Consider the following 53,098-nt stretch of genomic DNA (forward strand, 5'->3'; position numbering starts at 1 on the left):
GCAGAGGTGGCGGGCAGCGCAACGGCGGCGCGGTGCAGAGGTGGCGGGCAGCGCAACGGCGGCGCGGTGCAGAGGTGGCGGGCAGCGCAACGGCGGCGCGGTGCAGAGGTGGCGGGCAGCGCAACGGCGGTGTGGTGCAGAGGTGGCGGGCAGCGCAACGGCGGTGTGGTGCAGGGGTGGCGGGCGGCGCAAGGGGCGGCGCCCGGCGACTACTCGTGCGCGATCTCCTCCACCACCGTCGCCCCCAGCTCCCGTACGAGCAGGTCCTTGCCGGAGAGGGCCGATTCGTCGAGGTCGGGGTCGTCGTCCTCCGGGATGTCGTCCTCCGGGGAGACCGGGGGCGGCGGCTCGGGGGCCGCGGGCCGGGGATCGGGGGCGGCCGCCGGGGCGGAGGCCGACGCCGCCGGGCCGTGCCCGGGGGACGCCGGGGAGGGACCGGCGCCCTGGGACGGCGGGCCGGGGGGCGCCGGCGCGGCCGGTCGGTGGGCGGGCGCACCGCCTGCCGGTCCCCCGAAACCGCCGCCGTGGCCACCGCCGCCGTAACCGCCGGACGGGCCGGCGGGCGGGGGTGCCGAACCGCCGGAGGGGTCGACGACCGCGTCGACCTTCCACTGCACGTTGAACTGCTCCGCGAGGGCCTGCCGCAGCACGTCCTCGCTGCCGCTGCTCAGGAAGTTGTCGCGGGCTCCGGCGTTGACGAAACCGATCTGGAGGGTCGTGCCGTCGAAGCCGGTCACCTGGGCGTTCTGGCTGAGCAGGATCCAGGTGAACCGGCGACGGTTCTTGACCGCCTCCAGGATGTTGGGCCAGAGCGAGCGCGGGTCGGGCCCGCCGCTCGGGGCCGGCGCCGGGGCAGCGGGCGGCACGGCGGCGGCATGCGCGGGTGCCGGGGCGGAAGCGGGCGGAGCCTGGGCCGGGGCGGCCGGCGCCGGGGGCTGTCCGCCGCCCGCCGGGGCGGCCGTGGGCCATCCGCCGGGCCGGCGCCCACCACCCGCGGGAGCCGCGGTGGGCCAGGCGCCGGGCGCGGGCGCCGAGACCGGGGCCGGGGCGGGCGCGGCCGGCGCCGGGGGCTGTCCGGGCTGCCCCCCACCGCCGGCCGCGGCACCGGGGCCGGGAGCGGAAGCAGGCGTAGGCGCAGGTGTGGGAGCAGGCGCAGGCGCAGGCGTGGGAGCGGGGCCGGAAACGGGCACCGAGGGTGCACCTTCCCCAGGCGCGGCGCCGCCACCGGCGCCCGGCCCCCGTACCGCCGCCCGGGCCGCGGCCGGGCCGCCGCCGGGCGGAACCGGTGCGGCGGCCGCGGGGCTCACGGCACCCGCGGCACCGGCATGCGCCTCGGGCCCGGGCACGTACCCCATGGCGGGCGCCCCGGCACCCGCCGAGAACTGCGCCCCGCGCTCGATCCGGTCCAGCCGGGCCATCACCGAGCGCTCGTCGCCGTACGCGGCGGGCAGCAGCACGCGCGCGCAGATCAACTCCAGCTGGAGCCGCGGCGAGTGGGCGCCGCGCATCTCGGTGAGGCCCTCGTTGACGAGGTCGGCGGCGCGGCTCAGCTCGGCCGCGCCGAAGGACCGCGCCTGGGCCTGCATCCGCTCGATGACGTCGGACGGGGCGTCGATGAGCCCCTTCTCCGCCGCGTCGGGCACGGCGGCGAGGATGACGAGGTCGCGGAGCCGCTCCAGCAGGTCGGTGACGAAGCGCCGCGGGTCGTTGCCGCCCTCGATCACCCGGTCCACGACCTCGAAGGCGGCCGAGCCCTCTCCCGTGGCGAACGCCTCGACGACGGAGTCGAGCAGCGAGCCGTCCGTGTAGCCGAGAAGGGCGGTCGTCATGTCGTACGTCACACCGTCGGGCCCGGCGCCCGCGAGCAGCTGGTCCATGACGGACATGGAGTCACGCACGGAGCCGGCACCCGCCCGCACCACCAGCGGCAGCACGCCGTCCTCGACGGGGATGTCCTCCCTGCCGCACACCTCGGCGAGATAGTCGCGCAGGGTGCCGGGCGGCACGAGGCGGAAGGGATAGTGGTGGGTCCGCGACCGGATGGTCCCGATGACCTTCTCTGGCTCGGTGGTCGCGAAGATGAACTTCAGGTGCTCCGGGGGCTCCTCGACGACCTTCAGCAGGGCGTTGAAGCCCTGCGGGGAGACCATGTGGGCCTCGTCGATGATGTAGATCTTGTACCGGCTGTGGGCAGGCCCGAAGAACGCCTTCTCCCGCAGGTCACGGGCGTCGTCCACACCACCGTGCGAGGCGGCGTCGATCTCGATGACGTCGATCGAACCCGGCCCGTTCCTCGCCAGGTCGCGGCAGGACTGGCACTCGCCGCACGGCGTCGGCGTGGGGCCCTGCTCGCAGTTCAGGCAGCGGGCCAGGATGCGGGCGCTGGTCGTCTTGCCACAGCCGCGCGGACCGCTGAACAGGTACGCGTGGTTGACCCGGTTGTTCCGCAGCGCCTGCTGCAGCGGGTCGGTGACATGCCCCTGCCCGATGACCTCGGCAAAGGACTCCGGGCGGTAACGGCGGTAGAGCGCGAGAGACGACACGCATACGAGGTTATAGGCGCCCACCGACAACCGGACCGCCCGCAAAAGAGACGCCCCCCACGCACCCGCCAGAGCCGACCTACCCTTGCTGCCTTCCGGCCCTGGGGGAGTTCAGTCAGATAGCGCCGCGTGAGGGGCTGTGCCACAGGTTACCTGATCCGGGGCCCCGAGAACGAGTTCGCGAGCACTCTCCGACGTCATGTAATGTTTGCCGCGGAGGATTCGCCTAGAGGCCTAGGGCGCACGCTTGGAAAGCGTGTTGGGGGCAACCCCTCACGAGTTCGAATCTCGTATCCTCCGCACCCGCCCAGCAGGGCAAACGAAGGCCCCGACCGCTCAGCGGCCGGGGCCTTCGTCGTTCCGTGGTTGCAGTTTTGGTTGCAGTTGCCCCGCCATCGGCGGGCAGCCGGCTTGGCGTTTCACCATGGCTATCCGGGAGGAGCGCCTGCAAGGCAGGCACGTAGTGCCTGGTCAGTGTCGTGGTTCGCCGTCGCTTTCGTCGGGACTCCGACAAGATGGACAACGTCATCTCCACAGCGCAAGGGATCGCCGCATGGCCTCGAACTCGACGCCCCGACACCAGGGCCGTCTCGAACTGACCTGGACCGACAAGGACAAGACGCTCCTGTCGACCGGGGACGGAAAGTACGACTACACCTTCGTCGACCCGACGGACTACCGGGTCTCCGAGGTTCGCCTCCTCCACGAGGCCGGCCGAGTCGAAGCGCCGACACCTGCGAGCCGCCCGGCGGAACTGCCTCAGCCGACCACCGACAACCTCTTGATCACCGGCGACGCGATGCACGCGCTGGACGCGCTGGCCAAGATCCCGGCCTACTCCGAGAAGTACGCCGGGAAGGTCAAGCTGGTCTACATCGACCCGCCTTTCAACACCGGCCAGGCGTTCACGCAGTACGAGGACAACATCACGCACTCGATCTGGCTCACCCTCCTTCGGGACAGGATCCGCCAGATCAGGCCGCTGCTCGCGGACGACGCCTCCGTATGGGTGCACCTCGACCACATGGAGTCGCACCGATGCCGCGTCGTCCTCGACGAGGAGCTCGGGGAGAACAACTTCGTCGCCGAGGTCGCCTGGCAGAAGGCGGACTCGCCCCGGAACGACTCCAAGCTGCTCTCGACCTCCCAGGACACGATCCTGGTATACCGGAAGTCCGAGTCCTGGGTGCCAAACAAGATGCCCAGGCTCGCCGCATCGAACACAAGCCGGTACCAGTCACGGGACGGGGATCCTGTTCCCTGGCGTGACGGGGATGCAACCGCAGGGGGTGCAGCTACGCACCAGCTGATGGTTTACGCCATCCAGCACCCCGTCACAGGGGGCCTGATGTATCCGACAGCAGGCCGCTGCTGGGGCAAGGCGCAGTCGTGGATGCTGGAGCAGATGTCGGAGTATGCGCCCTACGAGCTGCGTGACATCGGCGACGAAGCTGAGCGCGCCCGCATCTGCGGCACGACACCGGAGAAGGTAAAGGCCGGCGTACCGGCGATCATGCTTTCGGTGTCCGTCGAGGAGGCCGCCAAGCACGCCCGCGCGCGCTACGACGCCGGCCACTGGCCGGACATCGTCATGCTCGGGCTCCGGGAACGGATCCAGCGCAAGAAGCACCTGGAGGACAACGGCCGGGTACCTGAGACGCTCTGGCTGGGAAGCGAGGTAGGAGGGAGCCTTCGCGGGAAGATCGAGATCAAGGCTCTCTTCCCCGACGAGCATCCGTTTGCGACGCCGAAACCGGAACGCCTTCTGGCGCGCGTCATCCACATCGCATCGAATCCCGGCGACATCGTCCTGGACTGCTTCGCCGGATCGGGCACCACCGCAGCCGTCGCCCACAAGATGGGGCGTCGCTGGGTCACCAGCGAGCTCCTGCCTGAAACCGTGGCCCGATACACGCTGCCCCGGCTCACCAAGGTCGTCAATGGACAGGACCCCGGCGGCGTCACCACTGTCACCGAGCGGATTTCGGCCGTTGATGACGGTGAGGACGAGGAGCGCGGCCTGCCCAACGGGATGAACCCTGAGGAGGCCCAGGAATTCAACCGGCTCCTCACCAAGGTGACCAAGGCCATCGACACGGGTCTCGACGCCGCCACGATCAAGGCCCTCAAGGCAGCCACCAAGACCAAGGACGCCACGACGGTCAACTGGCACGGAGGTGGCAGCTTCACCCACCTTCAGGTCGGTGAGTCCATGTTCGTGGAGATGGCGGGGATGGTCCTCCTGGCCGACTGGGCCGCACAGGGCGCCCTGGCGGAAGTCATGTGCGCCCAGTTGTCAGTCCCCTACGAGCCGGACGGGATCTTCGCCGGCAAGCAGGGCCGCGTCAGGTACGTCGTCATCGACGGCATGGTCGGCGCGGGAACAGTCGCCTCCATCGTCGACCGCCTCTCTGAGGGCGAGATGGTCGAGGTGTGGGCGACCCAGATCCAGGACGATGCGGCCCAAGCCCTGAAGGAGGCCCGCAGCGGCTCTCGACTCGAACTGATCCCCGATAAGGTCCTCGACAACTACCGTCGCAAGTCAGCACGCAAGTCGCCGTTCGGCGCGGGTCGTTCTGTGCCGTCGCCACGAGATGCGGACGACTCGGCTGAGGCTGCCGCCGGAATCGAAAGGGAGACCGCCTGATGGGCGTGTTGCAGTTCCAGCCTGAGCTCCTGGACCAGGTCGCCCACAGGCTCACCCTGCGTGAACCGAATCGCAAGGCGATCGAGTCGGTGTTGCTCCGCACCTCGGACCACTACGACGTGCAGGAGAAGAGCGAACCGTACGAATGCATCGTGGATTCAGCCACCGGCGTCGGCAAGACCTACGTCATGGCTGGCCTGGTGGAGTATCTGGCAGGGGCCGAGACTCCCGCTCGGAACTTCCTGTTGATGGCACCTGGTAGGACGATCCGAGACAAGTCGGTTCTTAACTTCACTGCCGGCAATCCGAAGTCGCTGCGGCGCATGCTCCGGTCCAACCCGTACGTCATCACGGCCGACAACTTCAACACGCCGGCCACCAGAACCGCGATCGACGACCCGACGATCACAAAGCTCTACATCTTCACCGTTCAGGCGCTGACCTCCGCCACGGGCGAAGGTCGCGCTACGCACGTGCCCCTGGAGAATCTCGGCACGTCCTTCTACGACTATCTCGCGGGGCTCGATGACCTCGTGATCCTGGCGGACGAACATCACTGCTACCGCGGACCGGCGTTCTCCCGGACCATCCGGGACCTGAAGCCCCAGCTCGTGGTCGGCATGACCGCCACACCCGTGAGAGCGGATGAGTCTCTCGTCGCGTTCCGCTACCCGCTGGCGGCCGCTATCGCCGACCGGCTCGTGAAGATCCCGGTGATGGTGGCTCGCCGCGACGACCGCTCTGACATCGAGACGAAGCTTCTCGATGGCGTCAACCTGCTGCGCTACAAGGGGCAGGCAGCCGATGCCTACTGCGACGAGAACGACCTGCCCCGGGTCAACCCGGTCATGTTGGTCATTGCCCAGAGCATTGACGAGGCCGAGGAGTTTCGGAATGTTCTCGACACGGCCTCCTTCGATGGCGGTTCGTGGGTCGGGAAGACGCTGCTGATCCACTCGAAGTTGACGGGAGACGCCAAGGAGAAGGCACTGGCCGACCTCCAGGCCGTCGAGGACCCCGAGTCGTCGATCCGCATCATCATCAGCGTCGGCATGCTCAAGGAAGGCTGGGACGTCAAGAACGTCTACGTGATCGCCTCCATGAGGGCGTCAGTCTCGGAGGTCATGACCGAGCAGACCCTCGGCCGCGGTATGCGTCTTCCGTTCGGCGAGTACACGAACGTCGAGATCCTCGACACGCTCGAGATCCTGGCCCACGAGAAGTACGGCGAGCTGCTCGCAAAGCGGAAGGTCCTCAACGAGGCGTTCATCGACTACGCCACCTACGCCGAAATTCGGCGACTCGCCGACGGCAGCTCTGTGGTCCGCCAGAAGACGGTCGAGAGCGATGCGGACGTCATCGGTCTGCCTGGCGGGGCCACCCCCACAAGACCTGGCGACGGCAACGTACCTGGGAGTAACTCGGCAGGAGCTGGCGCCGGCGACGGATCCGCAAGTACCCCGCCCGGAGCTGACGACGCCGGGCAGGCTACCGAGGAGGCTCCGCCCGCGGGGACCGGCGCGACGCCCCCTTCGCCGGCCACCTTCAGTAGACCTGGTGTTGTGGACGTTGAGACCCGTACGCGTGAGGCAGCAGAAGCCGCGAACAATACGTCCGGAGCCATCCAATACGACCCGCTGCCGGACCGGGACCCCATCTTGATCCCCCGGTTGATCTCAGTGCCGCAGTTCGTCGCGGTCAGCCTGAATGACATCACCGACTACGGACCGTTCGAGCGGCTCGGCCGCACGCTCACTGCGGATTACTCTGATGAGCTGAAGCGAACCAAGCTCGTTGCCAGTCATGACGGCCGCAAAGTCATAGTGGGCACCGAGACGGCCGCTGACACGGTGGTCTCCGCGCTACCGCTCGACATCCCCCTCTCGGTGACGAAGAACGCCTTGGTTCAGCGGGTCATGTCCGTCAAGGGGGTTCCGAACCGGCAGCTGGAGGTTGGCGCCGCTCAGCGCATCGTTGATCACCTCATCGAGGCCATGGGCGACAAGGCGACCGAGCACCTTGCGGCCTTCGTCGACCGCTGCGGTCAGCGTCTCGCTACCGAGGTCGCCAGAACTCTCCGAGCTACGACTCAGGCCCAGGTCTCCTACACCGATGACGTGGAGATCCTCGCGCTGAGCAAGACCCGCGTGGCACGCAAGCGCCAGGTGGCCGGCCATGCTGACGGTGCGTTCAGCAAGACGATGGCGTTCAACGGCTGGACCAAGAACCTCTACAGCCACGCCTGGTTCGACACCGAGCCGGAGTTCAAGGCAGCCAACGCCATCGACAGCGGGAAGAACGTAGCCGTGTGGGCACGGCTGCACATCAACGACGTGCCCATCACCTGGACGTCGGAGGGAAGGAATTACAACCCCGACTTCGTCGTGATCGAAGAAGTGGATGGCCAGCGCGTCGGCTGGCTGGTGGAGACGAAGGCCGACAAGGACATGACCTCCGAGGAGGTAGTCGGCAAACGCCGGGCAGCACGAAGGTGGGCCAACACCGCAAACTCCTCGCCCGATGTCGACATCAACTGGAAGTACTTGCTCGTTGGAGAGCAGGACGTCGAGGACGCACAAGGGTCCTGGGAGTTCCTGAAGGGCTTCGGCCAGTAGTAGGTCGACCCAACTGACTGAAGCACACTGACCGGGTCAGCCCTCAGCGAAGCTCCTCAGCTGCCTGGGGATCCCCATGGATTTGGGGATCCCCAGGCAGCCTTCAGCCAGCTAGATCGCCGTACTCTCCTGGATTCTTCGCACGGTCCACAGCCTGTGCACAAGCCTCTGCAAATGCGGCGGCCACGGCCTTCTGGTCCGTGCCACGGACCTGGGCCTCGACCTCCTGGCCTGGACGGCGAGTGGTGTGCCAGCGCACCGGGAGGTCGGTGTAGAGGTCGGTCTCGAATTCCCAGGCCGTGACGGACCACTGGTCATCGCGGCCGATGTTGAGCCGCTCGCCGCCGGGCAGGAACACGGCTTGGGCGTGATGGACGATCCGACGGTCGGGCATGCGGTCGCGGATGGCCCGTATGCCGCCCTGGCCCTTGTCCTCCCACTTCTCCCGGTCCCATTCCTCGTTCTCCGCCGGATGGCCGGGATGGTCAGCACCCCACTGTGAGGCCACTGCGTCAGCGTGCTCGCGGTGCAGGAACGGGATGCGGCGCTCGCCAAGGAGAGCCACATACACCCTGGGCTCCGCCGGAACGGAGGTTTCCCTCGGGCCAGGCACTGGGCCTCCAGGCGCCGGTTCGAGCACGTGTGGCTTCGGACCCCACAGCAGGCCGCCAATCTTCGCGGCCGTCTGCTGGAGCACCTGGCCGGTGAGGTGCTGATAGCGCCGGCGCATCCGGGCGGACTTGCCGGGTTCCCATCCCATGATGCGGTCGACGACCGCTTCGGGGACGCCGAGGATCAGCAGCACAGTGGCGGCAGTGTGGCGGGCGTCGTGGAGACGGCCGTCACGTACGCCGGCGACCTTCAGCAGGTCCTTCCACCGGTGGTAGTCGGTGTTGGGGTTGAGCGGCTCGCCCGTCGGCGAGGTGAACACGTACCCCTTCTCCACCCACAGGTCGCGGGCCACGGCCCGCTCGCGGTCCTGCTTCTCCTTGTGCTGTCGCAGGAGCCCCAGCAGCTCGTCCGGCACACCGATCGGGCGCTTGCCCGCGCGGGTCTTGGTGTCCTTCGTCTCGCGCCGCACATTGATCTTCTGTGGGCAGTAGCCGGGCTTGCGCCCGCATTTGTCGCCGCATCCGTGCTGGTAGCGTGGCCGCAGGCGGCCCCGGCGTACGAGGATCACACCCGCCTCGAAGTCAACGTCCTCCCACTGCAGGCCCAGGGCCTCGCCCTGGCGCAGGCCGAGCGCGAGCGCGATCACCCAGCGGGCGGTGTTGCGCACTTTGGTGGCCTCGGCGAGGAGACGCTGGACCTCTTCGAGCGTGTACGGCTCGACCTCCTCCTCTTCGACCTTGGGTGCCTTGGCGACGGACGCCGGGTTGATAGTGAGGTGGCGACGGCGTACGGCCTCGTTGAGCGCCGTTTTGACCGTGCGATGCACCTGGTGGGCGGTGCCGGCGGCGCTACCGTTCGTCTGCATCTTGCGGTACAGGCGCTCCAGGTGCTCCGGCTCCAGCTTCTCCAGGCGGTGGGCGCCCAGCCCGGGGATGAGGTGGTGGTAGACCGCCACGCGGTAGCCGTCGATGGTGTTCTCACCGACGTTGGGTGCGGCGATGTTCTCCACCCAGTGGGTCAGCCAGGTCTCGACCGTCCAGGTCTGACCGGCCTTGCGGACGCCAGTGGAGTCGCGCTGCTTCTCCAGGTCGCGTACGGCCTTGGTGACCGCGGTGCGCGTCTTGCGGCCGACGTGACGACGATCCGGGCTGCCGTCGTCCTTGACGCCGACGGTGACGTAGCCGTGCCAGCGGCCGTCCTTGCCGAGGAAGATGGTGGAGGCACCATTGGGCTGGCGGGACTTCGAGGACTTGGTCATTCCGCCCCCTTCAGGCCGCGGTCGTGTAGTCCGCCGAGTCGGGGCGCCTGGCTAGGAAGTCGTTCAGCGCCTCGGCGGGTATGCGGCGCAGCCGGCCGATCTTCACGGAGGAGATCTCGCCGGAGGAGACGTACTCGTACAGCTTGGTGCGGCCGATGCCGATCCGCCGTGCGGCTTCGGTGACGGTGAGGCCGACGAGAGTGGCATCGCCGTGGGAGGCGTCGCGCTGGTTCATCAGAGCGCGCAGCTCAGTCTCGGCGACGCCGAGGAGCTGGGCGATCTGAGTGATGGGCAGGGCGTTTTCGGGCAAGGAGAAGTCCGTTTCCTGGCAGGTGATGGGGCGGCAACCCCGGCCTGGCCGGTTGATCTCGGGATGTGTGCGGTGGGTTCCGTGCCTGGGGGTTTGCGGGCCCAGGTCAGGTGGCGGAGGCGCTACGCGTTGGGAGCGGAGTCCGCCTGCTCAGAGTCGGATTGCGTGCCGGGCGCGGGCCCGTAGATCTCCGCGTTCATCTTCATGACGCTTTCGGCGATGGCGTTGGAGACCATCACGTCCGCCTCTTCGCGGATGTCGGGGTGTTCAGCGATGTAGGCGTCGAAGTCGTCACGAGCGCGGGTGAACATGTGCTGGGCGCGCTGGGTCTCCTGGTGGGCGGCGACGACCTTGTCGATGAGTTCCATGGCGCGGCCCTTCGCAGCGAGCTGCGGAGGGCCAGCAAGGTTTCGGAGGTCGACGCCGAAGATCTCGGCGAAGCCGATCGCCTCATCGAGATTGATGCGTCGCTTGCGGTTCTCGATCCGCCAGACCGCGGACGGGTTCATTTCGAAGCCGGCCTCGTTCAGGCGGTCGGACAGGGCGGTCGTGCTCCAGCCGCGCCGCTCGCGTTCGAGCTTGATCCGTACAGCGGCGTTCTCCTCGCCGCTGAGCAAGATCCCCTGAGGGGTCTCGTCGTCCGCCATACACCCTCCTTCCTGTCGCAGGACACCCCTGTAATACGCAGGGAACACAACTGTACCACGAGCTCTGCCTTTTGCAGGGATCCAATGCGTTAGGCATAGCTAGTGATCATCGACACTCTCTGCATCAGGCATAGAAGCATTGCATTTCGCAGATCGTGTGGCATCCTGGTAGTCCTGCCCAGACACCGACCGGAGACCCGACGCGCAAAAACCCCTCGGCGCGACACCGAGGGGTTCAAAGCGCAAACCTCTGCAACCGCCATCCCTAGCGATCAACCTGCCTGGCCGGGATTGCCGTCCCATATGGCCCCGCAGGAGAGGAGCTTCATGCCCCAGGGTACGCCCCTGACCCCGCAGCCGCCATCCCCCGCAGTCTCGGCCGACGCCGAGCCGTCAACGGACATGCTCCACGCACCGTTCAACATCGACGCCGAGCGTGCGATCCTGGGCGCCTGTATGCACCGCGCCGACGTGATCGACACTGTCCGGCCCATACTCGGCGACGCCGCCTTCTACCGGCCCTCGCACGAGACCATCTGGCGTGCACTGCTTGCCCAGCACCGCGAGGACAAGCCGACCGACCCAATCGCCCTCACCGAACTCCTCCAACGGCAGGGTGATCTGCAGCGAGTCGGCGGCAACACCTACGTGTTCCAGCTCGCCGACCTGCACTACGGCACCGGCGGCGCAGAGCATCACGCGGAGATCATCCGCGAGAAGGCCAACCTGCGCCGGCTGCTCGCCTCCGCCATACGCACTGCCCAACGCGCCCAGGAGCCGGGCGCCGATCCCGAGGCGATACGCAGCGAGGTCGAGGCGGAGATGCGGGCCGAGCGTGAGCGGGCGCTGGCCTCGGGCCAGGGGCGCCTGAACCGCTTCGCCAGGGACGGGTGGTCCTTCGTCAAGGAGACCGGCGCGGACGCCGAGCCCCTGTGGGGCACGCGTGAGAAGACGGTCTGGGCGCCTGGCGAGAGCCTGATGATCGTCGGCGCACCCGGGGTCGGCAAGACCACCCTGGCCCACCAGGTGATCTTCGCCCGCCTCGGCCTGTCGGAGACGGTCCTGGAGATGCCGGTCGCGCCCAGCAGGCGGGTGCTCTATCTGGCCATGGACCGGCCCAAGCAGATCGCCAAGGCCATGAACCGCCGCGTCTTCGACACCGACGAAGCGATCCTGCGCGAGCGACTCGTCGTCTGGGAGGGGCCACTGCCCGCCACCCTCGACAAGGAACCCGACCTCCTCGCCGACCTCGCCGCCGCGCACCAGGCCGACACGATCGTGGTCGACAGCCTCAAGGACGCCGTCAGCACGATGGTCGACGACAGTCTCGCGGTCGCCTTCCACAACGCCCGCATGCGCGCCCTGCGAGGCGGCGTGGAGATCCTGGAGCTGCACCACCAGCGCAAGGCCACCGCCGACGCCCCGCGCGGCCAGCGCCCCAGCCTGGACCAGGTCTACGGCTCCACCTGGATCACCGCCGGCGCGGGCAGCGTCCTGTTCGTCACCGGCAGGGCAGGCGACCCTGCCGTCACCCTGCACCACCTCAAGACCCCCACCGGTGAGGTTGGCCCGCTGGACGTCACTCACGACCACAAGCGCGGCACCACCACGGTCGACCCGACCAAGGATCCTGCCGTCCTGCTGTGCAACGCCCCAGGCGGCCTGACCGCGCGCGATCTGGCGGCCATCTTGATCGGCGGAGGCGACCCCGAGCGCGCCGACGTCGAGAAGGCACGGCGCCACCTCGCCCGCCTCGTCGACAGCGGCCTGGCCACCAGGGCCGACGGCGCCGCCGGAGGAGCCGGAGGCGGGCAGCAGACCCGCTACTACGCCTCCGCACGCCACCTCACCGCCGTCGGCTGAACCCCCTGCCAGTCGGCGCGAAGCGATCACGCGACCGTACACGCGGCCCTCACGCGAACACCCCGCCGTGAACCGCTCACGGCGTCCACGCTCGCCGCAAAACCGCAGGTCAAACGATCACGCGAGCGTCCACGCCATACACGCGCCCAGGCGATCACGCGCGGGGCCCCCTTTAGAAGGGGGCCCGCGTGAACGCCCCCTCCGTGAACGCCCCTCACCTCAGCACCACAAGCCTCACTTCCCCACCCTGGAGCCCGCCCTTGCACTCCCCTGCCCCGAGCGCGCCGACAGCCATACGCGGCAGCCGCAACATCCGCTCCGGCATTGCTCTGCTCCCGCCCGCCACGGCCACCGTGCGCTCACACCCGCTGGGGGTCATCGCGTGAACCGCCTGGGACGCATCACCCTCGTCGTCGGACTGCTGGCCGTCGTCCTCATGGCCTTCCGGGTCTCGTGGAACGCGCTGTCCGACGTGGCCCGCGCCATCGGCGCCGACTCCACCGCCGCCTTCTTCTACCCGATCGTGGTCGACGGGCTGATGGCCCTCGCGCTGATCGCCACGCTCGTGCTGACCGGTACCGACCGGACGTTCGCGCTTCGGGTCCTGGCGACCTACACGATCGCCAGCCTCCTGCTGAACTACGTACACGGCCTCATCCCCGCCCTGCACACCACGTCGACCCAGTGGGGCCGACTTGCCGACTGGGCCCCGGCGAACTGGGCTCTCGTGCTGCTGGCGACGTCGCTGCCGGTCGGGTCGATCTACTTCGGGTCGGACCTCGTGGCGAAGGTGCTGCACCACAACCCCGAGTCGGCCGACTCCGCCGAGGCAACCTGCGCCGAGTCGGGGAGTCAGCAAGCTGACAGGCAGGCCGCACGGTCGAGGTCTGACCAGGCCGCATCGGCCCCCGAGCATCTGACCGAGTCGACCCCCGTGAAGAGCGCCGAGGCGCCCGTGACGAGGCCGACTGCTACCGACGAGTCGATCCCAGCTCCCCGACCGCCCCGGCCGGCCACCGCGGCGGAGTCGACCGGAGCCGCCCCGCGTCGGGCGACCGGTCGGGTCCCCGCCACCGCCAAATCGACCGCCGACCGCACCCGCACCAACGCCGAAGTCCTCGACGAGGCCCGGCGCCTGACCGCCGACTGGAGCGACGACCGGCTGAGCGCCGAGCGTCTGCGCAGCGCACTACGGATCGGCCAGAAGCGCGCCCGCGCCCTGCGCGACCAGCTGCAGGCCGAGCGCACTGGCCAGGCCGAACCTCTCGACGGACTCGAAGAAGCCCCCTCGCAGCGGCAGAGGGAGCTCGACACAGCCCCTGCTGGCACCGGCTGACCCCCACAAAACGCACCGATCGCCTCACCCCTCCGGCCCCCCTGCCCCGCGCAGAACAGCACGGGCACGAGGCCGCGCACAGCGAGGCACCGACACCAACACCCCAACGGAGAACTGATCCATGCACGACCCGCACCACGAAACCCCCACCGCCCAGCAGGCGACAACCACCACCCCAGCCCCAAACGGCACAGCAAGTTGTCCCGGGAGCAATGCTCCCGGAGTTCCCGCCCCGGGGGTGGCGGGAGCGTCCCAGCGCCAGAAGGCGCCGGGTCTGCACGCAGCGGCCGAGGGCGGACCGCAGCCTGGAGGGGGACGGCCGGCCGAGTCCCTCTCGCGCAAGCGTCAGCGCGCTCGACAACTGAAGCCCCACAAGCGCCTGCACCAGCCCAGCTGCCGTATGAACGACGCGGAGTTCGCGCGCTTCACCAAGGCGGCCGACCAGTGCGCCATGAGCAACGCCGCCTTCCTCGCCTACGCCGTGGACAAGGCAGCCCGCGATCTGACCCGTACCGCCGCCGAAATCGCCACCGAACGCGAAGTCATAGACGAGATCTTCGCCGCCCGCCGGCATCTGGGCCGCATCCACGGTCTGTTCAACCAGGTCGCCAAAGCCCTCAACTCCGGCGCCGACGCACCTCACCTCGACGCCACCGCTCAGGCCGTCCTGGGCGCGGCCCGTCGCATGGAGGACGCCGCCGATGCCCTGATCGCCCACCGGGACGGTGGTGCCTCGGCGTGATCCCCCGCATCCACAAGCGCGGCAGCGAGACGATCGGGCTGGTCCGCTACCTGTACGGCCCCGGCACCCACGAGGAACACGTCGACCCTCACCTGGTTGCCGCTTTCGACCCGCTCACCCCCGACCCCGGCCGCGATCCCAGCGCCACCTACAAGCAGTTGCAGGGCCTGCTCAACCAGCCAGTGAACGCGCTGCGCGTCGGCCGGCGCCCCAAGAAGCACGTGTGGCATCTGTCCGTACGCGCCAGCCCCGAAGACCCGATCCTGTCCGACGACGACTGGGCCGCGATCGCCCGTCGCATGGTCGCCGCCACCGGCATCGCCCCTGATGGAGACGACGCCGCCTGCCGGTGGGCGGCCGTCCGGCACGCCGACGACCACATCCACATCGTCGCCACCCTGGTCCGCGACGACGGCCGACGGCCACGGCTGCACAACGAGGCCCGCCGCGCCCAGGCCGAGGCCCGCGCCATCGAGGCCGACTACGGCCTGCGCCGGGTAACCCCGGGCGATGGCACCGCCGCCAAGCGCCCCACCAGCGCCGAACGCCACAAAGCCGACCGCCGGGGCCAGCAGCGCACCTCGCGGGAGGAGCTCCGCGAGACGATCCGCCGCTCGGTGGCCGGCGCGGTGAGCGAGGAGGAGTTCTTCGACCGCCTCGCCTCCGCCGGCCTGCTCATCCGGCGCCGCATCGCGCCATCGGGCGACACCCTCGGCTACACGGTTGCCCTCCCCGGCGACCGCAATGTCAAGGGCGAGCCCGTCTTCTACTCCGGCTCCAAGCTCGCCCCGGACCTCTCCCTGCCCCGTATCCGCGAACGCTGGACCACTCCCTCGGAGGACGCCGCCCAGCAGCCGGCCCTGCCGCCAGTAACCGGGCCCGCGTCCGCACGCCGACGCGTCACCAGCGCCGCGTGGCAGGCACTGCTCGTCATCGATCAGGGCGACGACAGCATGGTCGCCGCGCAGATCGCCGCCACCGGGGAAGTCCTCGACGCCCTCGCCCAGACCTCCGCCGCCCACACCCGCCACGAACTACAGGTCGCCGCCACCGCGTTCGAACGCGCCTCCCGCTCCCACGTCCGCGCCGCACGCGGTCACGACCGCGCCCTTCGCCAGGCCGCCCGCGACCTCGTCCACAGTGGCTCGGCCCTCGGCCGCGGAGAGGACGGCGCCACGACGGCCATGGCGCTCGACATGCTGATCTTCCTCGCCGTCGCCGCCGCGAACTGGCACGCCAAGAAGCAGCATGCCCAGCAGGCCGAGGCCGCCCACCAGGCCGCCGCACACCTCCGCGCCGCCTACAAAGCCGCCGCCGGGCACCCCATGGCGTTGCTCCGCCAGCGGGGAATCCGCTTGGCCCCAGCCTTGCAACGCCGCCATACCGCCGCCGTACGCAAAGCCCTGCCCGAACTTGTCGACCGCATCCTCGCCGAACCCGGCTGGCCCGCCCTCGCAGCCACCCTCAACGAAGCCCAGGCCGCCGGCCACAATCCCACCACCCTGCTCACCCAGGCAGCCGCCCGACGGGAACTGGACACGGCGGAAGGCATGAGCGACGTGCTCGTGTGGCGGCTACGGCGAATGGTCGACCTCCCCGCTGATCCCCAGAACACCCAAGGCCGGCGAGCCAGCGGGAACCGCTCTGCCTCGTCACCGGAACGGAAAGCGCAAATCGGGACCAGGCCCTCGAACAGCTCCCCTCGGCGACGCTGAACCGCAGGACCGCGCCGACGAAAGTAGCCGACGATCCCCGGTTAGCCCAACCGGGGATTCTCCAGACCATGGGTACATCGACACCCACCACCGCCCCACCAAGGAGAACCCTTTTGCCCGCATCCACCCCTCGCCCCCACGTCATGGCCCTTCTCTTCGACTCGGACTTCAACCGACCCTCGGGTACCTGCACCTTCCGCCACCTCGACGGACGCCCCTTCACCGACGAGGAACAGGCCCTCGCCGATGACGCCACCCTCGAAGAATTCCAGGCCGCCGGCATCCACGTCCACAACCCCGAGGCCGGAGCCGAAGCTCAGGTCGCCGCGTACCAAATGGCCGAGCTCCTGTTCAAGTACGCCGTCCCGCACCGTGAAGCCCTCATCCCCTTCATGACCCACGAGGACATGCTCGAGTACGGCCGGTTGGAGACCCTCATCACGGAGGGCGCCCACCTCCTCGGCCCGCACAAGGACTGAGCACACAGGCACGGCCCCGTCAGGAACCGGCGGGCCGATGCTCGGAAGTGCGGCCCCGCTCAAGCCATACCGCGAGACCACCTGTCCCAGCCAGCACCACCGCCGACCGCCGTGAGCTGGTCCGCCGAGCTGTTCGCCGCCACCGACACCTCGGGCGGGGACGGCTACAACCTCAAAACGCTCAACCGGTTTCCGGGTGGCGGCGCGACCGGCCGTGGACGCATGTGACAAGCCCGGCCCGCCTCATTCGAGGTGGGCCGGGCTTGTCGCGTCGGCAAGAGAACAGCCCGTCGTCAGCTGGCTGGAGCCCGCAGCAGCCGTTCCTGAGTGCTTTCGGGCAGCACCCGGCGCAGGACAGGTGCCGTAGAGCTCAAGGAACCGGCGAACGCGGCGACGAGGTCCTGCGGAACGCTGGCGCCGAACGAAGCGGCCCACAGATAGCCTGCGCCAGGCATCGGCTCAGCCCACGCCTGCCATCCGACCCGGACCGGCTCATCATGCTCGGCCACCAGGGCGAGCGGGTCGGCATCCTGAATGAGGGGCGGCACCTCGCCGAGGTGGACCTGGGAGGCGAAGGTCGGGTCCACCGCGCCTGCACGGGGCGCGTCGATGTCGCTCAGCCAGCCGTGCGCCGTAACGGCGTCGAGGACCAGCTCGGGGCCGCCGAGTGAAACGGCGGGCTTGTCGCGGGCGTCGAGTGCGCAGAGGAAGTCGGCGAGGACCTCTCCGGGGACGTCGGGGGTGAAGTAGGCAGACCACTGGGCTAGCGGGCTGCTCGTGTCCGTACGAGCGGAGACCTGCCAGGCGATCGGCAGACTCCCCAGGTGAAACGGCTCATCCGGCAGGACCCATTGGGCCCAGCGGAGGGTGTCGGGGCTGATGTGCAGGACGATGCTGCGCAGAACCTGACGTTCCTCCGGCGCCTCGTCCGGTACCCGTCGCCCGCGGACGATCGCCAAGCTGTTCCAGCCCAGCTCGGTGAGTGTGTCGGTGACGGTGTCGTACAGGCGTCCGTCGTCACCGGCCAGGTGGCGAGGGGCGACCCAGTACAACGGATTTTGTGAGTCGGGGCGGTGGGAGTCACTGGAGTGGTGCGGGTACAGGGGCGCCTCCGTGGGTTCGGGCGTGGGTGCTCTGGCAGGCGTTGTACGTTGACATGGCCTGCCACCGGGCACCAGTCCTTTGCGGGGCTTTCCTGTCTGCCCCGGGCGAACTGGAGAAACGCGGGCGCATCTACCCTCGTACGCGGGGGTGGATCATCCTCGCTCTGCCTGCTGCACAGGAAGGGTCAGACGGCATGACGACGAGCGAGCACACCGCGTTCGACTTCGCGGTGGCAGAGAACATTCTGCTTCAGGCTTGCCGGCTGGTGGGGCTGCATCCCGACGAAGTCGAAATGCTGCGGCTCGGTGACCACGCGGTGTTCCGCATCGACGACGGACAGGTCGTCTCTCGCGTCGGCCGCCACGCGGATCGTCTACCGTCCGTGCGCCGAGAGGTCGCTGTTGCGCGATGGCTCGATGCTGAAGGCTACCCGTCGGCACGGCTCGTCACGGAGGCCGAACAGCCTGTCGTCGTCGACGGACATCCCGTGACCTTCTGGGAAGGGCTGGCCGACGGCGAGCAGTACGCCAGCACACATGAGATGGGCGAACTCCTGCGGCGGCTTCACGGACTGGAGGCGCCGTGCTTCTCCCTGCCCGACCTCCGTCCCTTCGACAAGGTCGAGCAACGTCTGGAGCGTGCCGTGATCCGCGCCGAGACCCGCGCGTATCTAGCCGGCCTGGCCGAGGAGCTGGCAGCCCAGTATGAGCAGCTGGAGTTCGCCCTTCCGCCTGGGCATCTGCACGGTGACTTCAACGTCGGCAACGTCCTGCACGACTCCGAAGGGGACCCGAAGGTCATCGACCTGGACGGCTTCGCGACCGGCCCCCGTGAGTGGGACCTCATCCAGACGGCCATGTACTACGACAGCTTCGGCTGGCACACGGAAGCCGAGTATGCCGACTTCGCGGACGGCTACTGCTTCGACGTTAGGCAGTGGTCCGGGTACACCGTCCTCCGGAGCGTTCGCGAACTGCTGATGGTCACCTGGCTCGCGCAGAACTCCGGCACGAACCCGCGCGCCGCCGAAGAAGTGGAGAAGCGTGTCGAGACGCTGAGGTCAGGTGGCTCGCGCCGGGCTTGGGCACCGTTCTAGGCGAGTCCGGCTTGCAGCCAGAGTCGGAAGCGGCCGGCTTGTTCCGCGAAGTCACGGAACTCCGCGGCCCGCCTCATGCCGTCCGTGACACGGCCCTGGAACTCCCGCACGTACTGCAGGCAGCGTGCTGACTTCAGGCCCTCACCAAGGTTCAGCGCGCTCAAGGCGATCTCGAAGCCGCGGCCGATCTCACCCTGGTTGATGTACGCCTCGGCCTGCACCATGGTCGCGAAGAAGTCGCTTCGGTTGTTCATGCCGTCGCCGAAGATGGAGCCTGCGCCCCGCTCCGTGGCTTCGACAGAGCGTCCCAGGTCGCGAAAGCAGTGACCGAACTCGGCCGCTAACTCCACCTCGTCGAAGTACGCGATGTACAGCGGGTCGCTGTCGGCTGTCCTCTGGCAAATCCTGCTTTCCGCCTCCGCCAAGGCCAGGTCACAGCCTCGCTCGTCACCGAGACGGGCCAGAGCCCGCGCCTCCATTGCACGGAACTGGGCCGCCATCGTTGGCCCCAGGCTTGCGGCCGGCCCCATGTACGCGGCTCGGGCAAGAGCCACGGCCTCCTGGTACCGCCCCACGAACGTGGCCTGATGGCTCATCGCGGACAGAACGCTTCCACCCAGGAGCCTGTCACCAGCCGCCCGCGTCATACGCAGAGCCTGTATGAAGTACCGCTGGGCGACGCCATGCAGGCCGCTGTCGTACGACATCCATCCGGCCAGCAAGAGGGCTTCAGCTACAGCCGAGTGCAGTTGCTTGCCCACGGCGTCGGAGTACTTTCCATCGAGCATCGGTCGAACATCGGTGTGCAGGTACTGGATCAGCGCACGCCGGGCGTGACCACCGCCGAACTTCCCGTCCAGCATGCTGAATGCATCTGACGTCGAGCGCACCATTTCCACGTCCACGACGCCGATCGCTCGGTTACCCGTGCGCGCCAGCTCTCTGTCCGGAGGGGCGACGAGCCAGCGCAGGGCAGCGGTGTTCCACGCGGCCGAGTCCGGCTGTGCTCGGACCAACAGATCAGCCTCGGCAAGGTCAGCGCGCCACAAGTCAGTCACGGTCTTGACCGTGGCCTCATGATGGTCCGCGAATTCGAGCCCCAGATCAGGCTGTACAGCAGACACCGCCGCGTCACCCATACCGATGTCGTCAATGGTGATGCGGCATCCCAGCTTGCGCCCGATGGCGTCGCCAATGAGCTGCGGCATGTTCCCGCGCGGTATCGAGCCCTTGAGCCATCGGGTGACGTAGGTGTGATCGCAGGTGATGTCTTCGCCCGAGCGAGCCGCTGCGGCGACGACCGCGCGGGCAAGCGACTTGTGAGAAAAGTCCCCTTCCTGCATGAGTGCGGCCAATCTGGCGTTTCGGTCTGCCATTGGGACCCCCAGAGAACGGCCGTAGTGCCAGCTTGACGCGCTGTCACCCTACGCAGGTCAGGGCCAGGGCGCAGGGGGTTCGCACGTAGGAGTGCACGAGTGCACCCCCAAGTGCACGCTCCCGACGTCGCCCCTCCATGGCGACAGTTGGATCACCGCAGAGCAGGCCGGCTGTCCGAGTCGAACGACGCGGATTGATGTTGCGGCCTCATGAACGGTTTCCGGGAGTCTCGGCCGCGTTGCGCGCCCGAAGCGGCCGACAACGCGGCAGCACCGCGATGTGGAATGAGAGGTCACCGTGCACGGCACGAGAGAGCAGGTTCCCGAAGAACCTGACTGGTCACAGCGGCAGATCGGCTACTACCGGGCAAGGGCCGCCGAATACGACAAGGCCCACAACGAACGCACGCACATGCCCCGGCTCGTGAGAGCCCTCGACGACTTGCCCGTCAGCGGTGACGTCCTGGAGGTGGCCTGCGGTACGGGCCAGTGGACCCAGCTGCTCGTCGACCGCGCACGCAGCCTGACCGCGCTGGACGCCGCTCCGGAGATGCTCCGTATCGCCCGGGACCGCATGCGGGGCACGACGACTCGCTTCATCGAGGCGGACATCTTCACCTGGGAGCCGGACCGCCAGTACGACACGGTCTTCCTCGCCTTCTGGCTCAGCCACGTGCCGCCCGTGGAGATGGAAGCCTTCTGGAACCTGATGCGCTGGGCGCTGAGGCCGGGCGGCTGCATTGTCTTTCTCGACGACTCAACCGCGAAGGCGGAGATCGAAGAATTCGTCGCCGAGACGCGGGTGCCGACCGTGCGACGCAGGCTCGCTGACGGATCTCAGCATCTCGCCGTGAAGGTGCTGTATGACGCCCCCGGCCTCACCTCGCAACTGAATGACCTGGGCTGGGAGGCCCACGTCGAGCCGATCGATGCTTATCACTTCGCCGGCATCGCTCGCCCCCGGGGCAGCGAATGACCAGTATCAACGGCTATGCGGCTCGACCGAGCGTCCGCGCCGGCGAGGTGATCCAGCTGCACATCGCCACATCGGCCCCTCGGTTCCGCGTCGACTTCTATCGCTGGGGCACGACTCCTCAATACGCAGGGCACGCCGTGTGGCCGGGCCGCGCCACCGATCCCGGAACGTTCGACAGGGACTGGCAGTGGCCTGCCTACGACTTCGCTGTACCGCCTGACTGGATGTCGGGCGTCTACATCGCGGTGCTGAGCACGGAATCGAACTCCGGCACACCGACGATGGATTCTCGCGAGGCGCGGATCCTGCTGGTCGTCACCCCCGCCACCCCCTCGGGCCGAAAGGTCCTCTACAAGATCCCGACCTTCACCTACCAGGCGTACAACACCGCAGGTGGCGGCAGTCTGTACAGCGCCTCCAAGGTGACATTGCGTCGCCCGGGAGGCGGGGTGGGAGGCCCGGTCAAGGGACTGCCCGACCCCTACGACTCCGTTTCTCCCCGGCAGACGTTCGCACACTGGGACGCCCCGTTCATCGCGTGGATGGGTGAGAACGGGATAGAAAGCGACTTCTGCACCGACCTGGACCTTCACGAAGGCCGGTACCTGGACGGCGGATACCGCCTTCTGGTCTCCGCCGGGCACGACGAGTACTGGAGTGCCGATGCGCGCCGGCACATCGCCGCCTTCCGGGACGCCGGCGGCAACATCGCCAACTTCGGTGCCAACACGTGTTGGTGGCGGGTCGATGTTGCACCGGACGGCACCGGGCTGAGCTGCGCAAAGTTTCCTCCCGGATCGGCCGCCGGCACGGACCCGGACAGCTCGTACGGCTGCCCGGACCACTGGTGGGAGTCGGAGCCCGAGAACACCCTGCTCGGAGTGAGCTACCGCAACGGCGGTGGCCACTGGGACGGCCCGCGAGCACCACTCGGGTTCACCGTGACCGACGGGAACCACTGGATCTTCTCCGGGACCGGGTTGAAGACCGGCGACGTCCTCGGACGCGAGGCTGCCCTGATCGGCTACGAATGCGACGGCGCAGCGTACGAGCTCGACACAACTGGCCGGCCCCGTCCAACAGGCCAGGACGGAACGCCGAAGGACTTCCAGATCCTCGGCCTCGCGCAGCTGCCCTCCGACTGGAACTTCGCGGCCCGGGAGCCGATGGCCAGCCCCCGCGCGGCCACTCTCGGCCTCTACTCCGCAGCCGGCACCGTCTTCACCGCCGCGACCACCGACTGGGCTCGTCTGCTCGCCACCGACCCCCAGGTCGCCGCCATCACCCGCAACGTCATCACTCGGCTCTCCTGACGAAGGGATCAACATGTCTGGGTACACACGCCCGCTCAGCGTGGTCATCGGCGTCAACGGCATCGGCATGGGGCACTCCGTCAGGCAGAGCGTGATCGCCCAGTACCTCCGCGACCGCGGCCACGAAGTACGGATCATCACCAACGGTTCGGCCCGCGTGGAGTACTTCCGGGACCTCGGCTTCCCCGCGTGGGACGGGTGGATGCCGACCCTGCTGGCCCGGGGTGACCGCATACACGCGAGCGACGCAGTACGCGCCAACTTCTGGCAGGCACCCGCCGGCGTCGGTAAGCACCTGCGGCTCCGCCGGATCATCCGGGACACCGGTGTCCCGGACGTGTTCATCACCGACTACGAGCCCAACACTCCGCGACTCGCCTACCACTTCAGTAGGCCGCTGATATCCGTCGACCAGCAGAGCAAGTACCGGCACCTCGACCTTCCCCCTGTTGGAAGGTACGCCCGTACCGCCGACGAGCAGCGGCTGCGCTACTTCGCACCCCACGTCGACCGGTCCTTCATCTGCTCCTACGTCCCGTTGGAAGGCGACGACGGACAGGTGGAGTTCATCGCCCCTGTCGTCCCGGACTTGGTCCGCTCCGCACCGGTCACCACCGAGCCGCTCGCCACGGCCTACTTCTCGCGCTACTTCGACCACGGCCCCGAGGAGTCCGTCCGTAACCTCGCCGAGGTCTTCCGGAACCACGCACCAGACCGCGCCCTGCGTATCTACGCGCAGGCCGACGAGCTCGGTAAGCTGAGCCAGTACACCGACGGCAAGATCGAGGTCTGTACCTTCGACCGCGAGGCGTTCATCGCCGACATGGCACGGTCCGAGGCAGTCTTCTCCAACGCCGGCTTCAACCTCATCAGCGAAGCCTTCGTCCTCGGTAAACCGGTCTGTCTGATTCCGCTGCCCACATACGACCAGCACTGGTGCGCCAGGGTCGTCGATGAGGCGAAACTCGGCACCGCATTACCGCACATCAACCGGGGAGCGGTACTCGACTTCCTCGGCCGGAGCCGGGAACTTCGCAACAACGTCGTGCGCCATCGGGACCAGCACCTCGTGTCCGACCCCCGTGAGCGGATCGCCTCCTACCTGGAGAGCCTGTCCGCAGCCAGTCAGCGGACCCTCACACGATCCGCGCGGTAGACGGTCATGGCGACTCCTCCACTCCCCGCAGAGGTGAACATCGGGGTATCCGTGGCCGCCGTAGTGGTCTGCTATCGCTTCGCGATCTCTCCGACCGTACGAGCCCTCGCTCGCCGGCGCTCGCTCCTGCCGGCCGTGATCGTGGGCGTCACCCCCACGGTCCTGGCCGTCTTCCGGCCGTCGCTCGATCCAGGCCCACTGCGCTGGTTCGTCGTCTTCGTGATCGTGTTGCTCACCTGGCAGGGGGCGACCAGCGACTACGACGTCACGGAGCCCATCGAACCCCAGCGCCTCGACAAACGGTTGCTGCTCCTCTTCGCAGCCGCCTCATGCCTGTGGCCGACGGCCCTCCTACCGTGGCTGGCCGTGTACTGCGGCAGGCTGCGCGGCTGGAAGCACCACGCGATGATGCCCCTGCGTCTGCTCAAGGCGTACCTCGCCTGGTTCTTCGTGGCGATGCTCCTCGGCGCCTCGTGTTCCGCAGCGGTACTTCCGCTGGTCCTCGGCTGTGTCTCGCTCTCCCACTACGTCAAACCGGCCTGGAGCAAGGCTCGCCTGGGGCCGTACCCCTGGTCATGGGTCTGGCACAACCGCACCCACTACCTCATGGCCTCCGCATATTCCTGGGGCTGGGCGCGCTTCCTTCGTGCCGAGACCGTGTCGCACGTGCTGCGCCGTGCACGCGGCCTCGATCGCCCGGTCAACTTTCTCGCGCTGGTCGTCGAGGTCGCCGGCACCGTCGCGTTCCTCGATCGCCGACTACTGATCGCTGCCCTGCTGGCAACCGCCCTTTTCAACGTCGTCGTGGCCCTCGCCTCCGGGATCCTCTTCTGGGAGAACATCGGCACAAACGTCGCCCTCGCGATCACGGTCACGCTGCTGCCCGGTACGGAGTACGCCTCGGCGTTCGGCTGGCCCGCCGCACTGATTGCGCTCGTCGTGCTCCTGCTCAGTGCCGCCGATCTGCTGTGGCAGCCGTGGCACCTGGGCTGGTGGGACTCCCCCTTCACAGCACGCGTCCATTGGCAGGTGGAGACCATCTCGGGGGCGAAGCTGGGTCTCTACAACGACTTCATGTGCCCGCACGAGCGCGAGTACGGCCGCGTCCTGGGCTACTTCCTCACCGACGAGCCTGTCCTCCACGGCCACCTCGGCATCGTCTGGGACCGAAAACTCCGCGACCTTCTCGTCCAGGCGGAAGGCGACCGAAATCAGCTGCACGCGCTCAAACAGACCTACGGCCATACACAGACCGACGAGCGACAGGCGCGCGAGCACATCGCGTTCCTGACCAGGATGTTCACTCGTCTCAACGCCGGCGCCCGGAAAAGCCCCTTGCCCTGGTCACTGCGCCACCTCAAGGCCCCGGGCGGCCAGCTCTACAGGTGGGGCGACCTTCCTCCCTACCGCGGTCAGGAACCTGTCCGCCGTATCACGATCCGCTACGAGGAGCGCTGCTACCGCCCAGCTACCGGCGACTTCCTCCTGCTCACCAACCGCACCGTGCAGGAGATCGACCTCCTCGCACCCGGCACCGACCACGGGAGTACCTGATGCGCAAGGTTTTCATCGACTGCGGCACCAACCTCGGAGTCGTCCTGAACCGCTTCATCCGCGAGCTTCCCGATCACGACTTCTACGCGTTCGAGCCCAACAAGGACCTGCTTCCTTCCATCCGTCGGCAAGTCGAGCAGGCTCCTCACCACCCGCGTGTGGCGATCTCCTCCAGCGCGGTATGGATCCACGACGGGACGATCGACCTCTTCCTCGGCCACCACGAGAGCTCGACCGTGTTGCCCGGCAAGGTCGTGCCGCCCATGTACGACCAGCAGATCGACTACAGCTCACCCATCGCCGTGCCCGCGACCGACTTCAGCTCATGGCTGCGCCGGACCGTCACCACGGACGATCACATCGTCGTGAAGATGGACATCGAGGGCGCTGAGTATCCCGTCCTCACCAAACTGCTCGCCGACGGGACGATCAACCTCATCTCCGTCCTCTACATCGAGTGGCACTACGACCGCTTCCCCGCCATGAGCCGGGCCGACCACGACCAGGTCGCCAACGCGGTATCCGCATGTGTCGACGTCCGCGAATGGGACTGACCCGAAGAAGAGGACACCATCATGCGCTCGAAGCACATCTACCTGATCAAGCACGGTGAGACAGAAGAGAACCTGCGGGGCATCCACCAAGGTCAGGCTGTCGGCGGCAGGCTCAGCAAGCGCGGGAGCGATGACATTCGCAAGGTCGGCGACAGCCTCGCCGCAGCCGGCGTCACCGTAGACCGGATGCTCGTCAGCCCGATGTCCCGCTGCCGCGAGTCCGCCGCGCTGCTGACCGCCACGCTCACCCCCGCCGACGTACGAGTGGACGAACGCCTGGCCGCCAAGAACAGCGGCTACCTCGGAGGCCGCCCCAGGGGAGTCGCAGCAGCCGAAGCCGCCCGCCAAGGCATCCCCATCCACCAGCTCCGCACGCCGGGCGGCGAGTCGTCCGAGGATGTCCAAAGCCGCTACATGCAGCTCTGGGACGAAGTCTGTGCGGGGCCACACCGTACGACCGTCCTCATCGGGCACGGTGGGGGAATCGCCTGCCTGCTGCTGCGGCTGACGGGTAACGGCTTCGACCGCTACCTCGATCACGTTCCCGGATCCGCAGGCGTCACATGGGTCGAAATCGACGACCAGGCCCCTTGCGTCCGGCTGATGAACGTACCGGTCGCGGACCTGCCCGGCCGCCTCAGCCCCCGCACCGCCCGATGAGAGCGCGAGCGGTACAGGTGCGAGAGCTACACTCAGGCGTCCTCGGCACCGCCGAAGCGCACGCGGTAGGACTCCAGATCCTCGTCAGTGATCTTCGCGAACAGCACCGGCGGAACGGTGAACGTCGTCCCGGCCGGGACGACGCCCAGGGTCGTGGCCTGCTCGGCGGTCACCCAGGTCGCGGTGTCACCCTCCAGCGCAAAGGCCCCGCGCATGGCAGCGGCGCTGGCCGGAATGAACGGCTCGGAGACAACCGCGTACAGGTGGATCAGATTCATCGCGGTACGCAGGGTCAGCGCGGCACCGTCCGGGTCGGTCTTGATCTCCAGCCACGGAGCCTTCTCCTCCAGGTAAGAGTTGCCCGCGGACCACAGAGCACGGAGAGCGGCAGCGGCCTTACGGAACTGGAGGGCCTCCATATGCTCTTCGTACTCGGCGAGGAGCCGTGCGATCTCGTCGCCGAGTTTCGCCTCCGCCTCGCCGCCCGCGTGGCCCGCCGGGACCTCGTCGCCGAACCGCTTGCGGGAGAAGGACAGCACGCGGTTGACGAAGTTCCCCAGGGTGTCGGCCAGGTCCTTGTTGACCGTGGCGGCGAAGTGCTCCCAGGTAAACGAAGAGTCGTCCGACTCCGGGGCGTTGGCGATCAGGAAGTAGCGCCAGTAGTCACCGGGAAGGGTCTCCAGGGCCGCGTCCGTGAAGACGCCACGCTTCTGAGACGTGGAGAACTTGCCACCGTAGTACGTCAGCCAGTTGAACCCCTTGACGAAGTCGACCTTCTTCCACGGCTCGCGCACTCCCAGCTCGGTGGCCGGGAACATCACTGTGTGGAAGGGGACGTTGTCCTTCGCCATGAACTGGGTGTAGCGGACGGTGTCGTCAGCCTCGTACCACCAGGTCTTCCAGTCACGAAGCTCGCCGTCCGCGGCGGCGTCCGCCCACTCCTTCGTCGCGCCGATGTACTCGATCGGGGCGTCGAACCAGACGTAGAAGACCTTGCCCTCGGCCGCGAGATCGGGCCAGGTGTCGGCCGGGACCGGAACGCCCCAGTCGAGGTCGCGGGTGATCGCCCGGTCGTGCAGGCCCTCGGTCAGCCACTTGCGGGCGATGGACGAGGAGAGCTGCGGCCACTCCTCGCTGACAGCGTCGATCCACGCTTCGACCTCGTGCTGGAGCTTGGACTGCAGAAGGAAGAGGTGCTTGGTCTCGCGGACCTCAAGCTCCGTGGAGCCGCTGATCGCCGAACGCGGATTGATCAGGTCGGTGGGGTCGAGGACACGCGTGCAGTTCTCGCACTGGTCACCGCGAGCCTTGTCGTAGCCACAGTGGGGGCAGGTGCCCTCGACGTATCGGTCCGGCAGGAATCGGCCGTCGACGGGCGAGTACACCTGACGGATGGCGCGCTCTTCGATGAAGCCGTTCTCGTTCAGCTTGCGTGCGAAGTGCTGGGTGATCTCGACGTTCTGCTGCGACGAACTGCGCCCGAAGTAGTCGAAGGCCAGCTCGAACCCGTCGTAGACGGCCTTCTGCGCGTCGTGGGCCTGAGCGCAGAACTCGGCGACAGAGAGCCCGGCTTCCTTGGCGGCCAGCTCGGCCGGCGTGCCGTGCTCGTCGGTGGCACAGATGTAGAGGACGTCGTGACCGCGCTGGCGGAGGTACCTGGAGTACACATCCGCGGGAAGCATCGACCCGACCATGTTGCCCAGGTGCTTGATCCCGTTGATGTAGGGAAGCGCGCTGGTGACCAGGTGTCGAGCCATCCTTGGATGCTCCATTTCGTACGTACGGCGCCGGTGGCAGTGCCACGGCGGGCCCAGGTCGGGAAGCTGCAGCCGATTCGATCACTCGGATCGCTTCTTGGTGCCACGCACAGTGACGGTACGGCACTGCAGGCCAACGCCATCGTATCGAACCAGCGGTCTGCCCTTCCTGCGGGTTTTGGGACCCGCCCGCCCCGAGACGAGAAGGCACTCGGCCGTCCGAGACAGGCGGCCAAGCGAGTCTCGTACGGCCGAGGCGCCTCCCATCTTAGGGCCCCCGCACAGCCGCGGATGCGCGCACACCGCCCTCGCCCCTGCCCTTCGCCGAAGCCAACGAGGTGGGATGCATGATCGAGAATCGCCAGTTCCAGCAGCTCCGCGTCGTCGTAGTCGGGCAGGGGTACGTCGGACTCCCGCTCGCCGTCAGAGCGGCCGAGGTCGGGCACAAGGTCGTCGGCTTCGACGTGGACGCCCAGCGCGTCAAGCGGCTCGTGCTCGGAGAGTCATACGTCGAGGACATCCCCCACGCACGGCTGGCACCGCTCCTGTCCACTGGCGCATACCGACCGACCCTCGACTCGTCCGACTGCGCGGACTTCGACGTCGCGATCGTCACGGTCCCCACGCCACTCCGAGACGGGGTGCCGGACCTGTCCCACGTCGAGGACGCAGCACGGATACTCGGCCGCCATCTCGGGCGTGGGGCAACCGTCGTCCTGGAGTCCACCACGTACCCCGGCACGACCGAGGAAGTCTTCGGCCCTGTGCTCGAACGCGCCTCCGGCCTGACCGCCGGCCACGACTTCCACATCGGCTACAGCCCTGAGCGCATAGACCCCGGCAACTCCACGTGGAAGCTGGAGAACACTCCCAAGGTCATCTCCGGTATCGACCCCGCCTCCAAGGAAGCTGTCCGCCGTTTCTACGGATCCCTCGTCGACACGGTCGTTCCTGTCGCCAGCTGCAAGGAAGCCGAACTGACCAAGCTGCTGGAGAACACCTTCCGACACGTGAACATCGCGCTCGCCAACGAGCTGGCGATCTTCGCCCACGAGCTGGACATCGACGTCTGGTCGGCGATCAACGCGGCTTCCACCAAGCCGTTCGGATTCATGCGATTCGCCCCGGGACCGGGGGTGGGAGGCCACTGCCTGCCCATAGATCCGTCGTATCTGTCCTGGCGCGTCCAGCGCACCCTGGGGCGCAACTTCCGCTTCGTCGAGCTGGCGAACGACGTCAACAACCACATGCCCGACTACGTGGTCCGCCGCCTCGTCGAGGGCCTCAACGAGCGCAGGAAGTCCCTCAACGGTTCCCGGATTCTGCTGCTCGGCCTCGCCTACAAGGCCAACACCGGGGACGCCCGTGAGACTCCGGCAGCGCGCATCGCCGAACTGCTCACCGACATGGGCGCCGAGGTCCAAGCGGCCGACCCCCACGTCACCGACGACGCTCACCCACGTGCCGCCGGCCTGGAGAACCTCCAGCGGGTCGAAGTAACCCCCGACGGCCTCGCGGCTGCCGACGCCGTCGTCCTGCTCGCCGAGCACGACGCCTTCGACTACCCCCTGATCAGCGCCCACGCCCCGTACATCCTCGACTGCCGCCACCGGCTCGCCGGCGCACACGTCGAATCTCTCTGAAGGGAAGCCACGTGAAGATCGTGATTACCGGCGGTGCCGGGTTCATCGGCAGCAACCTGGCCCGGACCTTGACAGAGCACCGCGAGATCAGCCAGATCCGGGTGATCGACAACCTCTCCACCGGCTTCAAGGAGAACGTCGCGGGCCTCGACCTCGACTTCTTGGAGGGCGACGTCCAGGACCCGGCCCTCCTTGACCGGGCGTTCCATGGCACGGACGCCGTCGTCCACCTGGCCGCCCTCCCTTCTGTACCGCGTTCCGTGAAAGACCCTCTGGCCAGCCACCATGCCAACGTGACCGGAACCCTCCAGGTCCTCGAAGCCGCCCGCCGAGCCGGTAACCTGCACGTGATCGCCGCCTCTTCGTCCTCCGTTTATGGGGCGAACGCTCACCTCCCGAAGCACGAAGACCTCTCGACCGCTCCGATGAGTCCGTACGCGGTCACCAAGCTCGCCACGGAGGCGTATCTCGGGGCGTACCACCACAGCTTCGACCTGCCGGTCCTACCCTTCCGCTTTTTCAACGTCTACGGGCCGGGGCAGCGAGCCGACCATCCCTACGCCGCGGTCATCCCAAAGTGGATCAACGCCACGCTCGACGGACGGCCCCTGACCGTGCATGGGGACGGCACCCAGACACGGGACTTCACGTACGTGGCCACGGTCTGCCGGATCCTCGCTGACTCCCTCCTTCGCCGGGTCGTCGGCCCTCAGCCGATCAACCTGGCGTTCGGGACACGCACGCCCCTCCTGGACCTGATCCCAGAGATCGAGGCCGCCACCGGGTTCCGCGCTCTCTGGGAGCGCACCGCCCACCGCGTCGGTGACGTGCCCCACTCGCAGGCCGACGGCACGCGGCTGCGAGCACTCTTCTCGACGATCACGCCCACCCCACTACAGGAAGGGATAAGGGCTACAGCTGATTGGCTCCGTGCTTGATCACGGGGTTGTCACACCGGCTGATCCCCACGCGAGACCTCGCCGCCAATTGGGTCCCTGGCACCGACTCGGTGCCGGCGCTGATCAACAGCAACCGAGCTCTCGCTGGTGCACTTCTGGTTGCCACCGACAGCAGTGACTCCGACGCCCTCACCGGGCCCCAGCAATCCCAGTAGCTCATCCTGTTGACACCGCGTCACCCTCAGCGCTGCTTGTCGCACAATCGGATGGGATTCCAGCTGCATTCGCATCTCTCCTGACAAGACGTAGTTACTTCGCGTGACACAGTCCTTGATCGAAAGGCAGAGGTACGCAGTGACGTTTTATTCAAAGTTGCCACAGGAGAAGCGGGCTGAACTGGCGGATCTCGTGATCGCCGAGACCAAGACCGTGCTGGAGGTGAGCATCGAGTACGAGGTCTCACGCAAGACCGTGAACGGTTGGGTGCAGAGGCGCAAGCGACAGCTCGGGATTCCTGGATCTCCCAAGGGGGGAGACCGCACCCTCCCCCCTGCCGCACTGCGTCGCGTTGCCAAGGAGAAGCAGGGGAGGGTCGCGGCCGAACGGCGCGCGGAGTCCTACCGAAACGAGCTGGAGGAGACCAAGTCCCAGCTTGAGCAGCTCGTGGAAACACTCCAGGGCATGCAGGTCACCTTGGAGTACTACATGGGGCAGAGGCCAGCCGGCCGAGCCGCCGCCTAGCAATTCCCGACGAGCGCTTCCCACATGGCTACCCACCGTCACGACAGCAACCACATCGCAACCGAAATCGAGATCCTGTGCAAAGGCATGGGACTTCCCGTCGCGGACACGGACGACCGTACTCGGGCCGTCGGTGTGCTGATCTCGTCAGCCGGAACGAGGGCCGCGTCACTGGAGTGGTTCGTCTCCACCACCGCGCGCTCAGCCTCAGCCCGTGAACAGACCGAAGGACTCGCCGACGGACGAGCCGGCCTCCTGCACCGCAGTACACGCGCTTACGTGCATCACGCGCTCACCGGCGTCCTCCAGGAACTGGGGTACTCGGTGGCCCACACCACTTCCGGCCTGCGTATCGACGAGGGCCTGCCCGGCGCCTCAGCCGGAGCGGAGACCGCCAACACTCTCGCGGACTTCCTCCGTGTGGGCCTCGACAGTCTCGACGGAGCACGCGACCGCAAAAAGCCCAGCGAAGACGGCGAGGATGGCGACGACGGTCTGGCCGGCGTACCCGCCCGCGTGTAACCCCGTCGCCGTTTACGAGCGAGTCCGCACAACCTGAGCTCGCGCGGCGAACGTCCGGCGAGTAACCGGCCTCGCGCCTCCAACTAGGCCAGATACTCGCCGGACGCTCGCTTCCAGCGTGTTCGGTGCCGGGAGTCGCCCCGTCCGATGCCGCAGCGCGAAAGCCTCGCGTCAGCGCACCGGACGAGGGTTTCGCCTGAGCGCCGCTTAGGAAGGGAGCAGACAGAAGCTCATGGTGCGGGAGAACAGAGACGGCATTGCTTATAGTTTCTTCCGCCCTTAGGGCCGGTATTCTGGGCAATCCATGCCCGCGCTTCGGAGGCTGCCATAGGACGAAAGGTTGGGTAAGTTGCCGCCCTATCCCAACCGCCATCAAAGGTCTCGTAGTTCCCGGTTGGCATGAGCGGATTTGCTGCGTGGGCGTAATCGCGTAGAGCGCTGTCAAATTTCGTTGCCGTCGGCCGAACGAATTGATTTGGCATCGCACGCTTCACCACCGAGCAGTCAGTTTCATGCAAACTCTTCTTGCCTGCAGTGAAAGGATACGTCTCTGGCTGTTGGTACCTTCGCCAGAATTCTTCGGCATCCTCAACCAGGCGTTCGAAGTCGCTTCGATGGCGATGGCACGCTTCGCAGCCTCCGTCCCGCTCGCACCAAGCCCATCGATCCTCAGCCGATTCGTAATCGATGCAGCCGTTGGGCCCGTACATGCGACTCACCGATTCGAGGAGCCCCCTGCGCGCACCTTCAGCAGACATCTGCCCACTGCTCACCGCCTCTAGGATATCGAGGACGGCCGACAACTCAATGTCGAACCCCCACCCCTCACAGATGGGTCGCTTCCGAACTTCCGGGAAGTGATCCCCGAATATGAATCTTGTCTCAGGGATCGAGATCGTTCCGATGGTCACGTCGTCCACGTCGAATGTGGGCACGGAGGAGCCTCCTCGTGTGAAACTGGTAAACCGCGACAAAGCTACAGGAGTTCGGCTTACCTGGGCGGGCGTCAGATCGATCCCAGGACTGGACAGCAGTCCGCCGCGGGGCTTCCCGCTTGAGGCCGGTGAGGTTGCGTCGGGCACCAGGGGTGGGTTTCGGCCAGACACTTCGCTGTCCAAGCGACGATGGCTCAGATCATCTACTGGCTCGGCGAACCGCTGCCCATCATCGTCGTCAAGTATCCAGAGGTACGGGGGAGTCGGTCATGGATCCAGAGGTGCTGGCGCAGACCGCGGGGATCACCGTCGTCGGGCTGATGGCCACCGATGCATGGCAGCGGACACGCGACGGCGTGGTGGCTCTGTGGCGTCGGGCACGCCCTGTGCAAGCCGACGAGATCGGCACAGCGCTGGAGGAGACGCGCGAGGAGCTCCTCGCAGCCCGGCACGAGGGCGACTCCGAATGCGCCGAGGACCTGGAGCGTGACTGGCGCCGCAGGCTGAGGCGCCTTCTTGCCGCCGATCCGTCCATCGCTCAGGACCTTGAGGAGATCCTGGCCGAGGCGCGTGCCTCCCTGCCCGAGGATGAACGGCCTCCCGTTCCCGCAGTGCAGATGCATGCTCACGCGTCCGGACACGGGCGGGTCTACCAGGCCGGCCGGGACCAGCACATCGTCGAGCGGTGACGGGGTACCCGGGCGCTCCTCACGGGGGCCACGTCCTGCGGGCTGTCACGGACGGGCACGGCCGGGTGTACCAAGCCGCCGGCAACCAGATCATCGTGGAGTACCCCGTCCATCAGTCCGAACCACCCGTTCCAGGATTCGGGTTGGGATGGGCGAGCCCCGAGTCGGTACGTACTCCCCTGGCTGCTCCGCTGAGTTCGCCGCTGCGGGACCGGCTCGATGTGCGACAGGCACTCCTCAAAGCGATCGCCGCCCCTGCGACCGCGGCAAACGGTCTGCACGTCGTCCATGGCATGGCGGGCAGCGGAAAGACCGCGTTGTCCCAGACGGTGTTCGACGAAGCCGTTGCCGACCATGGAGTCGTGGGGCTGTGGGTCAACGCCTCCGACCGCTCGTCGTTCCGGTCCGGGATGCTGGCCGTGGCACACGACCGGGGTGCCTCGCAGCAGGAGGTCGACGCGGCGCGGGAGGGCCGCCGTCCGGACGCGGATTTCGTCTGGCACTATCTGCACAGCTCGCCCGAGCCCTGGCTGCTCGTCCTGGACAACGCGGACGATCCGTCCGTGTTCGGCCATGGCGCCTGGCTGCGATCGAGCAGCCGCGGCATCGTACTGATCACGACTCGGCTCCGGGACGCCGCCGTATGGCGCCGGGCCGCCAAGCATCGACTCGACGTTCTCGACATCTCCTACGCTGTCGACGTGCTGCGGGATCTCCTGGTCAGCGCGGAGGACACCGCCAAGCTGGAACTGCTGGCGCGGCGGCTGGGCGGCCACCCGCTGGCACTGTCGCTCGCCGGCACCTACCTCGGCCGACAACTCCTGGAGCCGGTCTCAGTGGACGAATACCTGAAGCGCCTTGACGCCGACCCGTCGCTGCTCGATCGCGGGGCGGAACCCGGCGAGCAGGAACTGCGCCGACTGATCACCAGTACATGGCAGATCTCACTGGACACCCTGACCGAGCAGGGCCTTCCCGAGGCGACGACGTTGCTCAGGCTGCTGTCGTACTTCGGTGCGGCACCCCTGCCTGTCGGGGTGCTCTCATCGACCGGCCTGGAGGGCACAGGGCTGCCTCATGCCCTCCCGCCGCTCACCGGCGAAAGCGCCAACCTCGCACTCGAAGGGCTGGCCAGACACTCCCTGGTCTCGCTCATCAAGGCTGATGCCGGGACCGCCGCCGTGCCCAGCGTGCAGGCTCACCCGCTGCTCCTGGAGACGGTCGCGTCGCGCGTTCCGGTCGACCAGCGTGCGCTGCTGCTGGAATCGGCCACCGCTCTGTTACGGCGGCTCCTGTCCACGGACTCGGGCCGCTATGTCGACCCACACACCTTGCGGCTGTTCACGCCCCATGCCGCCGCCCTGCTGAGGCACGCCGCCGCGCATCGCGCGGACGCGGCAACCTCGTCGGCTCTGGCCATCGTCCGCGACCTTCGCGATCAGTCGTATGTGCGCGGCGACTACGCCACGGCCCGCGCTCTCGCAGACGACGCTGCCCACGTCACCGACGGCCAGGGAACCCCAGAAGCCCTGACCGACCGCCACGAGCGCGGCCGGGTACTGACAGCCCTCGGCCACTTCGACGAGGCGGCCACGGTTCACCGAGCCACGCTCGAAGCACGAGAGGCCCTGCTCGGCCGCGAGCACCCGGAGACCCTGGACAGCGCGCACGCCCTCGGTATCGCTTTGTACGGCCTCGGCCGCTGGGCGGAGGACGAACGGTCCATGCGCCGCGCCGCAGACGGGCGTGCCCTCGCCTTGGGGGCCACGCATCCGGACACCATCGACAGCCGAGGCAGGCTGGCCGAAGCCATAGGCCAGCAGAAGCGCTGGGACGAAGCCCGTCAGCTGGCGGCCGAGAACCTCGAAGTGAGCGAGCGGGCCCTCGGCGACGACCACCCTCACACCCTGCTGAGTCGTATCGCCCTCGCCTGGTGCTTGCCGGTACCGGGGAGTGGGAAGAGGCGGCAGTCCATACCCGAGCCACGCTGGCAGGCAGCGAGCGAGTGCTCGGGGCGGACCACCCACGCACGCTCGCCGCGCGACAGCGTCTGGCAGATGTCCTGTCTCACCTCGGTCAGTGGCCCAAGGCACTGGAAGCGGCGCAGTCAGTACGCGCTGTGCGTCAGCAAATTCTCGGGCCGGAGCATCCGCACACCCTCTCCATCGAGATCATGCTGTCCCGGATCCTGCGCGGCATCGGGCGTGCCGACGAGGCGGGGGAGCTGTCCGCTCGTACTCTGGCCGCCTGTGTGAGCGTGCTCGGAGACGATCACCCGGATACGCTGGTCTGCCGTGCGGAGTGCGAGGCAGCAGGTGCAGCAGTCCAGACAAAATCGGTTGATTCCGGTGTAGTTGAGCAGGAGGAAGAGGAGTCGTGACCGGGCCGATACGGGTTTGGCGCAAGAGCAGCTACAGCGGTGCTGACAACGGCTGCGTAGAGATACAGACCCCCCCCCCGCCGCAGAGAGCTCCGGTTCGCGACTCAAAGGTGCCCGAGGGTCCAGTGATCGACTTCATGGATCGCTCGTGGGTGTACTTCGTCCAAGCCCTCCAGCAAGGGGAGTTCGCTGGCCATGACCTGTAGCCACCCCATGAGCGTGGGCCGTTCCCTGCGGTCAGTCACGACTCCGGGCAACACGGCGCGGCGGTAGTCCATGGGCGAACCATCGAGACCGACGACACCGGCTCCGTCGGACAGCGACATCGTCATCAGGGATCACGCCCGCTGGAACAGCGCCTCGCGGGACCAGTACATCGGGGAGATCGGACAGTACGTCGTCCACCACGGTGCGAGGCCCGATCCCGCCGCGTCCGACCGGTCGGGGCCGGACTCGGTGCGCGTGCCGCTCGCCGCGCGATCGCCCTCCCCCGTCCGGGACCGTCACGACATACGCCGCGACGTGCTGCACGCCATCAGTCATCCCTACGATGCGCCCGCGAAGTTCGTCTTCCACGGCACCGCGGGCAGCGGAAAGACCGTCCTCGCCGAGGAGCTCTTCCACGAGGTCGCGGCACGAGGCGTGGTGGGATTGTGGGTGAACGCGGCCACCGAGGTCGCGTTCCGTGCCGGCATGCTGGCCGTCGCCCTCGACCGTGGCGCCGACCCGGGCCAGGTGGAGGCGGCTCGGGTCGGACAACGCCCCGCCGCCGATCTCGTCTGGCAGTGCCTCGATGCCTCCGCCGAACCCTGGCTGCTCGTCCTGGACAACGCCGACGACCCGAGCGTGTTCGGCGACGGCGGCTGGCTGCGCGGCTCTCGGCGTGGCACCGTGCTCGTCACGACGCGGCACGGCAGCGCGCCCCTGTGGCAGGACGCCGACCGTCGCCACCTCGACGTCCTCGGCCTGGACGACGCCGTGTGCGTCCTGCGTGACCTCAACGTGAGCGACTACGACCAAGCGGCGCTGGAGAAGCTCGCGAACGGCCTCGGCTGCCATCCACTCGCGCTCACCCTCGCCGGCGCCTATCTCGGCCAGCGGCTACTCGATCCCGTCACCGTGGACGAGTTCCTCCAGCGCCTGCGCGACGATCCGAGCGGCACCCTGGACGAAGCCGCCGACCCGGACGAACGTGACCTGCGCCGGCTGATCAGCTCCACGTGGCAGATCTCGCTGGACGCTCTGGCCGACCGAGGCGTCCCCGAGGCAACCACACTGATGTGGCTACTGTCCTGCTACGCGCCCGACCCCCTGCCCATCGGCCTGTTCCACGCCCAGCGGCTCCGACTCACCACCCTCGCCCAGGCCGAGCCGCCGCTCCCCACGCGGAAGGCGGACGCCGCCCTGCGGGGGCTGATGTCGCAGTCCATGGTGGCGGACCTCAACGTTCCCGGAGACGTCGGCCTGCCCAGCGTCCGCTCCCTCCAGGCCCACGCGCTCCTCTTGGACACCGTGGCCGCTCGCATCCCCCTCGACCAGCGCGAGGGCGTGCTGGCCTCCGCCACCCAACTGTTGGACCATCTTCTGCACGACGGTGAAGCCGAGGGCACCTGCCTCGACGCCCAGACGATGCGGCTCTTCACGCCGCATGCGCTGGCGTTGCTGGGCCGCACTGCCGCCGCCCACTCGGTCGCCACACCGAAGGCCCTCGGCCTTGTCCGCTACCTTCGCGACCAGAGCCGCGAACGCGGCGACTACACCTCGGCGCACCTCCTCGCGGAGTCCGCCGTACGCGTCCCCCCGTCCGTGTCCGCTGCCACGGAGGCCGAATTGCTCGACGACCGATACGCACTCGCCTGCTCCTTGGGGGACTTGGGACGTTACGCCGAGGCCGCCGAGATGCACCGCGAAGTCCTGCACACCCGTGAGACACAGCTCGGTCCCGACCACGTCCAGACGCTCGACAGCGCCCACGCGCTGGGCCTGGCCCTGTACGGGCTGGGCGAGTGGGCTGAGGACGAGCGGCACCTGCGCCGCGCCGTCGACGGCCGCAAGCGGGTCCTCGGGTCCGAGCACGCCGACACGATCATGAGTACCGCCTGCCTGGCCGAAGCCATCGGTGAGCAGCAGCGCTGGGGCGAGGCCGAAGCTCTGGCCCGCGCCAACCTCGCCACCAGCGAAGCAACCTACGGCCCGACCAGCCCGTATACGCTCGCGGCACGCCACACACTGGCCTGGGCCCTGTACCGACTGGGCCGCCTCGATGAGGCCGAGGCCCTCACCTCCGCCACGCTCGCGGAGCGGGAGCATTCCCTCGGTTCAGAGCACCCGCGCACTCTGGTCGTCCGGGATCTGCTCGCCGGCATCCTGTGTGCCCAGGAACGTTGGTCGGAGGCGGAAGCCGCAGCGCGTTCGGTCCTCACCGCCCGTGAGGAGGTGCTCGGCACGGAGCACCCACACACTCTGGCCATGCGCACGGGGCTGATCCGGATCCTCACCGGCACCGGCGATCTGGCAGCGGCGCAACCCCTGGCCGTACTGAACCTCGAAGCGTGCATCCGTGTCCTCGGCGAGGAACATCCCGACACAGTCGCCTGCCGACAGGCTCACCTTGACGCCTTCGGATCAAGCCTTCACGATGACGAAGTGCCCCGGACTGGACATGACAAGGACGTGCAGCGTTGATGGATACCGCGCCGACCCGCATATGGGTCAAGAGCAGCTACAGCGGGCACGACAACAACTGCATGGAATTCCTCACCCCCCCCCCGCTGGGCAAGGCCGTTGTCCGTGACTCGAAGGATCCGCAGGAACGGGTGATCGTCTTCCGCGCCACTTCGTGGGCCCTGTTTGTCCACGCCTGTCGCGCGGGCAACCCGACGACGGAGACGGCTACTTAGGGGGAAGATCACTTCCCGTACGCCCGCTTCCAACGTGCTTGATGCCGGGAGTCGCCCTGCCCGCGGCCGTTCACTTCACTCAGGGACAGCAGCGAGGCCCCGTTGTTCCACAGCCCGAAGTGGTCCCGGTGCACAGCGAGGATTCCGTGCTGCAGCGCGAACTTCTCGGAGGGACGGCTGAACCGCGTGGTCGTCACGAACACGGCCAGGTCGGCCCCGAAGTGCACCTTGGCGCCCAGCAGATCGCGCAGTTCGCGGCTCGCGATCGTGCTGGTCGGCGTATAGCGCTTGCACTGAATCACCACGCTCCGGCCGTCCGGGAGACGGCCGACAACATCGGCGCCGTTGTCGTTGGCGCCACCCACGCGCCGGACGTCGGTGCATCCGTCCCGTCGGCACAGGCTCGCGACCAGATCCTCGAACTCGGTGCCGGTCATCGTGTCCACCTCGGCAAGCGTCCGGTGGCCGGCCTTCACCGCCTCTTCCTGCCGCCAGAGACGGTCCCGCCCACGCACGAGCCGGTCCGTACGCCGGAGCCACCATCCCGCCGCTGTGACGCCGCCGAGGACCACAGCCCCCGTGACGTACGGCCACACGACCGACCAGAAGACGATGAGCAGGACCAACACCAGGCCACCGCCGACCGCCGCCGACTTCAGCCGCGTCGCTCGTCGTCTACGAGCAGCCGCACCCCGCCCACGCCTCGTCATCGTCGAAGTCCTCCCCCACAGGTCCGTGTACCGCAGTGTGAGCCGACCGAGGCAGCGCGAGAAGGGCGCGATTCGGCCGTGGCCGGATCGGATGACGCACCGAGGGTGACTCGAACACCCCGGACGTCAACGACGGCCTGCTCCATCGCTCTTTCCGGTGGTCATCGAGCCGATCGACTCCGTAGGCGCGGGATACGCGGCAACACTCGCACCGTGGCCGAAGAAACAAACGTGGCGTGTGAAACCGGCCCTCCTCCGCAGAATGCTCCCGAGCCAGGAGGAAGGGTGGCCGCCCGCACCGGCCGTGTACGACTCCAGTTCTGGCGCTGGGCCCTCGCGCCTCAAACGACCTGGCAGGCCCGCCGCCTGGCAGCCGATTTCGGGCCGGGCATGGATGCCCGCACCGCCTGGGTGATGGCACGACTGAAGCGGCACCCGGACGAGTTCCCCCTTGCGATGCAGCACCTGAACGATGAAGAAGACGCCGGATGACCCCCGCGCGAGAGTCCATCACCCACGCGGTCCTGACACTACCTTGGCGCCATCGCTGACCAGGGGAAACGCGGCCTTCTCTGGTTGCAGTTCTGGTTGCATTCACCTCCGTTCAGCGCCGTCCGGAGCTTTCACCGACATCCGTTCCGCCGCAGGTCAGGACGTTCCCGTACATCCCCGAACCCCCAGACGAACATTTGGAAAGCGTGTTGGGGGCAACCCCTCACGAGTTCGAATCTCGTATCCTCCGCCAGTGCCTCACCGGGCACTAACGTCGAAGGGCCCCCTGGAAACAGGGGGCCCTTCGACGTGTCGAGGGTGGACGGCGATCCGGGCAGGCGGCGGGCCGGAGCGGCCCACGCGGACGATACGCCGGTGAGAGGGAGCCGACCGGCGAAGTCCGGGAACGCCCGGAAACGATTCCGAGTTTCCGCCAACTCCGCACCGTGTCCCGGTTCCGCCGACCGGCGCGGCCGACACCCTGCAGCCGGCGCCGAGATGGAGATCACGCCCGTACGCGAGCGACCGAGGGGCCGTCGCGCACGGTCGCCGACGAGGGTGCGACCGGGGTGGGTAGCAGACCATGGCGGGGCCGCTGCCAGGAGGTTCCGTCATTACCGGACAGTAGTGTGAATGTGGCGCAATTCACTCCCTCCGGGACGTCACTCTGTCACCATCAACGCCAACCAAGCACCAGGCGTCCGGACTGCGGCGGGGGGCGTAGCCATGGGACTGCTCGGCGACGAGCTCGCGTTCGCGCAGGCGCTGACCGTCCAGGAGCGCGAGAGCGTGATGGCCCTCGGCAGCCGGAAGCGCTATCCGGCCGATGCCCATTTACTGATCGAGGGCGACCGGTCCAGTCATGTACTGATCGTCCTGGCCGGCTGGGTGACCGTCTCCGTCGCGACCGACCGGGGCGCCACCCGGCTGATACTCGGGCTGCGCGGCCCCGGTGAACTGCTCGGCGAGATGGCCGCCCTGGACCGCCACCCCCGCAGTGCCACCGTGCGGGCGCTGGGCCCGACCGAGGCCCAGGTGATCGGCGGGGACGCCTTCCGCCGCTTCCTGGCCCTGCACCCCCGCGTCAGCGGGCTGGTGATACGCCAGCTCACCTCCCGGCTGCGCAGCGCCGATCAGGAACGGTCCGCCCTCGCCTCGCTCACCGTCCTCCAGCGCCTGGCCCATCGGCTCATCGAACTGTCGAGGCCCGACACCTCCGGGCCCTACTCCTCCTTCTCACGGGCCACTTCGGCCTCACCGGCCACCTCCGCGGCCGTCTCCGTCGTCCACCTCGCGCAGGACGAGCTCGCCGCCACGGTGGGAGCGACCCGGGAAGCCGTCGCAAAGGCACTGCGGCTGCTGCGGACCCAGAACATCGTGCGGACCGGCAACCGGATGGTGGAGATCCTCGACCCCGCGTTGCTCGCCCTCCTCGCGGAAGGCCATCAGGAGTAGATCCACGTCCCGCCGTGTGTAAACGGCTACAGACGGCCCTCGTCCCGGGCCGGAAGCTGACGGGGACGGCAAGCAGACGGACCGGCAGCCAGCAGGGGGCACGGGTGAACGACGACGCCATGGATCTCACCGAGGCACGCTACGAGTTGGTGATCAGCGTCGACGCCAGACGTTCCGGCGAGTACGACGACGTCGACAAGCCGCGTATGCGCGAGCGGATCTACCGCGTGCTGGAGACGGCGTTCGCGCACGCCAGGGTGGCCCGGGACGCCGTGCACATGGAGGACCGCGGCGACGGCGTGCTGCTGGCGGTGGCCGGCCGGATCGCGGTGACCCGGCTGCTCGGTCTGTGGCTGGTCGAGGTGCACGAGATGCTGCGGGACGAGAACCGGGCCCTGCGGGTGCCGCTCGGCCTGCGGATCGGCATGCACGTGGGCCCGGTCCGCCACGACGCCCGGGGCATCAGCGGACGCGCCGTCGACCTCGCCTGCCGGCTCGCCGACTCCCCCGTCGCCCGGCGGCTGCTGGACGCCGAGAAGGCCGACCTGGTGCTGGTCGCCTCCGACTCGTTGTACGAGGACGTGATCAGCGGCGGCGGCAAGTTCATCGAGGCCGCGCGCTACGCGTCGGCGCGGCTGAAGCTGAAGGAGGGCGAGGTCACCGCCTGGTTCCACCTTCCGGGGCGGGCCGCCCCGGAGATCCCGGCCGAGCCGGCCGCGTCGGAACCGGCGGCTGCGGGCGGTCCGGCCGCCGCGGGCGGTCCGGTGCCGGACGGCGGGGCGAGCGCCTTCGCGGACGGCAGCGACGACCGGGACGAGGAGGGCGGCCTCGGCTCCGGGGCGGCGGGCGTCCGCTACACCGTCCACGGTGACATGTCGCAGCACCACGACAACGTGTACCAGCAGCCCGTGCACATCGGCCGGATCACCGACGGCGCCCGTTCCCGGAAGGGGGGCGGCGAGTGAGCGAGGACCAGGACGGGGCCCGCGAGGCCGAGGACGCCCGCACGCCGGGGGCGGGCGGGAGGGCCCGGGACAAGGGGCGGAACGACGACCGGGCCAAGGCACCCCGGGGGGCCGGCGCCGGGGACGGGGACCGGGCGGGGAAGAGGGACCGGGCCGGGGAGAAGGACGGGGACCGGGCCGGGACGAGGGACCGGGCCGGCGACGGGGACCGGGCCGGGGACGGCGAGGGGGCCGGCGGGGACGCCGCCGAGCAGGAGCGGCAGGAGCAGGAGCGGGAGGAGCAGGAGCGGGAACGGGAGCGCGCCGCCGGGCGGTTCCGGGAGCACACCCGTGACCCGCTCGCCGAGGAGCAGGGCGAGGACGCGCCCACCGACCTCGCCGCCGCCGCTCGGGCGCGGCGCGCCACCCGCATGCTGTTCGACGCGGGGCGGGACCTGAACACCTTCGACCGCTCCTACTTCGCCAGCGCCCACATCGGCGACATCCACCTGCGGATGGACGCCCGCCGGTCCGGTTCGGCGCTGCGCGGCGGGCCGGTGCCCGAGGAGGAGCTGCGCAGGCTGCGCCGGGTCCACGTGGAGCCCGACGGCTACGTGCGGCTGCGGGAGGCGCTCACCGCCCGCCGGCTGCTGGTGCTGGGGGCCGCGCCGGGCACCGGGCGCACCAGCACCGCGCTCTCCCTGCTCGACGAGGTCACCGGCCCGGCCGACGGCACCGGCCCGGGGGCTGCGGCCCGGGTGCGGCGGGTGGACACGGCCGGCGAGACCCGGCGGCTGGCCGGCTGCCTGGGGGACGGGAGCGAGGAGGCGGGGGACTTCTCCGGCTACCTGCTGGAACTTTCCCTCACCCGGCCCGGCGCGCCCGTGCCCGACGAGATGGACCTCGACGAGCTCGCCGCCGCCCTGGCCCGCCGGGAGGCCTTCGCCGTGGTCGTCGTGCCGCTCGGCTCGGCGGCCGACCCCATGCTCGGCGGGCGGTACGGAGCGCTGTGCCCGCCCGCGCCCACCGAGGAGCTGCTCACCACCCGGCTGCGGGAGCTACTGGAGGAACACACGGCCGAGGCCGGGGACGACGCCGGGCGCACGGCCGGCCTGCTCGCCGACGCGAAGGCCCTGTGGTCCCGGCCCGAGGTCAGGGACGCCGTCGGACTGGACGACCTGCGCCCCGCCGAGGCCGAGGTGCTCGCCTCCCTGCTGGCCGGGCACGTGCGGGGGGACCTCGGCTACGGGCAGTTGCTGTCGGACTGCCGCAGCCTCGCCGCCCGTCAGGCGCAGGAGTGGTTCGCCGGGGTGGACCGGGCACTGGCGGCACCGGCCGGGGACGAGCCGGACGGCGAACGGCAGGGGACGGCGAGCCTGTTCCACCCGGTGGCGTTCCGGATCGCCCTGGCGGTCCTGGGCGGCGCGTCGCACAGCGCCGTGGCCGCCGCCGCCCACCTGCTGACCTGGGAACTCTCCGTACAGGCCGACCCCGACCGCACCCCCGCCCGCCCGCTGTTCTGCGACGACCCGCGCTCCGACCTCGCCCTCTCCCGGGCCAGGACCGACGACGGCCGGGTCGAGGTGGCCGGTGCCGAGGTCCCCTCCCGGCTGATCTGGTACCGGGGGCCGGCCCTGCCGTCCGCGGTGCTCAGCGAACTGTGGGACCGGCACTTCGCCGCCCGGGCCCCGGTGGTGCGGTGGCTGCGGCAACTGGCCGACGACCCGCGCTCGCCGGTGTGGATGCGGGCCGCGGTCGCCGCGGGGGAGCTGTGCATACGGGACTTCGACCACGGCTACGCGGAGCTGATCCGTCCGCTCGCCGAAGCGGTCACCCCCCGGCGCCGGGTCTTCGCGGCCACCGCCCTGGACCAGGCCGCCGGTCACGCATCGCACCGCCGCGCCGTGCACAAGGTGGTCGGCGACTGGAGCCGGTACGGCACCAAGGCGCTGCGCTGGACGGCCGCCATGGCGCTGGGTTACGGCAACTGCGCGGCCACGACCGGCGACACGCTGGACGCGCTGGCCCGGATCGCGGTCCGCGACGAGGGCGACCAGCTCGCCGTCGCCTCCTTCAACGTCGTACGGCTGCTGGCGCTCCCCGACGCGGCGGCCGTGCTGCGGCGGATGGCCGAGTGGACCCACCACAAGCGCGAGGTCCACCAGGACCTCGGGCTGGTGACCACCGTGCGGCTCGCGGTGACGACGGTGGACGAGGTGCTGGCCGACGACTCCGGCTCACCGCTGGGCGACCGCGGCGACTGGCCGCTGCCGCTCGCCCTCGCCGCCGCCCGGCCCGAACTCGTGCACTCCATGGCCGACCTGCTGTGGACCGCGCTGAACACGCCGCGCTCGAGGGAGGTGGCGACCGACGCGCTGGAGACGCTGCTGCGCTCGGCCGTGCGCCGTGACGGCGGCGAGTGGGCCCGGCCGGGGCTCGCGGCGCTGCTGCCCGCGCTGACCACCGAGGAGCACGACCGGCGGCGGCTGGACTGGCTGCTGCGCCGAATGATGAACGATCCGGAGGATCCGCTCCCCGACGCGCAGGCGCGCTCCCTGTGGTGGCTCGCCGTCGCGGCACGGGACCGGACGCGCGAGGAGGCAAGGCATGGCTGAGGACGTGCACGCGGCGGAGGCGGCCGGGGAGCCGGGCACGGGCCCCGCGGGCCCCTTCCTGCGGGAGTACCCGCCGACCGGGGGGCATCCGCAGGTGAGCGCCCAGCGGGCCTCGGTGCTGTTCTACCGCAACGGCGGGTACAGCGTGGTCACCGTCTCCGGCACCCGGCACGTCGACAAGCGGGCGCTGGCCCGGCCGTACAACGTCTGCGAGATCGCGCTCGGGACGTACCAGACGCGGCTGCGGATGGACCTCCCGGCCGCCGGCGGCACGACCTTCTTCAAGGCCGAGGTGGACATCCACTGGTCCGTGACCGACCCCCACCTGGCCGCCGTCGAGGTCGTGACCGACGTGGGACGGCGGCTCACCGCGCCGGTCCTCGAGCGGCTGCGCGAGGTCACCTCGACGTACCGGGTGACCGAGGCCGAGCAGGCGGACCGGGCCCTGACCCGGGAGTGCGCGGGCGGCCGCTGGGACAGCCTGGGCGCCGAACTCGGGCTGCGGGTGCGGCTGTACGTACGGCTGCGGGTGGACGACCGGACCATCGAGCACTCCGCCGAGATCCGCGACGCGCGGGCCTCGGCGGAACTGACCGGGGTGCGGCAGGACGCCTTCCGGACCATGCTGCGCGGCGGCGACCTGGAGCAGCTCAGCTTCATGCTGGCGGCCGACCCCGAGCGGGCCAAGGACTTCCTGGAGCAGATCCGCCAGGAGGGCCGGCAGGACGAACGGGAGCGCGTGGAGCGGCTGTTCGACATGGTCGCCAGCGGTCAGATCCAGTCCAACGACGTGGAGACCCAGGCCCTGAACCTCCTCAACCAGGGCCGTGGCCGCCCGATCCAGGGGCCCATCGGCTCGGTGCCCGCCCGCCGGGAGACCGCCCGGCTGGAACCGGCCCGCCCCGAGCCGTTCACCCCGGACTGGGTGGCGGAGGAACCGCCGTACCGGGCCGGGCCCGGGGCGGACGAGGACGCCGAGGACCTGCCGCCGCGCGCCCGCAGACGCTCGCGCGACGGCGGCTGGGACTGGGCGGAGGAGGACCGGTGACCGCCACGGGCGGGGAACCGGCCACCGGGACCGCCGAGGGCGGGCGGCGTGCCTCCCCCGAACCGGCCGGGCCAGAGCCGCACGGGGGTCGGCCCAGCCCGGACCGGTCGGGGGAGCGCATCGCCGAGTTGCTGCTGACCACGGTCCGCGAGGACCTGGGCCGGGCCGACTCCAAGGCGGCCGTGCTGCTGTCGGGGACGCTGGCGCTGCCGGCGTTCCTGCTCGGCTGGCACGGCGCTCCCGGCTGGCGGGGCCCGGTCGACGTGATGCTGGCGCTCGCCGGGCTGCTCTGGGTGGTCGCGGTGGCCGCGCTGGTCGCGGCGCTCATGCCGCGCACCGGCACGGTCCGCGGCCGGGACGGGGTGACGTACTTCGGTGACCTGGTGGCCTCCCGCGACCTCGCGTGGCTGTACGCCCGGATCACCGAGGCCGGGCGGGACCCCGCCGAGTGGCTGCTCGTCCAGGCCGTGGACGTCAGCTCGATCCTGACCGCCAAGTACCGGGCCATCCGCTGGGGGATGGGCGCGCTCGCCCTCGCCGCGGCGCTGGCCCTGGTCTGGGGCCTGACCGCGCGCTGACGGCCCGGCGGGCGGGCCCGCGCCCACCGCCGCCACCGACGCGGCGACCACCGCACACACCACCACGCAGAGAAGTACCGAGAACCAAGGGGACGGCCGTGCAGAGAACCTGGGGAATACGGCGGACGGGGAGAGGCCGGGCGCGGCGCGCCGCGGTCGTGGTGCTGGGCGGCACCGCGGTGCTCGTGTCCCTGCTGACACCCTCCGGCAGGGATCCGGTGCCGGTGGCGGACTCCGCGCCCGCCTTTCCGTCGGTCAACTACGCCGTCGCCGTGGACGAGTCGGCCAGTCTCGCACCGGAGGACATGAAGGCCGAGAAGGCCGCCGCCGCCCGCATCGCCCTGGGCGACGTCTCCTCGTCCTCCCACGTCACCGTCTTCGGGTTCGCCGCCGCCGAGTCCGCCGGCCAGCGCGCGGTCGACCCGGTGTGCCCGCGCACCACCCTGGACGCGGCCGGACGCAAGACGATCGGCGCCTGCGTGGACAGGCTGAGCGCCCGCGAGAAGAGCGAGGGCACCGGCACCGACTTCCCGACCGCGATACGTCAGGGAGTGCACGACCTCACCACCGGCACCGACCCGTCGGAGCCGCGCGTGCTGTTCGTCCTCACCGACGGCAAGATGGACGTCACCGACAGCGAGAAGTACGGCGACCCCGCACACCGCGCGGCCGAGGGCGAGCGGCAGCTCACCAAGGAACTGGCCAACGCCCGCGCGCAGAACGTGCAGATCTGGCCGCTCGGCTTCGGCGACGAACCCGACAAGGAGCAGCTCGACCGGATGGCGGCGGGCGGCTACCGGAAGGGCTGCGTGAACCTGCCCTCGGCCGGCCCGAAGGCGCAGAAGGTGTCCGGCGCCGGGGACGTCGGCACGGCACTGGAGAAGATCTTCGCCGCCGCCCACTGCCTGCGCCACGAGGAGGGGCCCAGCAAGAAGCCGCCGGCCACCCTGGAGATCGGTATCTCGCCGCTGGCGACCGTCGGCAGCATCGTCGTCGACAAGGGCGACCCCGAGGTGCGGATCACCTACCTCGACCCCAGCGGCCAGGAGGTCCCCACCAGCGGTGACCGCCGCGGCTCCCACTTCGAACTGGCGGGCGGCGACGGCCCCGTGGAGGCGCTGAAGATCACCGACCCGCTGCCCGGCACCTGGCGGGTGAAGGCCGAGGCCCCGGAGGGGCACCGCTCGCTGCCCGTCGCGGTGAGCGTGCTGTGGCAGGGCGAGCTGGGCGGCGCCATCACCATGGACCCGCCCTCGCCGCGGCCCGGCGAGAAGGTCACGGTGACGATGCGGCTGCACACCCGCGAGGGCTACCAGATCAAGGACCCCGAGGACTACGCGGGGCTGCGCGTCAGCAGCGAGCTGACCGGCGACGGATTCCCGGCGCAGGCCGTGTCCCTCGCCGACGACGGCAAGGGCGCCGACCCGAAGGCCGACGACGGTTCCTTCAGCGGCACGGTGACCATCCCCCAGGGCGCCGACGGAGCGCTGAAGGTGGACGGCACCCTGACCGCGTCCGGGCTGCGGGCGGACACCCGCAGCGAGCTCGGCGAGATCGCGCCCGGCGAGCTGCCCGTCACCACCGCGCTGGAACTGCCCGACGGCGACACCCACCCCGGCGGCAGCGTCACCGGCACCCTCACCGTCCGCAACAACAGCGAGGAACGGCACACCCTGCGGCTGTCCGTGGCCGACGTGCGCCCCGAGCTGCTGTCGGTCGGCCCGGCCGAGATCCAGCTCGCGCCCGGCGAGTCCGGCACCCGGAAGGTGAAGATCACGGTCGCCCCCGCCAACGTCTTCGGCGACCGGCTCGGCGACGACGGACTGCGCCTGTCGGGCACCGTCACGGTCGCCGACGCCGGCGACGACGACCGGACACTGGTCCGTACACCGCTGTCCGTGCAGGTCACCCCGGAGCCCGGCTTCTGGGAGAAGTACTGGTGGGCGGTGGTCGCGGGCGCGGCAGTGCTCGTCCTGGCCGCCGTCGCGGTGCTCGCCTGGATGCGGCAGCGCCGCGCCCGCAGGGACCCGCACGGCCTAGTGCTGCGCCTGGTCTCCGCGGACGGCGAGGCCGTGGGCACCGACCACGTCGCCGGACACGGGCACAAGCAGTGGTACGAGTTCTCCCTCGCCGAGCCGCACCGCGCCCCGCGCATCGAGCGCCGGACCCACGGCGAGTACGCCGTCCAACGCAACCCCGAGGGCGGAGCGGTGCTGCGCCGGCGCGGCGGCGGGCGGACGCCGCTGCCCGTGCGCGGGCAGGTTTCGCTCAACGACACGGTGAGCCTGGCCCTCGGCGAGGAGACCCGCGGCCCCCGCAACCGCAGGCCGTCGGCCTCGGCCCGCGGCGGGGCGGCCACCGGCGCCGGGGCCGGGCCGGCCTCCGGTTCCCGGTCCGGGGCGGCGTCCGGCGAGAGAGACGGCACGGGCGGCGCCTACGACTCGTACATGTGACGCGCGGGGCGGGCACGTCACCTCCGCGCCCGCCCCGCCCACCACGCGCCCCACGCGCACCCCACGTACGAACCGAGCACGAACCAGCGGCCCGCGACGGCCGCCAGCGGGGAGGAACCCATGAAGATCTTCCAGCCGATGCTCTTCGTCGGCCTGGGCGGCACCGGCGGCCTGGTCGGCGCCGAGCTGGAGCGCAGACTGCGCGCCGAACTGTGCGGCCCGGACGGCCTGGCGCTCACCGGGCTGAACGGCTACGCGCCCTACCAGCTTCCCGACGGCCTTCAGTTCGTGTACGCGGACTACAGCGAAGGCGACCTGCAGCGACTGCCGCAGTTCAACGTGGACCCGTCCCTGCGGGCCGCGTACGCCCGCACCTCGCGGGCCACCCACAACCTGCTGCCGAACTTCGACGCCTCGCCCGAGGTCACGAAGATGCTCCGGGCGAGCATGCGCGAGGAGGTCGCCGACTGGCTGCCGCCGCGCATCGACGAGCCCAAGGTCACCCCGCTGCACAACGGCGCCGGCCAGTTGCCCACCGTCGGGCGCGCGGCGCTGTTCGCCACCCTCCGGCACGGACTCGCACCGGTCCTCGAACCCCTGCTCCAGGCGATCGACGCGATCGCCAAGGCGGCCGGCGGGCTCAGCGAGTTCGGCGGGGGCAAGACCAACGGCTGCGACGTGTTCGTCGCCTTCTCGGTGGCCGGCGGCACCGGCGCCGGGATCTTCCTGGACTACCTGCACCTGATCAACCACGCGTTCCAGCTGCGTCGCTTCGACGGGGTGAAGATCTACCCGCTGGTCGTGATGCCGTCGTCGTTCTCGGCGGCCTCCGGCGGCGGGCGCGAGGCGGACCTCAACGCCGCCCGCGCGCTGGTGGACCTGTTCCGCCTGGTCGACGGGCAGAACGCGCCGACCGAGGGCGCGGAGATCGGCGACCTCGACCACGACGCCGGGATGGGCATCCGCTACCCCGGCACCATGCCGATCCGGCTGCGCACCGGCATCCTGCCGACGGCGTTCCTGTTCAGCCCGACGGCCGGCATCCGCGCGGACGACCTGCGCCGCTCCATCGTGTCCCTGGTGATGTCGCTGATCGGCACCGAACTCGGCGACGGCCGGTCCCAGGGCCGCACGATGGCGGCCGACGACGACTACCAGACCTTCGCCGCCAGCTTCATCAACCGCGGCGTGCACCGCAGCGCCCTGTCCCCCACCGGCATCGGGAGGCAGGGCGTCTCCACCAGCCTGGTCGCCTCCATGACCGCGCCCATGGACCAGCTGGCCGACCTGGTGGCCGGCCGGCTGCTGCGGGAGGCCGTCACCGACCTCGTCGAGCGGCCGCGCGCGGTGCTGCGGGACAGTACGGTGCCGATGATCCGTCAGCTCTTCGCCGACTCCCATCTGGAGGAGCTCTGGGAACGCCGACAGCTGGACGTGCCCGAGCCGGATCCGCTGCCGCGCGGCGGCAGGAACATCGAACAGGCCCTGGGCGAACGGATCTCGGACATGCAGCGGCTGCTGTCCGACCTGCGGATGGACGCCGAACGCCAGGCCGCCCTGATGGCCGACCGGTTCGCCCCGCGCCCCGCCATCGACAAGCTGCTCCAGACCGTGGACCCCTTCCTCGCCGAGCGGGTCGTCCGTGGCGTCCCGGACAGCGACGACCCGATCACCCGGCTCGGGTTCCTCGGCATGCTGGACAGCCGCTCCCGCGCCCCGCAGCGGCCGCCCGGCGTCACCGAGCAGCCGCCCAAGGCACCGCGGATCAAGGGCCGTCTGGCCGGCATGTCCCCGGCCCGCTGGGGCGACGAGGACGTCCAGGCCGCCGTCCAGGAGCAGGACGACTGGTACCGGTGGCGCTGCCGGACGGTGTGGCACGAGGCGTGGCGCGACCAGCAGCAGCACTGGCAGCCGCAGGCGGACACGGCCGGAGCCGACCTCGGACGCCTGGTGAACGCCTTCCGCAGGCACAGCGACCAGGAGCGCAAGATCTCCGCGCAGAAGGGCCTCGAACTGTACGAGGACCGCACGGGCATCTCGTACCTGCTGCCGCCGCAGCGCACCCTCAACCACTTCTACGAGGACGTCGTGACGCGGCTGATCCGCCGGGAGGGCCTGCGCGAGACCGACGACGAGGCCGCGCTGCTGCTCCGCCTGGTCGGCGGTGACACCTGGCGCACGGTCCACGCGGTCAGCCGGCGCAACCCCGAGGGCGCGGTGGCGACCGTCAAGGCACTGCTGGAAGGGCGCATCACGCGGCTGTTCGCGGAGAGCGGCGAACGCCTGGAGGAGCGCCCGCTGCTGCCGGCCATGAGCACGCTGCTGGCCGCCGCGGCGGGTGACGCGAGCGCCACCGACCAGGTCAGCAAGGAGGCGCTCGACCTGTTCGGGCGCAAGCTGACCGGGCTGCTGCCGGTCGGCTTCACGCCGGAGGGGACCGGGCCCCTGCGGGCGCTGGTGACGTACCCGCGGGTGCAGGCGGTGGAGGAGGTGCAGGAGTACCTCGGCAAGGCGCTGCGGCTGCCGTCCGACGCGAAGAACTCCGTGGAGTACCGGGGGGTGGAGAGCGACTCGGTCACCGTCGTCCTCTTCCGCAGCGAGATGAGCCTGACCCAGGTGCCCGAGGCCCGCAAGGTGCTGCGTCAGTGGGCCCGGGCGAAGGACTCCGAGCAGGCCCACGACGTGCTGCGCTGGCGCCAGCGGCTCGGCTTCCGGGACAGCTGGATGGTCAGCAGCGAGGACGACCGCCGCACCATCCTGCACCGGCTGTTGTGCTGCATGTGGAACGGCCAGGTGGACGTGGTGGACGGCGACCCGACATCGCCGGCCCGGATCCGGCTGCGGCTCTTCCCCGAGGAGGGGGCGCATGTCCCGGGCGTCCGGCTGCGGCTCGGGGACTTCCCCGGCGGCGTGTCGAGCTGGGCGGAGCTGCTGCGCTCGTACGAGCGGTGGACGGTCCTCGACGACGAGCGGACCGTGGAGGACTACTGCCGCGAGCTGATGGGGGCGCAGCCGGCCGGGCTGGCACGGGCGGGCAGCGACCCGCACCCCCTCTTCGTCGAGCTGGTCGAGAAGATCGCCCCGCGCCAGCTCGAACTGCTCGCGGACCGCCGGGAGCGCGGCGGTGAGCGGGTCGAGGGCTGGGTCCGGCCGCTGTGGGAGTTCTGGGCGGAGACGCTGCCGGCCGCGCTGGACACCGAGTTCGGCGACCAGCGCGCCGTCCAGCCGACGCTGCGCACGCTGCTGGAGCACGTCCGCTTCGGCACGGTGCGGCCCCGCGCCTCCGACGGCATGCCGGGGCCTCGCCGCGCCGCCCACGATGACGACGACTGGGGCACGGCCCCGCGCGAGACGTTCGCCGCCTACCGCACGGAGGACGGCGGGCAGCGGCGCGGCTCGACGCCGGACGACCTCGGCCGGCGCCCGCGCCGGGCGGCCGCGGACGACCACGGGACGGGGCGGGCGGGGGCCGGTGGGCGGGACGACCGCGCCGACCGCACCGACTCCTACGGTGGCGGTCGCGGCGAGCGGTCGTGGCGCGGGGCGTCGGACGACCACGAGGCGGCCCGCCGCACATCCCCGGACGACTACGGCACCGGACGCGGGTCCGCCGACGACCACGATCCCCACGGCACCGGACGCGGCGAGCGACCGCGGCGCGGACCGGCGGACGACTACGACACCGGGCCCCGACGCACGCCTGCCGACGGCGCCCGCCGCACGCCCGCCGACGACTACGCCACCCAGCCGCGTCGCGCACCCGCCGACGACTACGACACCG

The 53,098-nt window shown here is 69.5% G+C and carries 40 protein-coding genes, 1 tRNA gene, 1 other RNA gene and 1 pseudogene; 33 read left to right on the top strand and 10 right to left on the bottom strand.

The window, feature by feature from the left end; genetic code table 11:
* Window positions 1-209: 209 nt before the first annotated feature.
* Together ACGF3H_RS10935 and ffs are read right to left on the bottom strand one after the other, a co-directional pair.
* The gene (locus ACGF3H_RS10935; RefSeq protein WP_362485959.1) at window positions 210-2,543 is read right to left on the bottom strand and encodes a DNA polymerase III subunit gamma and tau; all 2,334 of its coding nucleotides are present in this window, start codon (window positions 2,541-2,543) and stop codon (window positions 210-212) included.
* Between the two features lie 45 nt (window positions 2,544-2,588).
* Window positions 2,589-2,685, bottom strand: an RNA gene (ffs, locus tag ACGF3H_RS10940) — signal recognition particle sRNA small type.
* A gap of 73 nt (window positions 2,686-2,758) precedes the next feature.
* On the opposite strand from ffs, the gene ACGF3H_RS10945 reads away from it, so the two are divergent.
* The 3 genes from ACGF3H_RS10945 (at window position 2,759) to ACGF3H_RS10955 (ending at window position 7,805) form a co-directional block, all read left to right on the top strand.
* Window positions 2,759-2,843: transfer RNA gene (locus ACGF3H_RS10945), tRNA-Ser, on the top strand.
* A 253-nt stretch (window positions 2,844-3,096) separates the two neighbouring features.
* A complete protein-coding gene (locus tag ACGF3H_RS10950; protein ID WP_365979594.1) occupies window positions 3,097-5,190 on the top strand; it encodes a site-specific DNA-methyltransferase in 2,094 nt (697 codons plus the stop codon).
* Window positions 5,190-7,805, top strand: a complete 2,616-nt coding sequence (locus tag ACGF3H_RS10955) for a DEAD/DEAH box helicase family protein (RefSeq protein WP_365979593.1) — start codon at window positions 5,190-5,192, stop codon at window positions 7,803-7,805. The genes ACGF3H_RS10950 and ACGF3H_RS10955 overlap by 1 nt, the downstream gene beginning before the upstream one ends.
* Window positions 7,806-7,908: 103 nt before the next feature.
* On the opposite strand, the gene ACGF3H_RS10960 is transcribed toward ACGF3H_RS10955, so the two are convergent.
* The 3 genes from ACGF3H_RS10960 to ACGF3H_RS10970 form a co-directional block, all read right to left on the bottom strand.
* Window positions 7,909-9,675 (bottom strand): tyrosine-type recombinase/integrase, encoded by a 1,767-nt coding sequence (locus ACGF3H_RS10960; protein ID WP_365979592.1) that lies wholly within the window; start codon window positions 9,673-9,675, stop codon window positions 7,909-7,911.
* Window positions 9,676-9,685: 10 nt separating this feature from the next.
* Window positions 9,686-9,985 carry a helix-turn-helix domain-containing protein gene (locus ACGF3H_RS10965; protein ID WP_365979591.1) on the bottom strand — a complete coding sequence of 100 codons (300 nt, stop codon included), beginning with the start codon at window positions 9,983-9,985 and terminating at the stop codon, window positions 9,686-9,688.
* Between the two features lie 122 nt (window positions 9,986-10,107).
* Entirely contained in the window at window positions 10,108-10,632 is a 525-nt protein-coding gene (locus ACGF3H_RS10970) for a helix-turn-helix transcriptional regulator (protein WP_365979590.1), read from the bottom strand.
* Window positions 10,633-10,959: 327 nt separating this feature from the next.
* On the opposite strand from ACGF3H_RS10970, the gene ACGF3H_RS10975 reads away from it, so the two are divergent.
* The 5 genes from ACGF3H_RS10975 to ACGF3H_RS10995 all read left to right on the top strand — a co-directional run bounded on the left by ACGF3H_RS10975 (window position 10,960) and on the right by ACGF3H_RS10995 (window position 16,767).
* Window positions 10,960-12,495 (top strand): DnaB-like helicase N-terminal domain-containing protein, encoded by a 1,536-nt coding sequence (locus ACGF3H_RS10975; RefSeq protein WP_365979589.1) that lies wholly within the window; start codon window positions 10,960-10,962, stop codon window positions 12,493-12,495.
* 382 nt (window positions 12,496-12,877) lie between these two features.
* Entirely contained in the window at window positions 12,878-13,831 is a 954-nt protein-coding gene (locus tag ACGF3H_RS10980) for a DUF2637 domain-containing protein (RefSeq protein WP_365979588.1), read from the top strand.
* A 400-nt stretch (window positions 13,832-14,231) separates the two neighbouring features.
* On the top strand, window positions 14,232-14,573 hold the full coding sequence (locus ACGF3H_RS10985) for a plasmid mobilization relaxosome protein MobC (protein WP_365979587.1): 342 nt from the start codon (window positions 14,232-14,234) through the stop codon (window positions 14,571-14,573).
* The gene (locus ACGF3H_RS10990) at window positions 14,570-16,288 is read left to right on the top strand and encodes a relaxase/mobilization nuclease domain-containing protein (RefSeq protein WP_365979586.1); all 1,719 of its coding nucleotides are present in this window, start codon (window positions 14,570-14,572) and stop codon (window positions 16,286-16,288) included. The genes ACGF3H_RS10985 and ACGF3H_RS10990 overlap by 4 nt, the downstream gene beginning before the upstream one ends.
* Before the next feature lie 113 nt (window positions 16,289-16,401).
* Window positions 16,402-16,767, top strand: coding sequence for a hypothetical protein (locus tag ACGF3H_RS10995; RefSeq protein WP_365979585.1), 366 nt, complete (start codon window positions 16,402-16,404; stop codon window positions 16,765-16,767).
* Between the two features lie 293 nt (window positions 16,768-17,060).
* Here ACGF3H_RS10995 and ACGF3H_RS11000 read toward each other — a convergent pair whose 3' ends face one another.
* Window positions 17,061-17,819, bottom strand: coding sequence for a DUF317 domain-containing protein (locus tag ACGF3H_RS11000; protein ID WP_365979584.1), 759 nt, complete (start codon window positions 17,817-17,819; stop codon window positions 17,061-17,063).
* A gap of 245 nt (window positions 17,820-18,064) precedes the next feature.
* Here ACGF3H_RS11000 and ACGF3H_RS11005 point away from each other — a divergent pair, with 245 nt between their 5' ends.
* Window positions 18,065-18,967: an aminoglycoside phosphotransferase family protein gene (locus ACGF3H_RS11005; protein WP_365979583.1), complete on the top strand. Its 903-nt coding sequence runs from the start codon at window positions 18,065-18,067 to the stop codon at window positions 18,965-18,967.
* On the opposite strand, the gene ACGF3H_RS11010 is transcribed toward ACGF3H_RS11005, so the two are convergent.
* Window positions 18,964-20,310, bottom strand: coding sequence for a hypothetical protein (locus ACGF3H_RS11010; RefSeq protein WP_365979582.1), 1,347 nt, complete (start codon window positions 20,308-20,310; stop codon window positions 18,964-18,966). The genes ACGF3H_RS11005 and ACGF3H_RS11010 overlap by 4 nt on opposite strands.
* A 331-nt stretch (window positions 20,311-20,641) precedes the next feature.
* Between ACGF3H_RS11010 and ACGF3H_RS11015 the strand changes: the two genes are divergently transcribed.
* Genes ACGF3H_RS11015 through ACGF3H_RS11040 form a run of 6 tightly spaced genes read left to right on the top strand, consistent with a single transcriptional unit; the run spans window position 20,642 to window position 26,556 of the window.
* Complete coding sequence (locus ACGF3H_RS11015) at window positions 20,642-21,319, top strand: class I SAM-dependent methyltransferase (RefSeq protein ID WP_062780362.1); 678 nt, start codon at window positions 20,642-20,644, stop codon at window positions 21,317-21,319.
* Entirely contained in the window at window positions 21,316-22,632 is a 1,317-nt protein-coding gene (locus ACGF3H_RS11020) for a N,N-dimethylformamidase beta subunit family domain-containing protein (protein WP_365979581.1), read from the top strand. The genes ACGF3H_RS11015 and ACGF3H_RS11020 overlap by 4 nt, the downstream gene beginning before the upstream one ends.
* Before the next feature lie 13 nt (window positions 22,633-22,645).
* Window positions 22,646-23,788 (top strand): glycosyltransferase family protein, encoded by a 1,143-nt coding sequence (locus ACGF3H_RS11025; RefSeq protein ID WP_199837779.1) that lies wholly within the window; start codon window positions 22,646-22,648, stop codon window positions 23,786-23,788.
* 51 nt (window positions 23,789-23,839) lie between these two features.
* Window positions 23,840-25,342, top strand: a complete 1,503-nt coding sequence (locus tag ACGF3H_RS11030) for a hypothetical protein (protein WP_393518673.1) — start codon at window positions 23,840-23,842, stop codon at window positions 25,340-25,342.
* Window positions 25,342-25,896 (top strand): FkbM family methyltransferase, encoded by a 555-nt coding sequence (locus ACGF3H_RS11035; protein WP_365979579.1) that lies wholly within the window; start codon window positions 25,342-25,344, stop codon window positions 25,894-25,896. The genes ACGF3H_RS11030 and ACGF3H_RS11035 overlap by 1 nt, the downstream gene beginning before the upstream one ends.
* 21 nt (window positions 25,897-25,917) lie before the next feature.
* Window positions 25,918-26,556: a histidine phosphatase family protein gene (locus ACGF3H_RS11040; protein ID WP_062780368.1), complete on the top strand. Its 639-nt coding sequence runs from the start codon at window positions 25,918-25,920 to the stop codon at window positions 26,554-26,556.
* A 32-nt stretch (window positions 26,557-26,588) separates the two neighbouring features.
* Here ACGF3H_RS11040 and metG read toward each other — a convergent pair whose 3' ends face one another.
* Window positions 26,589-28,313 carry a methionine--tRNA ligase gene (metG, locus tag ACGF3H_RS11045; protein ID WP_062780370.1) on the bottom strand — a complete coding sequence of 575 codons (1,725 nt, stop codon included), beginning with the start codon at window positions 28,311-28,313 and terminating at the stop codon, window positions 26,589-26,591.
* A 347-nt stretch (window positions 28,314-28,660) separates the two neighbouring features.
* Between metG and ACGF3H_RS11050 the strand changes: the two genes are divergently transcribed.
* From ACGF3H_RS11050 to ACGF3H_RS11065, 4 genes are all read left to right on the top strand, one after another.
* Window positions 28,661-29,956, top strand: coding sequence for a nucleotide sugar dehydrogenase (locus ACGF3H_RS11050; RefSeq protein ID WP_365979578.1), 1,296 nt, complete (start codon window positions 28,661-28,663; stop codon window positions 29,954-29,956).
* 11 nt (window positions 29,957-29,967) lie between these two features.
* Entirely contained in the window at window positions 29,968-30,894 is a 927-nt protein-coding gene (locus ACGF3H_RS11055) for an NAD-dependent epimerase/dehydratase family protein (protein ID WP_365979577.1), read from the top strand.
* Between the two features lie 279 nt (window positions 30,895-31,173).
* The gene (locus ACGF3H_RS11060) at window positions 31,174-31,596 is read left to right on the top strand and encodes a hypothetical protein (RefSeq protein ID WP_365979576.1); all 423 of its coding nucleotides are present in this window, start codon (window positions 31,174-31,176) and stop codon (window positions 31,594-31,596) included.
* A gap of 24 nt (window positions 31,597-31,620) precedes the next feature.
* Window positions 31,621-32,118 (top strand): hypothetical protein, encoded by a 498-nt coding sequence (locus tag ACGF3H_RS11065; protein WP_365979575.1) that lies wholly within the window; start codon window positions 31,621-31,623, stop codon window positions 32,116-32,118.
* A gap of 230 nt (window positions 32,119-32,348) precedes the next feature.
* Here the strand turns inward: ACGF3H_RS11065 and ACGF3H_RS11070 are convergent, their stop codons facing one another.
* On the bottom strand, window positions 32,349-33,053 hold the full coding sequence (locus ACGF3H_RS11070) for a hypothetical protein (protein WP_365979574.1): 705 nt from the start codon (window positions 33,051-33,053) through the stop codon (window positions 32,349-32,351).
* Between the two features lie 269 nt (window positions 33,054-33,322).
* Here ACGF3H_RS11070 and ACGF3H_RS11075 point away from each other — a divergent pair, with 269 nt between their 5' ends.
* From ACGF3H_RS11075 to ACGF3H_RS11100, 6 genes and pseudogenes are all read left to right on the top strand, one after another.
* The gene (locus ACGF3H_RS11075; RefSeq protein WP_365979573.1) at window positions 33,323-33,742 is read left to right on the top strand and encodes a hypothetical protein; all 420 of its coding nucleotides are present in this window, start codon (window positions 33,323-33,325) and stop codon (window positions 33,740-33,742) included.
* Window positions 33,743-34,035: 293 nt separating this feature from the next.
* Window positions 34,036-35,670, top strand: a pseudogene (locus ACGF3H_RS11080) (tetratricopeptide repeat protein); the annotation flags it as partial.
* A 5-nt stretch (window positions 35,671-35,675) separates the two neighbouring features.
* The gene (locus tag ACGF3H_RS11085) at window positions 35,676-36,122 is read left to right on the top strand and encodes a tetratricopeptide repeat protein (protein WP_365979647.1); all 447 of its coding nucleotides are present in this window, start codon (window positions 35,676-35,678) and stop codon (window positions 36,120-36,122) included.
* Complete coding sequence (locus ACGF3H_RS11090) at window positions 36,119-36,328, top strand: DUF397 domain-containing protein (protein ID WP_365979572.1); 210 nt, start codon at window positions 36,119-36,121, stop codon at window positions 36,326-36,328. The genes ACGF3H_RS11085 and ACGF3H_RS11090 overlap by 4 nt, the downstream gene beginning before the upstream one ends.
* A 70-nt stretch (window positions 36,329-36,398) precedes the next feature.
* Complete coding sequence (locus ACGF3H_RS11095; RefSeq protein WP_365979571.1) at window positions 36,399-38,807, top strand: tetratricopeptide repeat protein; 2,409 nt, start codon at window positions 36,399-36,401, stop codon at window positions 38,805-38,807.
* Window positions 38,807-39,022: a DUF397 domain-containing protein gene (locus tag ACGF3H_RS11100; protein ID WP_365979570.1), complete on the top strand. Its 216-nt coding sequence runs from the start codon at window positions 38,807-38,809 to the stop codon at window positions 39,020-39,022. Before ACGF3H_RS11095 ends, ACGF3H_RS11100 begins: the two co-directional genes overlap by 1 nt.
* Window positions 39,023-39,030: 8 nt before the next feature.
* On the opposite strand, the gene ACGF3H_RS11105 is transcribed toward ACGF3H_RS11100, so the two are convergent.
* On the bottom strand, window positions 39,031-39,459 hold the full coding sequence (locus ACGF3H_RS11105; protein WP_393816475.1) for a restriction endonuclease: 429 nt from the start codon (window positions 39,457-39,459) through the stop codon (window positions 39,031-39,033).
* Between the two features lie 558 nt (window positions 39,460-40,017).
* Here ACGF3H_RS11105 and ACGF3H_RS11110 point away from each other — a divergent pair.
* The 8 genes from ACGF3H_RS11110 to ACGF3H_RS11145 all read left to right on the top strand — a co-directional run.
* Complete coding sequence (locus ACGF3H_RS11110) at window positions 40,018-40,224, top strand: hypothetical protein (RefSeq protein ID WP_365979568.1); 207 nt, start codon at window positions 40,018-40,020, stop codon at window positions 40,222-40,224.
* Between the two features lie 726 nt (window positions 40,225-40,950).
* Window positions 40,951-41,679 (top strand): Crp/Fnr family transcriptional regulator, encoded by a 729-nt coding sequence (locus ACGF3H_RS11115; RefSeq protein WP_362485961.1) that lies wholly within the window; start codon window positions 40,951-40,953, stop codon window positions 41,677-41,679.
* A 104-nt stretch (window positions 41,680-41,783) separates the two neighbouring features.
* Window positions 41,784-42,644 carry a hypothetical protein gene (locus ACGF3H_RS11120; RefSeq protein ID WP_362485963.1) on the top strand — a complete coding sequence of 287 codons (861 nt, stop codon included), beginning with the start codon at window positions 41,784-41,786 and terminating at the stop codon, window positions 42,642-42,644.
* Window positions 42,641-45,238 carry a hypothetical protein gene (locus ACGF3H_RS11125; RefSeq protein WP_362485965.1) on the top strand — a complete coding sequence of 866 codons (2,598 nt, stop codon included), beginning with the start codon at window positions 42,641-42,643 and terminating at the stop codon, window positions 45,236-45,238. Before ACGF3H_RS11120 ends, ACGF3H_RS11125 begins: the two co-directional genes overlap by 4 nt.
* The gene (locus ACGF3H_RS11130) at window positions 45,231-46,286 is read left to right on the top strand and encodes a hypothetical protein (protein WP_362485967.1); all 1,056 of its coding nucleotides are present in this window, start codon (window positions 45,231-45,233) and stop codon (window positions 46,284-46,286) included. The genes ACGF3H_RS11125 and ACGF3H_RS11130 overlap by 8 nt, the downstream gene beginning before the upstream one ends.
* Window positions 46,283-46,864, top strand: a complete 582-nt coding sequence (locus ACGF3H_RS11135; protein ID WP_362485969.1) for a Pycsar system effector family protein — start codon at window positions 46,283-46,285, stop codon at window positions 46,862-46,864. The genes ACGF3H_RS11130 and ACGF3H_RS11135 overlap by 4 nt, the downstream gene beginning before the upstream one ends.
* A 98-nt stretch (window positions 46,865-46,962) precedes the next feature.
* On the top strand, window positions 46,963-49,317 hold the full coding sequence (locus ACGF3H_RS11140) for a VWA domain-containing protein (RefSeq protein ID WP_362485971.1): 2,355 nt from the start codon (window positions 46,963-46,965) through the stop codon (window positions 49,315-49,317).
* Window positions 49,318-49,437: 120 nt separating this feature from the next.
* A partial coding sequence (locus tag ACGF3H_RS11145) for a tubulin-like doman-containing protein (RefSeq protein ID WP_393816476.1) occupies window positions 49,438-53,098 on the top strand: 3,661 nt, incomplete at its 3' end.

The organism is Streptomyces sp. NPDC048185 (assembly GCF_043202495.1).
Taxonomy (GTDB): Bacteria; Actinomycetota; Actinomycetes; order Streptomycetales; family Streptomycetaceae; genus Streptomyces.

Coding starts and splice junctions, on each gene's coding strand:
- ACGF3H_RS11075 (WP_365979573.1), top strand. CDS start 33,323: ATGGATCCAGAGGTGCTGGCGCAGACCGCGGGGATCACCGTCGTCGGG.
- ACGF3H_RS10970 (WP_365979590.1), bottom strand. CDS start 10,632: ATGGCGGACGACGAGACCCCTCAGGGGATCTTGCTCAGCGGCGAGGAG.
- ACGF3H_RS11100 (WP_365979570.1), top strand. CDS start 38,807: ATGGATACCGCGCCGACCCGCATATGGGTCAAGAGCAGCTACAGCGGG.
- ACGF3H_RS11010 (WP_365979582.1), bottom strand. CDS start 20,310: ATGCAGGAAGGGGACTTTTCTCACAAGTCGCTTGCCCGCGCGGTCGTC.
- ACGF3H_RS11050 (WP_365979578.1), top strand. CDS start 28,661: ATGATCGAGAATCGCCAGTTCCAGCAGCTCCGCGTCGTCGTAGTCGGG.
- ACGF3H_RS11020 (WP_365979581.1), top strand. CDS start 21,316: ATGACCAGTATCAACGGCTATGCGGCTCGACCGAGCGTCCGCGCCGGC.
- ACGF3H_RS11040 (WP_062780368.1), top strand. CDS start 25,918: ATGCGCTCGAAGCACATCTACCTGATCAAGCACGGTGAGACAGAAGAG.
- ACGF3H_RS10975 (WP_365979589.1), top strand. CDS start 10,960: ATGCCCCAGGGTACGCCCCTGACCCCGCAGCCGCCATCCCCCGCAGTC.
- ACGF3H_RS10985 (WP_365979587.1), top strand. CDS start 14,232: ATGAACGACGCGGAGTTCGCGCGCTTCACCAAGGCGGCCGACCAGTGC.
- metG (WP_062780370.1), bottom strand. CDS start 28,313: ATGGCTCGACACCTGGTCACCAGCGCGCTTCCCTACATCAACGGGATC.
- ACGF3H_RS10950 (WP_365979594.1), top strand. CDS start 3,097: ATGGCCTCGAACTCGACGCCCCGACACCAGGGCCGTCTCGAACTGACC.
- ACGF3H_RS11035 (WP_365979579.1), top strand. CDS start 25,342: ATGCGCAAGGTTTTCATCGACTGCGGCACCAACCTCGGAGTCGTCCTG.
- ACGF3H_RS11115 (WP_362485961.1), top strand. CDS start 40,951: ATGGGACTGCTCGGCGACGAGCTCGCGTTCGCGCAGGCGCTGACCGTC.
- ACGF3H_RS11105 (WP_393816475.1), bottom strand. CDS start 39,459: ATGACCGGCACCGAGTTCGAGGATCTGGTCGCGAGCCTGTGCCGACGG.
- ACGF3H_RS11095 (WP_365979571.1), top strand. CDS start 36,399: ATGGGCGAACCATCGAGACCGACGACACCGGCTCCGTCGGACAGCGAC.
- ACGF3H_RS11005 (WP_365979583.1), top strand. CDS start 18,065: ATGACGACGAGCGAGCACACCGCGTTCGACTTCGCGGTGGCAGAGAAC.
- ACGF3H_RS10960 (WP_365979592.1), bottom strand. CDS start 9,675: ATGACCAAGTCCTCGAAGTCCCGCCAGCCCAATGGTGCCTCCACCATC.
- ACGF3H_RS11065 (WP_365979575.1), top strand. CDS start 31,621: ATGGCTACCCACCGTCACGACAGCAACCACATCGCAACCGAAATCGAG.
- ACGF3H_RS11025 (WP_199837779.1), top strand. CDS start 22,646: ATGTCTGGGTACACACGCCCGCTCAGCGTGGTCATCGGCGTCAACGGC.
- ACGF3H_RS10955 (WP_365979593.1), top strand. CDS start 5,190: ATGGGCGTGTTGCAGTTCCAGCCTGAGCTCCTGGACCAGGTCGCCCAC.
- ACGF3H_RS11130 (WP_362485967.1), top strand. CDS start 45,231: ATGGCTGAGGACGTGCACGCGGCGGAGGCGGCCGGGGAGCCGGGCACG.